Annotated in this window: 43 protein-coding genes, 2 tRNA genes and 1 other RNA gene; 29 read left to right on the forward strand and 17 right to left on the reverse strand. The window is 60.3% G+C overall.

Annotated elements, in window-relative coordinates; genetic code table 11:
* Nucleotides 1-189 precede the first annotated feature (189 nt).
* The 8 genes from ACQRA4_RS10135 to ACQRA4_RS10170 all read right to left on the reverse strand — a co-directional run bounded on the left by ACQRA4_RS10135 (nt 190) and on the right by ACQRA4_RS10170 (nt 7,074).
* A tRNA-Arg gene (locus ACQRA4_RS10135) sits at nt 190-266 on the reverse strand.
* Nucleotides 267-372: 106 nt separating this feature from the next.
* Nucleotides 373-882, reverse strand: coding sequence for a hypothetical protein (locus ACQRA4_RS10140; RefSeq protein ID WP_427822958.1), 510 nt, complete (start codon nt 880-882; stop codon nt 373-375).
* Between the two features lie 180 nt (nt 883-1,062).
* A complete protein-coding gene (locus tag ACQRA4_RS10145; protein ID WP_427822959.1) occupies nt 1,063-1,521 on the reverse strand; it encodes a PTS sugar transporter subunit IIB in 459 nt (152 codons plus the stop codon).
* Nucleotides 1,522-1,524: 3 nt separating this feature from the next.
* Entirely contained in the window at nt 1,525-1,968 is a 444-nt protein-coding gene (locus ACQRA4_RS10150; protein ID WP_427822960.1) for a PTS sugar transporter subunit IIA, read from the reverse strand.
* Nucleotides 1,969-2,002: 34 nt separating this feature from the next.
* A complete protein-coding gene (gene rapZ, locus ACQRA4_RS10155; protein WP_427822961.1) occupies nt 2,003-2,950 on the reverse strand; it encodes an RNase adapter RapZ in 948 nt (315 codons plus the stop codon).
* A gap of 69 nt (nt 2,951-3,019) precedes the next feature.
* Nucleotides 3,020-3,559 carry a ribosome hibernation-promoting factor, HPF/YfiA family gene (hpf, locus tag ACQRA4_RS10160; protein WP_427822962.1) on the reverse strand — a complete coding sequence of 180 codons (540 nt, stop codon included), beginning with the start codon at nt 3,557-3,559 and terminating at the stop codon, nt 3,020-3,022.
* Between the two features lie 36 nt (nt 3,560-3,595).
* On the reverse strand, nt 3,596-5,023 hold the full coding sequence (gene rpoN, locus ACQRA4_RS10165; protein ID WP_427822963.1) for an RNA polymerase factor sigma-54: 1,428 nt from the start codon (nt 5,021-5,023) through the stop codon (nt 3,596-3,598).
* A gap of 407 nt (nt 5,024-5,430) precedes the next feature.
* The gene (locus ACQRA4_RS10170; RefSeq protein ID WP_427822964.1) at nt 5,431-7,074 is read right to left on the reverse strand and encodes a CTP synthase; all 1,644 of its coding nucleotides are present in this window, start codon (nt 7,072-7,074) and stop codon (nt 5,431-5,433) included.
* 202 nt (nt 7,075-7,276) lie between these two features.
* On the opposite strand from ACQRA4_RS10170, the gene ACQRA4_RS10175 reads away from it, so the two are divergent.
* The 15 genes from ACQRA4_RS10175 (at nt 7,277) to ACQRA4_RS10245 (ending at nt 24,992) form a co-directional block, all read left to right on the forward strand.
* A complete protein-coding gene (locus tag ACQRA4_RS10175; RefSeq protein WP_427822965.1) occupies nt 7,277-8,086 on the forward strand; it encodes a phosphoribosylformylglycinamidine synthase subunit PurQ in 810 nt (269 codons plus the stop codon).
* Nucleotides 8,087-8,435: 349 nt separating this feature from the next.
* The gene (locus tag ACQRA4_RS10180; protein ID WP_427822966.1) at nt 8,436-9,230 is read left to right on the forward strand and encodes a Nif3-like dinuclear metal center hexameric protein; all 795 of its coding nucleotides are present in this window, start codon (nt 8,436-8,438) and stop codon (nt 9,228-9,230) included.
* A 16-nt stretch (nt 9,231-9,246) separates the two neighbouring features.
* Complete coding sequence (locus tag ACQRA4_RS10185) at nt 9,247-10,023, forward strand: zinc ribbon domain-containing protein (RefSeq protein WP_427822967.1); 777 nt, start codon at nt 9,247-9,249, stop codon at nt 10,021-10,023.
* Nucleotides 10,024-10,120: 97 nt separating this feature from the next.
* An RNA gene (gene rnpB, locus ACQRA4_RS10190) (RNase P RNA component class A) lies at nt 10,121-10,482 on the forward strand.
* Between the two features lie 18 nt (nt 10,483-10,500).
* Entirely contained in the window at nt 10,501-11,745 is a 1,245-nt protein-coding gene (ispD, locus tag ACQRA4_RS10195) for a 2-C-methyl-D-erythritol 4-phosphate cytidylyltransferase (RefSeq protein WP_427822968.1), read from the forward strand.
* 18 nt (nt 11,746-11,763) lie between these two features.
* Entirely contained in the window at nt 11,764-13,515 is a 1,752-nt protein-coding gene (locus ACQRA4_RS10200) for a long-chain-fatty-acid--CoA ligase (RefSeq protein ID WP_427822969.1), read from the forward strand.
* Nucleotides 13,516-13,537: 22 nt separating this feature from the next.
* On the forward strand, nt 13,538-14,044 hold the full coding sequence (gene dtd / locus ACQRA4_RS10205; RefSeq protein WP_427822970.1) for a D-aminoacyl-tRNA deacylase: 507 nt from the start codon (nt 13,538-13,540) through the stop codon (nt 14,042-14,044).
* A gap of 12 nt (nt 14,045-14,056) precedes the next feature.
* Nucleotides 14,057-14,410, forward strand: coding sequence for an STAS domain-containing protein (locus ACQRA4_RS10210; RefSeq protein ID WP_427822971.1), 354 nt, complete (start codon nt 14,057-14,059; stop codon nt 14,408-14,410).
* Nucleotides 14,411-14,450: 40 nt separating this feature from the next.
* Nucleotides 14,451-15,584 carry a FapA family protein gene (locus ACQRA4_RS10215; RefSeq protein WP_427822972.1) on the forward strand — a complete coding sequence of 378 codons (1,134 nt, stop codon included), beginning with the start codon at nt 14,451-14,453 and terminating at the stop codon, nt 15,582-15,584.
* A complete protein-coding gene (locus ACQRA4_RS10220; RefSeq protein ID WP_427822973.1) occupies nt 15,581-17,326 on the forward strand; it encodes a CgeB family protein in 1,746 nt (581 codons plus the stop codon). The genes ACQRA4_RS10215 and ACQRA4_RS10220 overlap by 4 nt, the downstream gene beginning before the upstream one ends.
* Complete coding sequence (locus tag ACQRA4_RS10225) at nt 17,323-18,747, forward strand: glycosyltransferase family 9 protein (protein ID WP_427822974.1); 1,425 nt, start codon at nt 17,323-17,325, stop codon at nt 18,745-18,747. Before ACQRA4_RS10220 ends, ACQRA4_RS10225 begins: the two co-directional genes overlap by 4 nt.
* A gap of 136 nt (nt 18,748-18,883) precedes the next feature.
* Nucleotides 18,884-20,788, forward strand: a complete 1,905-nt coding sequence (locus ACQRA4_RS10230; protein WP_427822975.1) for a flagellar hook-length control protein FliK — start codon at nt 18,884-18,886, stop codon at nt 20,786-20,788.
* A gap of 21 nt (nt 20,789-20,809) precedes the next feature.
* Entirely contained in the window at nt 20,810-21,637 is an 828-nt protein-coding gene (locus tag ACQRA4_RS10235) for a flagellar hook assembly protein FlgD (RefSeq protein WP_427822976.1), read from the forward strand.
* 75 nt (nt 21,638-21,712) lie between these two features.
* Nucleotides 21,713-23,521, forward strand: a complete 1,809-nt coding sequence (locus ACQRA4_RS10240) for a flagellar hook protein FlgE (protein ID WP_427822977.1) — start codon at nt 21,713-21,715, stop codon at nt 23,519-23,521.
* A 562-nt stretch (nt 23,522-24,083) separates the two neighbouring features.
* Complete coding sequence (locus ACQRA4_RS10245) at nt 24,084-24,992, forward strand: flagellin (protein WP_427822978.1); 909 nt, start codon at nt 24,084-24,086, stop codon at nt 24,990-24,992.
* Nucleotides 24,993-25,083: 91 nt separating this feature from the next.
* On the opposite strand, the gene rnc is transcribed toward ACQRA4_RS10245, so the two are convergent.
* Nucleotides 25,084-25,824 carry a ribonuclease III gene (gene rnc, locus ACQRA4_RS10250; protein WP_427822979.1) on the reverse strand — a complete coding sequence of 247 codons (741 nt, stop codon included), beginning with the start codon at nt 25,822-25,824 and terminating at the stop codon, nt 25,084-25,086.
* A gap of 102 nt (nt 25,825-25,926) precedes the next feature.
* Between rnc and ACQRA4_RS10255 the strand changes: the two genes are divergently transcribed.
* The 4 genes from ACQRA4_RS10255 (at nt 25,927) to ACQRA4_RS10270 (ending at nt 29,897) form a co-directional block, all read left to right on the forward strand.
* Entirely contained in the window at nt 25,927-26,271 is a 345-nt protein-coding gene (locus ACQRA4_RS10255; protein ID WP_427822980.1) for a hypothetical protein, read from the forward strand.
* An 82-nt stretch (nt 26,272-26,353) separates the two neighbouring features.
* Nucleotides 26,354-29,008, forward strand: a complete 2,655-nt coding sequence (locus ACQRA4_RS10260) for a TIGR03960 family B12-binding radical SAM protein (RefSeq protein WP_427822981.1) — start codon at nt 26,354-26,356, stop codon at nt 29,006-29,008.
* Nucleotides 29,009-29,026: 18 nt separating this feature from the next.
* Nucleotides 29,027-29,665 (forward strand): GDSL-type esterase/lipase family protein, encoded by a 639-nt coding sequence (locus tag ACQRA4_RS10265; protein ID WP_427822982.1) that lies wholly within the window; start codon nt 29,027-29,029, stop codon nt 29,663-29,665.
* Between the two features lies 1 nt (nt 29,666).
* Complete coding sequence (locus tag ACQRA4_RS10270) at nt 29,667-29,897, forward strand: hypothetical protein (RefSeq protein WP_427822983.1); 231 nt, start codon at nt 29,667-29,669, stop codon at nt 29,895-29,897.
* A 286-nt stretch (nt 29,898-30,183) separates the two neighbouring features.
* Here the strand turns inward: ACQRA4_RS10270 and ACQRA4_RS10275 are convergent.
* Nucleotides 30,184-30,259 (reverse strand) — tRNA-Lys (locus ACQRA4_RS10275).
* Between the two features lie 115 nt (nt 30,260-30,374).
* Between ACQRA4_RS10275 and ACQRA4_RS10280 the strand changes: the two genes are divergently transcribed.
* The 3 genes from ACQRA4_RS10280 to ACQRA4_RS10290 all read left to right on the forward strand — a co-directional run bounded on the left by ACQRA4_RS10280 (nt 30,375) and on the right by ACQRA4_RS10290 (nt 33,598).
* Nucleotides 30,375-32,306, forward strand: a complete 1,932-nt coding sequence (locus ACQRA4_RS10280) for a cytochrome c biogenesis protein CcdA (RefSeq protein WP_427822984.1) — start codon at nt 30,375-30,377, stop codon at nt 32,304-32,306.
* A 248-nt stretch (nt 32,307-32,554) separates the two neighbouring features.
* Nucleotides 32,555-33,031 (forward strand): chemotaxis protein CheW, encoded by a 477-nt coding sequence (locus ACQRA4_RS10285; RefSeq protein WP_427822985.1) that lies wholly within the window; start codon nt 32,555-32,557, stop codon nt 33,029-33,031.
* Nucleotides 33,032-33,142: 111 nt separating this feature from the next.
* On the forward strand, nt 33,143-33,598 hold the full coding sequence (locus ACQRA4_RS10290) for a GNAT family N-acetyltransferase (protein ID WP_427822986.1): 456 nt from the start codon (nt 33,143-33,145) through the stop codon (nt 33,596-33,598).
* Between the two features lie 357 nt (nt 33,599-33,955).
* On the opposite strand, the gene hslU is transcribed toward ACQRA4_RS10290, so the two are convergent.
* A complete protein-coding gene (gene hslU / locus ACQRA4_RS10295; protein WP_427822987.1) occupies nt 33,956-35,269 on the reverse strand; it encodes an ATP-dependent protease ATPase subunit HslU in 1,314 nt (437 codons plus the stop codon).
* Between the two features lie 113 nt (nt 35,270-35,382).
* Here hslU and ACQRA4_RS10300 point away from each other — a divergent pair, with 113 nt between their 5' ends.
* Entirely contained in the window at nt 35,383-35,700 is a 318-nt protein-coding gene (locus ACQRA4_RS10300) for a hypothetical protein (protein WP_427822988.1), read from the forward strand.
* A gap of 79 nt (nt 35,701-35,779) precedes the next feature.
* Here ACQRA4_RS10300 and ACQRA4_RS10305 read toward each other — a convergent pair whose 3' ends face one another.
* The 4 genes from ACQRA4_RS10305 to ybgF all read right to left on the reverse strand — a co-directional run bounded on the left by ACQRA4_RS10305 (nt 35,780) and on the right by ybgF (nt 40,477).
* On the reverse strand, nt 35,780-36,697 hold the full coding sequence (locus ACQRA4_RS10305) for a manganese-dependent inorganic pyrophosphatase (RefSeq protein ID WP_427822989.1): 918 nt from the start codon (nt 36,695-36,697) through the stop codon (nt 35,780-35,782).
* 185 nt (nt 36,698-36,882) lie between these two features.
* Nucleotides 36,883-37,848 (reverse strand): tyrosine recombinase XerC, encoded by a 966-nt coding sequence (locus tag ACQRA4_RS10310; protein ID WP_427822990.1) that lies wholly within the window; start codon nt 37,846-37,848, stop codon nt 36,883-36,885.
* 53 nt (nt 37,849-37,901) lie between these two features.
* Nucleotides 37,902-39,149, reverse strand: coding sequence for a DNA-processing protein DprA (dprA, locus tag ACQRA4_RS10315; protein ID WP_427822991.1), 1,248 nt, complete (start codon nt 39,147-39,149; stop codon nt 37,902-37,904).
* 83 nt (nt 39,150-39,232) lie between these two features.
* Complete coding sequence (gene ybgF, locus ACQRA4_RS10320; RefSeq protein WP_427822992.1) at nt 39,233-40,477, reverse strand: tol-pal system protein YbgF; 1,245 nt, start codon at nt 40,475-40,477, stop codon at nt 39,233-39,235.
* A gap of 197 nt (nt 40,478-40,674) precedes the next feature.
* Here ybgF and ACQRA4_RS10325 point away from each other — a divergent pair, with 197 nt between their 5' ends.
* Nucleotides 40,675-41,619: a hypothetical protein gene (locus ACQRA4_RS10325; protein ID WP_427822993.1), complete on the forward strand. Its 945-nt coding sequence runs from the start codon at nt 40,675-40,677 to the stop codon at nt 41,617-41,619.
* Nucleotides 41,620-41,646: 27 nt separating this feature from the next.
* On the opposite strand, the gene ACQRA4_RS10330 is transcribed toward ACQRA4_RS10325, so the two are convergent.
* Entirely contained in the window at nt 41,647-42,921 is a 1,275-nt protein-coding gene (locus tag ACQRA4_RS10330) for a CgeB family protein (protein ID WP_427822994.1), read from the reverse strand.
* On the reverse strand, nt 42,921-44,201 hold the full coding sequence (locus ACQRA4_RS10335; protein WP_427822995.1) for a glycosyltransferase family 9 protein: 1,281 nt from the start codon (nt 44,199-44,201) through the stop codon (nt 42,921-42,923). Before ACQRA4_RS10335 ends, ACQRA4_RS10330 begins: the two co-directional genes overlap by 1 nt.
* A gap of 150 nt (nt 44,202-44,351) precedes the next feature.
* Between ACQRA4_RS10335 and ACQRA4_RS10340 the strand changes: the two genes are divergently transcribed.
* From ACQRA4_RS10340 to tilS, 5 genes are all read left to right on the forward strand, one after another.
* Complete coding sequence (locus ACQRA4_RS10340; RefSeq protein ID WP_427822996.1) at nt 44,352-45,056, forward strand: precorrin-2 dehydrogenase/sirohydrochlorin ferrochelatase family protein; 705 nt, start codon at nt 44,352-44,354, stop codon at nt 45,054-45,056.
* Nucleotides 45,043-45,870: a cytochrome c biogenesis protein CcsA gene (ccsA, locus tag ACQRA4_RS10345; protein WP_427822997.1), complete on the forward strand. Its 828-nt coding sequence runs from the start codon at nt 45,043-45,045 to the stop codon at nt 45,868-45,870. Before ACQRA4_RS10340 ends, ccsA begins: the two co-directional genes overlap by 14 nt.
* 12 nt (nt 45,871-45,882) lie before the next feature.
* Entirely contained in the window at nt 45,883-47,175 is a 1,293-nt protein-coding gene (hemA, locus tag ACQRA4_RS10350; RefSeq protein ID WP_427822998.1) for a glutamyl-tRNA reductase, read from the forward strand.
* On the forward strand, nt 47,175-47,510 hold the full coding sequence (locus ACQRA4_RS10355) for a hypothetical protein (RefSeq protein ID WP_427822999.1): 336 nt from the start codon (nt 47,175-47,177) through the stop codon (nt 47,508-47,510). Before hemA ends, ACQRA4_RS10355 begins: the two co-directional genes overlap by 1 nt.
* Nucleotides 47,511-47,728: 218 nt before the next feature.
* Nucleotides 47,729-48,790 carry a tRNA lysidine(34) synthetase TilS gene (tilS, locus tag ACQRA4_RS10360; RefSeq protein WP_427823000.1) on the forward strand — a complete coding sequence of 354 codons (1,062 nt, stop codon included), beginning with the start codon at nt 47,729-47,731 and terminating at the stop codon, nt 48,788-48,790.
* Nucleotides 48,791-48,997: the final 207 nt, after the last annotated feature.

Raw genomic sequence — 48,997 nt, forward strand, 5'->3', positions numbered from 1 at the left:
GTGGCCAGATCGTATCCAAACTCATGGGCCACAGCACTCCCACCATGCTCCTCGCGCATTATCAGTATGTAATGGATGCGCAAAAGCGGGCGGCTGTTGTGGAAGCTTTGCCGGATATCTGGCATGTGCCCAAAAATATGTGCACAAAACAAAAGGCACTTATGCAATCAACATAAGTGCCTGAAATATTGGTGCGCCCGGCAGGAATCGAACCTGCGGCCTACAGCTTAGGAGGCTATCGCTCTATCCGACTGAGCTACGAGCGCGTTGCCCCCTTGTAGGGATTCTTAATGCGCATGTCAAGAACAGGCCCGACGCCCTCTGCATACGGGGAGCGGGATGCTGCAAAAAGCGGTGGAAGTCGCGCGCGTCTCAGACCAGCCCGCTCTCTTCGGCCCAGAGCAGCAGGGCGAGAGTTCCCAGGCTGCCGATCAACATCATATAGGCACGCCGGGTGCGCAGCGAAAGCACCGCACCCATCAAGGCCGCCACATACAACATGGGCCAGTTCAGCAGCATAAGACGCGGCAGGGTCTGACACGCCGTCAGGATGGAGAGCAGACAGAAGAGCAGCGCATAGCACAGAACAAATAACAAGAACTGCAAAACGGCCCGGAGTGACATGATGCGCAGCACAGCGCCCGCAGGCGCAAGCGAATGGCCGCCACCGGCGCACCATGATTCCACCCTGTCCACCAGCCGGTTTTCATGGATGCGCAGACTGCGTTCCAAAAAAGCGCCCAGATACGCGGCAAGCATGACCAAAATCAGGGGCAGCAACAGTTCCCCCGGCTGATTCAGATCGAAATGCGCGGCCAGAGGAAAAAGCAGCAGAAAACTCAGACTGCCGAAGGGGGGCACTACACTGCCCAGCTCCAGCACATCCAGCCAGAGTAATTCACATATAATGCCAAGAGACAGGGCCAGTGCCCAGTCAGAAGTGCAGACGCCCGCAATCAGCGCCAGGCAAAGGGGTCTGTCCAGCAGGCCGACAATACAGGAAGAGCGCGCCGCCCCCGCCAGGACAAAAAAAAAGCGTACGGCAACCCTGTCTGCATCAGCTCAGAGAAGTTGATCATAAGAGTCTCGCACGTTTTCAGTAGGCACACAACGAAAGTCCAACTGCACAAGATGTTGTCTGATTATCCGCAAGTCTTCCCTGTCCCGCCCGGAAAGCGCCACATGCGGCAACAACTGCAACTTGTCCGGCCCGTAATGAAGATTGCCCATATTCAACACCGACATTTCAACGCCGTCATCACAAGCCCGGCGGGCGTCCTGACAGTTGGCGAACAGCACAAAACTGTCTTCGCCGCACATATCCAGCGTTGCCGCCAATTCGCATACAGGGATAAAATGAGTGCTTACCCGCTGGGGAACGGCCAGTTCCACAATCTGCTGGCGCAACATATCCGCAGCCAGCTCGTCATTGGCCACAATAAGATGTTTGCTCCCGGTATACGGCAGCCAGGCTTCAATGACCTGACCATGCACCAGGCGGTTGTCCACACGAAACCACATATATCAATCGCCCGATTTGTCGCGGGCCTTGTTGCGCAGCATACTGCCGGCCACCACAATGCCCTTGGCCCCGGCCTCGCCGGCAATCTGGGCCAGCTCATCCAGCGGCTTGTCGCGTGACGTGAAAACTTTCAGCAGCATGGGCAGATTGACGCCCGTGACAACCTCCACCTTATGGCTGCCCAGCAGGGAAAGCGCCAGATTGGTGGGCGTGCCGCCAAACATATCAGTCAAGATGATGACGCCCGCGCCCTTGTCAAGACGCTGGGCCGCATCGTCCAGGCGGCGTACTGTCTCGGAAACTTCATGCGCAACATCAACACTGATGGAACTACAGTCGCTCAACGGGCCCAGAATGAACTCGGCAGTGCGCAGCATGGCTGAACCGTAGTCCGCATGCGCAACCAGAATTATTCCGACTTGTGCCGTCTTGTTTTCATCCGTCATGGCATTCCTCGCGGGTCACAGCCTGCCAGCTTTTTCAGCCAAGTTCAAGATGCCGGTGCTCCAGAGAAGCCGGATAGTCCGCCTGCCGGAGCGCCTGCGCCAGTTCCTCCGCCATAGCCACAGAACGGTGCCGCCCTCCGGTGCAGCCCACGGCAATGGTGACGCGGTAACGGCCTTCGGCCTCCATCAGCGGCAGTATAAAAAGAAGCAGATCCAGCAGTTTCTTGCGAAATTCCACTGCGCTGGCCGAGGCGAAAACATAGTCGGAGACGGCCTTGTCTTTGCCGCACAGCGGGCGCAAATCTTCCACAAAATATGGATTGGACAGGAAACGCAAATCAAAAACCATGTCCGCTTCGCGGGGAACCCCGTACTTGAAGCCAAAGGAAATTACATTGACGCGTATGGCGCGCAAATTTTCCTTGTTGCCGCTCCAGCGCTTCTGAATGGAACGCCGCAGGTCATGGATGGAAAAACGCGAAGTGTCGATGACCAGATCAGCCATTTCCCGCAGGACACGCAGGCGGTTGCGCTCGGCGGCAAGAGCGGCCTCAAGGCCCATGCCCTCGCGTTCCAGAGGATGCGGGCGGCGGGTGGTGGCGTAGCGTCGCATGAGCACCTGCGCCTCAGCCTCCAGAAACAGCAACAGCGGTCGGATGCCCCTGGCGGCCATGACGCTCAACGCATCGTTGATTTCATCCAAAAAATTGCTCTGGCGCATGTCCATGCCCAGGGCAATGCCCCGGAAATGGCTCATGGAAGACCGCTCCATCATGCCGGCCATTTCCGGCGCCAGGCTCGCGGGCAGACCGTCAACGGTAAAATAGCGCAAGTCCTCAAAGACTTGCAGAGCGGTGCTTTTACCGGCGCCGGAAAGGCCGGTGACAATGCAAACCTGCACGGCGCGTGTGGCGGTTTCGGAACCGACCCCGGTCAAATCCGCGCCGGAAGGCTTGCGACAGGGAGCGTGTGGCGTGTTCATGGCATATTCGCGGACGCCGCCGAACCGGAGCGGAAACCCACCGGCCCGGCGGATCAAACATGGCTCAACCTACAGCACGGGGTCAATCAGGGCATAACCGCTGGTGCGACGCCGGTAGACCACATTGACGCGATTGCTTTCAGCATTGAGAAATACCAGAAACTCGCTGCCGATGGCATCCAGCTGCATCAGCGCCTCATCCAGATGCAACGGCTTGGGGGCGAAGCGGTCTGTACCCACCACGGGCTGATTTTCTTCATGCTGGGCTTCCAGGTTATAGGTGAAGACATCCACCTCAGTGTTGCGGGCCTTGCGGCGCTGCTCCTTGACCCTGGAAACCTGCCGCTTGATCTGAGCCTCCACCTTGTCAACCACAAGATCAATGGCCGCATACATATCGGAAGTCTGCTCTGTGGCATTGATGTGCAGCCCCTCACCGCTGACGGTTACTTCGCAGCGGTGGCGGAACTTGTCCACTGTGAGCACGACGTTTACTTCCAGACCGGCGGATTTGCCGTAAAAACGCCCCAGCTTTTCCATGCGGCGGCGGGCATACTTCTTCAGATGATCGGAGGCCTCAAAGTTCTTGAACGCAAAAGATATATTCATGTTTCCTCCTTGGGATTGCAAAGCACCGCTGCGGGATCAGAAGTGCTCCTTGCGACGTGACGACGAGGGAATATCCAGCGCCGTGCGGTATTTTGCCACAGTGCGGCGGGCTATGTTCACTTTCAGGCGTTCCTTGAGCATCTCGCCGATGCGTTCGTCGCTCAGGGGCCCCTTGGGGTCCTCATCGGCAATAAATTTCTTGATCAGGGCCTTGACGCTTTCCGAGCCGACCTGACTGCCGTCATCCAGCTCAAGACCGCTGTTGAAGAAAAACTTCAGTTCAAAAATTCCGTGAGGCGTGGCCACATATTTATTGCTGGTAATTCTGCTGACCGTGGATTCATGCATGCCGATATCATCGGCTATGTCTTTCAGAATCAGCGGAGCCAGCCTGGTGACGCCGTTCTCAAAAAAAGGCCGCTGATGGCGCACAATGCTTTCCACCACCTTGTACAGCGTGCGCTGACGCTGGTACAGGCTCTTGATCAGCCAAGTGGCCGAACGCATTTTTTCTGCAAAGTATTCCTTTTCCTTGTCCGAGGAGCTTCCCATATCCATGTGATAAAGCGAAGAAAGCTGCAACTGCGGCAGCCCGTCCTCATTGAGCAGAATGACGAATTCATCGCCCATCTTGTAGACAAAGACATCCGGACTCACATAGGTGGGTTCGCCGCCGCCGAAACTCGCGCCGGGCAGCGGGTCAAGACTCTGGATGATATCAAGATATTCCTTGAGTTCCTCCATATCTAGCTTGAACTTGCGCAGCAGCGGCTTGTAGCGCTTGGCCTCCAGGTCTTCCAGGTGGGATTGAACCAGCTCAAGCAAGATGGGGTCACGGTCGTAATTCAGGCTTTTCAGTTGTATCAGCAAGCATTCCCGCGCGTCGCGCGCGGCCACGCCCACGGGATCAAACAGCTGCACGCGCTCCAGCACGGTTCGCACCGCGTCGGAAGAAGATTTGGTCATCTCCGCAATTTCTTCCAGCGTGGCCTGCAAATAGCCGGAGGAAGCCAGATTGCCGATAATGACCTCGCCGATTTCTTTTTGCTCGTCGGTCAGTGTGGAGAGACGCAACTGCCAGAGCAGATGCCCTTCCAGAGAAGGCTTGGCGGCATAGCGGGCTTCCAGAGGTGAAATTTCTTCCGAGGCTTCAAACTCGCGCTGCTGCATCAGGCGGGGAGTGCTGGCAAACTCGCCGAGGTAGTCCTCCCACGAGGCGTCCTTGGCCAATTCTTTGTCATAAACCTCCTCTTCAACGCTGTCCCGGCGCTCGCTTTGGGCAGCCGAATCAACAGCGTCATCGCCGGAAGACTCTTCAAGAAAAGGATTGTCCAGCAGCTCCTGCTGAACGGTCTCCAGCAGCTCCAGACGCGAAAGCTGAAGCAGTTTGATGGCCTGCTGCAGTTGCGGCGTCATGACCAACTGCTGGGCCAATTTCAATTGCTGACGAAGTTCCAGTGCCATGACCGCTCTTTTACGCTGACGAGGTGAAATATTTAACAAATTTTCTATTTACAAGAATTGTGCCACATGCTGACAATTTATGCAATAGCCGAAGGCTGCGACAAGATGCGGTGGAATAGGCCCGCGCCGGCGGTTCGCCCAGACCGGCAGTCTGCTGACCCGCGCGCGAAAAGGGAGACGTTTCGCCTCCCTTTTCGCGCCAGACTATTGACGAAGCACGCTTTGCGATGTTTGCGCCGTTCAGGCCGCTTGCGCGGCTGAAAGACACGAAAAGCAGCCGCTTGCGGCGCGGCAAAGCCGCGCCCCGCTCCTGATTTCCGGGGCTGCCGACACAAGTCGGCAGCCCCGGGGAGGCGAAAAGCCCACCTTTGCGCGCTTCAAGCCCGGCGGCGGGCGGCATCCCGCATTCAGGCCCTGGATTGCCCCTTGGCCGCCTTGATGAACTCGCGGAACAGGGGATGGGCCGCCATGGGACGGGACTTGAACTCAGGGTGAAACTGACAGCCCAAAAACCAGGGATGGTCAGGCAGTTCAATGATTTCCACCAGAGAGTCGTCCGGGGCCGTGCCGCTGAAGATCATGCCCTTCTGTCCCAGAATTTCCTTGAAGGCATTGTTAAATTCGTAGCGGTGGCGATGCCGCTCATCCACCATATCCTTTTTGTACGCCTCATGGGCCCTGGTGCCTGGCTGCACCTTGCAGGGGTAGGAGCCAAGACGCATGGTGCCGCCCTTGTCGCTGCTGGCATCGCGTTTTTCCACATTTTTGGTGCGGAAGTCGAACCACTCGGTCATCAGATAAATAACCTTGTGGTCGGACAGGGGATTAAATTCTTCTGAATTGGCATCTTCCAGACCCGCCGCATGCCGGGCAAACTCAATGACCGCGCACTGCATGCCCAGGCAGATGCCAAAAAAGGGCACACGCTTTTCACGGGCATAGCGGATGGCCGCTATCTTGCCTTCCACGCCGCGATAGCCGAAACCGCCAGGCACCAGAATGCCGTCACAGCCCTCGAACACCGAGGCCGCGTTCCGCTCGGTCACATTCTCGGAATTGACGTAACGCAGCTCCACCGCCACGCGGTTGGCCACGCCGCCGTGAATCAGAGCCTCGTGCAGGCTCTTGTAGGCTTCTTTCAGGTCCACATACTTGCCCACGATGGCGATAGTCACCCTGCCCTGCGGGTTGGCGCCGTCGTGAACCAGTTTTTCCCAGGATTCCAGATGCGCGTTGCGCGCGGGCAGGCGCAGCATGATGGCCACTTTCTGATCAAAGCCCTCCTCATAAAACTTGAGGGGCACTTCATAAATATTGTCCACATCCACGGAGGAAAAAACCGCATCCTGATCCACATTGCAGAACAGGGCTATTTTTTTGCGCATTTCCTGAGGGATGCTCTGCTCGCAACGGCAGAGGATAATATCCGGCTGAATGCCGATGGAAAGCAGCTCCTTGACGCTGTGCTGGGTGGGCTTGGTCTTGTGCTCGCCGGCACAGCGCAGATAGGGCACCAGAGTCAGATGAATGTTCAGACAGTTGTCGCGCCCCAGTTCCGAACGCAACTGGCGGATGGCCTCCAGAAACGGCAGGCCCTCAATGTCGCCCACCGTGCCGCCTATTTCGATAATGGCGACATCAGGCGCGTTCTCCCCCTCGGCCAGCGAAAGCACTGTTCGCTTGATTTCATCGGTAATGTGCGGGATGACCTGTACGGTGGCGCCCAGATAGTCGCCATGGCGCTCCTTGGCGATGACATGATTGTAGATGGCGCCCGATGTGGTGTTGTTCTTGCGAGACATGGGCACATTGAGGTAGCGTTCGTAGTGGCCCAGATCAAGGTCGGTCTCAGCCCCGTCGTCGGTCACGAACACTTCGCCATGCTGGAAGGGGTTCATGGTGCCGGGGTCCACATTGATATAAGGGTCCAGCTTCTGAATGGTCACCGAAAGGCCGCGCGTCTGCAGCAGCGCGCCCAGCGAAGAGGCAGCCAGGCCCTTGCCCAGTGAAGACAACACCCCGCCCGTCACAAAGATAAATTTGGTTTTCATGGCCTCCCACCTGTTTTGCTTGAAAGCGCGATTCCGCGTATCCGGTTGCTGATACACCAGATCAATTTTTTTGGCTAGCATTGACTAAGTCTGGCAAGGTACGTAGTGTATTTTTCCCCTTCCGGCATACGTTCCGGCCCGCGCCAGGGGCGTTTCTCCAGGCCGGGCGTCTTTCAGGCTGCTCCAAGGAGGCTCCTCCCGCATGGCTACGGTCAATACACTGGTCATCACCGGCTACGGCACCAATTCGCATCTGGAAACCGCGCATACGGCCCGTCTGGCCGGTTCCGACAGAGCCGACGTCGTGCATTTCTCCGATCTGGTGGCGGGTGACGTGCGCCTTGCGGACTATCATTTTCTGATTTTTCCTGGCGGCTTTCTGGACGGCGACGACCTGGGCGCGGCGCAGACGGCGGCCATGCGCTGGCGCTATCTGAAAGACAGGGCGGGCACGCCGCTGCTGCAAACCCTGCGGGAATTTCTGGATCAGGGCAGGCTGATTCTCGGCATCTGCAACGGCTTTCAACTGCTTGTCAAGCTGGGCGTGCTGCCGTCTCTGGGGGGAACCCGCTTTGAGCGTCAGGCTTCTCTGGGTCACAACGATTCCGCGCGTTTTGAAGACCGCTGGGTGCATCTGCGGCCCAATCCCGACAGCCCTTGCGTCTTTACCAAAGGCTTGCCCTTGCTGGCCATGCCTGTGCGTCACGGCGAAGGCAAGCTCGTCCCCCGTGACGCGGAATGCCTGCGCCGCATTGAGGCAGAACAGCTCATCGCCCTGCAGTATGCCGACCCTGAAAGCGGCGCTCCCACGCAGGAATATCCTCTTAACCCCAATGGTTCGCCGCTGGCCATCGCCGGACTTACAGACCCCACGGGCCGCGTGCTGGGCCTTATGCCCCACCCCGAAGCTTTCCATCATGTGACCAATCACCCCGCCTGGACCAGAGGCGAACTGGACCCGCCGGGAACGCTGCTTTTTGTCAATGCCGTGCGCTACCTGCGCGGTCAGTGAAAATCCGCGTCAGTTGCAAAAATTCACTGCGGCATGAAAATGGCGCATTCCCTTAATGCGGCATTGATTTTGTTGTAATTCAATATGTTAGTGGATTTTACCAGAAGAGTCGCGAATCTTTCCAAGACGGCGACGCCTTGACAGGGCATCTTTTAATGTCTAATATAGTGAGATTCAGCGCAGCATTGTCAGTATAGCATTATAGCCGCGTGGCTTAACCCGTCCGCGTCAGACAAGGTGTGTACAGGCTTGTCGCAAGTTTTGTTTTCTTTTTTTACGCCGCATGATTTTCAAGGCGCTTTCTCTGGCTCCCAGGAAGAAAGTGCCTTTTTTATTAAGGTCAATATCAATGCAACTTATTGAAATATTTAGTGCCATTGAAGAAATTGCTCCCCTGCGGGCCGCCGCGTCCTGGGATGTGTCCGGCTTGCAGGTAGCGGCGCACAGAGCCGATGCCGACGTTCTGGCTGTCTGCCTTGACCCTACGCCCGCCTCAGTGCGTCAGGCTTTGGCATCGGGCGCGCAGTGCATTCTGAGCCACCACCCTCTGGCGCTCAAGCCCGCCCTGCCCCGGCGGCTGGACGCCTATCACGAGGTTTTGCGCCTGCTGTTCGCCGCCGACGTGCCGCTCTACAGCGCTCACACCTCGTTGGACGTCAATGCGAACGGCCCGGCCGGCTGGCTGGCCGACGAACTGGCGCTGCGCAACCTGGCGGTGCTGGAACCCACGGCGTCGCCGCTGATTGATGCCGCGTTGCCCCTGGGTTTCGGCCTGGCCGGCGACCTGCCGACGCCCCTGAGCCTGACGCAGATCGTGTCCGCCCTGGGCCGCCATATCGAATTGTCCACCGCCACGGTCTGCGGCCCCTCGCCGAAAAACATTTCGCGCCTGGCGTACTGCACCGGCTCCGGTTCTTCTCTGCTGCGGGAGGCCCGCGCGTCCGGCGCGCAACTTTTCATCACCGGCGACGTCAAATATCACACGGCGCTGGAGGCCGAAATATGCCTGCTGGATGTGGGGCACCACAGCCTGGAAGAGGAAATGATGCGCCGCATGAGTCAGGTGCTTGCCCAACGGCTTGCCGGCCTGAACATCGTTTTCGTGCCTTCGGCTTCGCCGTTGCGCCCCGCCCTTTTGTCATGACTCCCAGGAGGATTATATGAGCAATGCCGTTTACTTGGATCAAATAAAGCAGTTGCTGGAACTGCAAAAAGTGGATGACGCCATTTTTGCGGTCAGACAGGAGCTGGAGCGCGCGCCCCGAGACCTTGAGGAACTGGAACAGCGCTTTGAAGCCGTCGAGGCCCAGCGCAATCGCGTTCTGGATAAGCTGGCGCACCTTCAGGAACAGCAAAAACGCCTTTCTCTAGAAATTGACGACGATTCCGCCAGAATCAAAAAGAGCAAAAACAAGCTCATGCAAGTGGGCAATACTCGTGAATACCACGCCATGATGCGTGAAATGGACAGTATGGAAAAAGTCAACCGCTCCCGTGAGGAAGAAAAGATGACCCTCATGGAAGAGTTGCAGTTGCAAAACGACACGCTGGCTGAAATAGATCGGGATCACTCCGCCCTGAAGGCTGAGCTTGAGGTCAAGCGTGAAGGCCTGGAAGAAAAAATCCAGAACGCCAAGGCCAATCTGGAAAATCTGAGCCGGAAGCGCGCCCAGGTCAGCAAAGTCATTCCTCAACCGGTATTCATGCGCTACGAGTTCATTCGCGTGCGCCTGGAGCACCCGGTCATCGTGGCCGTCAAAGACGGCGTATGCTCTCGCTGCCATATTGCGATACCGCCTCAATCATTCATTGAGCTGCAGCGCGGCCAGCAGATTTTGAGCTGCCCCAATTGCCAGCGCCTGATCTTCTGGTGCGAGCATTTCACGTTGCCGGAAGAGTCCGCTCCTGCGCCCAAAGCGACGCCGCTGACGGACTGAAGAAAGTGTTTGCACATACTTGAGACCTTTCATAATTGAACAAAACAGCAAAACGTTGCGGAAGCTCCCACCGGCGCTTCCGCCGATCAACACAGCGGGAGCCGGACAGACCGTCGCTGCGGGCCGTTGGCCCGGAGAGGAAAGTCCGGGCTCCACAGGGCAGGACGCTGGGTAACACCCAGGAGGGGCGACCCTCGGACAGCGCCACAGAAAGCAAACCGCCGCGCGGCTTTGCGCGGTAAGGGTGAAACGGTGGGGCAAGAGCCCACCAGATGCCGCGGCGACGCGGCATGCTCGGCATACCCCGTCTGGAGCAAGACCAAATAGGGAAGGCGGTCGGCCCGGCCCATGCCTTCCGGGTAGGTTGCTTGAGGGCGCGGGCAACCGCGCTCCTAGAGGAATGACGGTCATGTGCGGCCTGCCGCATGACAGAACCCGGCTTATCGTCCGGCTCCCGCTTGTTGTCAGAGGCTTGTCATGCCTGAAAATTCCAGGCCGGAAAAAACCTGGGCCCTGATTCTGGCCGCCGGCCGCGGCAGCCGCCTGGCGGCTGCCGCCGGCGGCCTGTCCAAACAGTTTTTACGCTGGCGGGGGTTTCCATTGTACTGGCACGCGGCGCGAGCCATGAGCCGCAGCGCCGTTGTGCATGGCGTCGCCTTTGTCTTTCCCCCGGAGCGTTGCGCCGTGGAGGCTGAAACGCTGCGCGCGCTACAGGCCCGGGATGACCTGGGGCTGCCCTGGCTTGCAGTGGCGGGCGGCGCGTTGCGACAGGATTCCGTGCGCCTGGGGCTGGCGGCCTTGCCGCGTGAGGCGCGCCATGTGCTGGTGCACGACGCTGCCCGGCCCTTTTTGAGCCCGGCCCTGCCGCGGCGCATTTGTGAGGCGTTGCGACAGGGCGCTTCTGCCGCCATCCCCGGCCTGCCCGTTACGGACACCATCAAGCTGGTGGATAACGGGCTCGTTACGGGCACTCTGCCCCGCTCCCGGCTGGCGGCGGCGCAAACGCCGCAGGGTTTTGATCTGCCCCTGCTGCGCCAGGCGCACCGGCATGCTGAGGAAACGGGGCTGACAGTCACTGATGACGCGGCCCTGATGGAAGCCCTGGGGCATGACGTCCATATGCTGTCCGGCGAGGTTGCCAACGTGAAGATAACCAATCCCGAAGATCTCGCCCTGCTGGCCGATGGCCTTTCCGCGCCGCATCCCCGTACGGGCATGGGCTATGACGTGCACCGTTACGGGCCGGGGCGTCCCCTGAAACTGGGCGGCGTGCTTATTTCGGAGGGGCCGGAGGTCGTGGCCCATTCTGACGGAGACGTGCTGCTGCACGCGCTTATGGACGCCCTGCTGGGCTGTGCCGGGCTGGGCGACATCGGCCAGCTTTTTCCCGACAGCCAGGCCCGTTTTGAGGGCATTTCATCCGCCGTTTTGCTGGATCAGGTGCTGGAGATGCTGCGCGAGGCCCAGGTCACGCTCTGCCATGCCGATCTGACTATCGTGGCCCAGAGGCCGCGCCTGTCGCCCTTCCGTGAGGAAATACGCAAAAATGTCGCCCGCCTGCTGGGGCTGGACAAAACGCATGTCAACCTCAAGGCCACCACCGAGGAAGGCTTGGGCTTTACCGGCCGGATCGAAGGCATCAAAGCCTATGCGGTAGTCAGCGCCCTGGGCGACGCTGCGCCGTCTCCTGCCGCTCCCGCACACACTCTCTCCGACCTTTGATCTCCATAAGGATGCGCCATGAATACTGAGTCACGCCGGCCCTGGTTCGCCCATTATGAGGATTTTGTGCCCCGTAGCGCGGAGATTTGGGAGAAACCCCTGTATACCATGCTGGACATGGCCGCAGAGGCATACCCGCACCGTAACGCCCTGATTTTCCAGAATACGCGCATCACCTACAAAAGTTTGCGCGAACGGGCGGAACTTTTTGCCGGAGCGTTGCGGCGCATGGGCGTGGAGCCGGGCCACCGCGTGGCTGTCATGCTGCCCAATCTGCCCCAGACCGTCATCGCCTTCTGGGGCGTCATCAAGGCCGGGGCCGTGGTTGTGATGACCAATCCGCTCTATATGGAAAAGGAGCTGCTGGAAAACATGCATGACTCCGGAGCGGAGCACATGATCCTGCTGGATATGCTCTGGCCGCGAGTGGCCGCCTTGCGCGACCGTCTGCCGTTGCGCAACTTTATTGTCACCAGCGTTGGCGATGCTCTCTCCTTTCCCCTGAACTGGTTGTACCGCTTCAAGCAGAGCCGGCAAAACAAGGCGTCCATCCCCTACGACAACAAGAATATTTTTGCCTGGAAGACCTTTCACAAGGGCGCGGAACGCCATACGGAACCCATTGCGGATCCGGTTCATGCCCCGGTCATGCTCCAATATACCGGCGGCACCACCGGCCAGCCCAAGGGCGTTGTCCTGACGCACGCCAATCTGGGCACCAATTGCCGCCAGGTGCTGGACATCATCAACGTCACTGCCGAAACGCACCACACTTTCATTTCGCTGCTGCCCTTCTTTCATGTGTACGGTCTGACAACGGGCCTGATCATCCCCATGGCTCTGGCCGCCACGACCCTGCCCCTGCCGCGCTATGTGCCGCAGGACGTGCTGCGCGTCATTGCCCGACACAAAGCCACTGTTTTTCCTGGCGCCCCTTCCGTCTACATTTCCCTTTTGCAGCAGAAAGACCTGGCGCGTTACGATCTGAAAAGCATCAAGATATGCGTTTCCGGCTCGGCGCCGCTGCCGCGCGAAATTTTTCGCCGCTTTCAGGAGGTCACCGGCGCCGCCATTCTGGAAGGGTACGGTCTTACCGAAGCTTCGCCCATCACGCACATCAACCCCCTGGGTCGCCAGGGCCAGAAAGAAAATTCCATCGGCATGCCCCTGCCCGGCACCGACGCCCGCGTTGTGGATATGGAAGGCGGCTCTCTGACCCTGCCTCCCGGCAAAATGGGCGAGCTGGTCGTCCAGGGGCCCCAGGTGATGGAAGGCTACTGGCGGCGGCCGGACGAAACGGCCAGCGCCTTGCGCAACGGCTGGCTGTATACCGGCGATCTGGCCACCATGGACGAGGACGGCTATTTTTATATTGTGGATCGCAAGAAGGACATGGTTCTTGTGGGCGGCTACAATGTCTACCCGCGCGAAGTGGATGAGGTGTTGCTGGAGCATCCCAAAATCGTGGAAGCCGTCACCGTGGGCATCAGCGACGATGTGCGCGGTGAGGTGCTCAAGGCCTATGTTGTGCCCACCCTCGGCGAAAGCCTGAGCAAGGCCGATATTATCGCCTGGTGTCGCAGCAAGTTGGCCTCCTACAAGGTTCCTCGCCTGGTGGAATTTCGTGAGAATTTGCCCAAGACCATTGTGGGCAAGGTGCTTCGTCGGGTTCTTCGTGAAGAGGAGGAACGCAAAAACAGCCGCCGGAAAAAACGGCCTTTGAAACAGGGAAACGCCTCTTCCGCCGTTGAATCGAGCCAGGAGGGGTAAGCGACAATCCGGGGGTGGTTTGATGCGCATTCTGGTACAGCGGGTGCATGACGCCTCGATCAGTGTGGATGGTCGCATTGTGGCCGCCATTGGCGCTGGCCTGCTGGGTCTGGTGGGTTTCGGACGCGAGGACGGGCCTGAGTTTCACCACAGCCCGGCCTTTGCAGGTATGGCCCGCAAGCTTCTGGATTTACGCATTTTTCCCGGCCAGGGCGACGCTGCTCACAAATTTCATCGCTCTCTTCAGGATTTCGGCGGCCAGATACTGCTGGCGCCGCAATTCACACTCTACGCCGATTGCCGCAAAGGCCGCCGACCTTCCTTCAGCGAGGCGTGCGAACCCGTCTGGGCCGCCGAGCTGTTCAAACGCTTCGTGAGCCTTGTTGACGGGGCTTGCCATGACAGCGTATCCTCAGGCATATTTGGAGCTGAGATGGAAGTCCGCCTCCGCAATTGGGGGCCGGTGACCATTTGGCTGGATTCCGCCCGACTTTTTCCTGACCATAACCGGCAATACTCTGTGCATTGAGGAGGCTCGGCCATGTTCGATCTGCAAGCGGAGTCTCGCAATAACATCAACTTTCTGCATCTGACCGGCGATGTGCTGCTGCCCGATGTGGTCGAGTTTCACCAGCGGATAAACGCCTGCCTGTCGGCGTCCAACGTTCAACAGGTGGTACTGGATCTCAGCCAGGCGGGGCGAATGGACAAGGCGGGGCTGGGCGTCCTTATCAACCTCTGTTTTCAACTGCAGGGGCGGGGGCGCAGGCTGGTTCTGCTCAACCCCGCGCCGCATGTGGCACAACTTTTGAAAGATGCGCAAATAGACGGTTTTTTCCCCACTTGCGAAAGAGAGGAAGAACTCAAAGGCTATATCCCGGACGTGACGGGGTAGCGCCTGCCAAGCGACATTTTTCAGCTCAGACAGAGGCCATATGCAATACTATCTGCGGCACTACTTCAACCCGGATTTTGACTATCTGCATCTGAAGCCCGGCGACAAGGCCGCTGGCAATCTGGGGTTGTATACATTTGGTTACGCGCAGAATGTCATCACCGGGCAGCTTCTGGCCGAAATCATTCCCCTGGAACAACTGGAAAGCAAACCTGATCCGCGTTTTGTGCTCAACAAGCCGGAACTGCCCATCGGCGCCAACACCCGCGTGGATCCGGCCTATCCCAACTATCTGCTGGCGGACGCCAACGGCTATGTTTTTTACTATAGAGGAAAAATTACGGTCAAAGGCCTGCTGAATGTACGGCAGGATGTCGGTTTTCATACCGGCAATGTCTTTTTTGTGGGTGATCTGGCCGTGCACGGCTCAGTACGCGCCGGTTTTTCCGTACAGGCCAATAATCTTAAGATCAGCGGCATAGTTGAGGGCGGTCAGGTGCGCGTCCGGCGCGACCTGCTGGTCAAGGGCGGCGCGCGCGGCGGCGCCGGAAGACACTGTCTGCTGGATGCCGGCGGCAAGCTGCTTACCCGGTTCATGGAGAAAATTGAAGCCCGCGCCCGCGGCAATATCGTCGTTGACAAGTACTGTCTGTACAGCACGGTATACGCCGGCGCCAATCTGGTGGTGCTTGACCAGTTATACGGCAGCACCGTCAACGCCTACGGCAATGTTTATGTGGGGAAGCAATTGGGCAACAAGGCCGCGATTCCCACGCAAATATATCTGGGTTACGATACTCTGACCGTCCGCAATCTGGAAAAAATTGAAAAACTGATTGCCGAGCTTTCCCAAAGCATAACCCACCTCAATGCTGTGGCCGGTCATCTGCCGCCCGACGCCAATGACGCCAGCCGCAAGCTGACCCGCCTCATCAAGCAACGCGAAATGGTCATGAAACGTCGCGCGGAACTCGCCGCCAGAATCAGCCTGGATGAAAAAAACGTGCAGAACTGCCGCCTGATGGCGCCAGGCAAGGTTTTTCCCGGCGTGGAACTATCCATCGGCCGGGCCTTTATGCTCGTGGAGCGGCCTTACGAAAACGTTCAGTTCCGGCTTAATCAGGACGACATCGTGGTGGAAACCCTGCCCGCCGACAAGAGCAAGACCAGATGACCCCGCAAGACAAGCCGCGTTTCGAGTCTATTTTTCCCGGGCGACATGGCAGGGGCGATCCCCCGGCGGATATTGTGGCGCATGTGGGCGGTCGCTCTTTCGCCATGCTCGGCCCCGGCGGGCCGGAGCGTGAAAAAGCCGTGGTCAATGCCATACCGCCGGAACAGCGCAAGGGCGCGCTTCCGGTTTTGCTCGGGGCGGGCCTGGGGCACGCCCTTCATCTGTTGCTTGAAGAAGGCGATGGCCCCATCGCCGTGGTTGAAAAGGAACGCGCCCTGCGGGAGATGACCGGCGTGCTGGACGCGCTGCCCGAACTCTCGCGGCGGCGCGTGCTGCTGGTGGACGCGCAAGACACGCATGCCGCGCTTACCGCGTTGACGCACTGGCAGACCCGCCATGGCGGCAAGCGCCTGCTGCCTCTGCCGCTGCCCTTTTATCTGCGTCTGGATCGTGCCTATTACGGCGAATTGCGCGACAAACTCGCCGCCAGCGCCCGCTTTGATTTCTGGGGTCGCGCCGTGCGGCCCCGTTTTCAGGATGCAAGGCCGCGCGTGCTTCTGTTGACCAGCAAATATTTTTTGATGGGCGAACTGGAAAGGGCCTGCCGCAAGCTGGGACTTGACTACAAGCTTGTCACCCTCGGCAACGACGCCCTGGCCTGTGAGGATTTCATCCAGCGATTGCTTGAGGCTGTGCTCTCTTTCAGGCCGGATTGCTGCATCACGCTCAATCACATGGGCGTGGATGTGGAAGGCGTGCTCATGGATCTGCTGGCCCGTCTGCAGCTGCCTCTGGCCTCCTGGTTTGTGGACAATCCGCACCTGATCATCCATCTCTACACGCGTTGCGTCAGCCCCTGGACCGCCCTTTTCACCTGGGACGCCGACAATATTGAAAGCCTGCGGCAAACCGGCTTCGAGCATGTCTTTTATCTGCCTCTGGGGACGGATACCGAACGTTTCAGCCCGCGCCGCGCGGCGGTTCCCGACGCGTGGAAGGCCGATATTTCCTTTGTGGGCAACTCCATGCTCTATAAAGTAGGCGGTCGGCTGAAAAGCGGGCGCTTTCCGCGAGAATTGCTGCTGCCCTTCCGTGAAGTCGCCGGCGCCTTCATGACCAGCGAACAGCGCTCAGTGACGGGCTTCCTGCGGCGATCCTTTCCCGGCGTTTATGCCCGCTACGCGGCCCTGCCCGACAATGAGGCGCGACTGGCTTACGAAACCGCCATCACCTGGCAGGCCACCCGTTTGTACCGTAACGGCTGCGTGCGCCGCCTGCTGCCCTTCCACCCCCTGATCGTGGGCGACCGCGGCTGGCGGGTGGAATTTCGGCATGAAGCATGTCAGCCGCGCTATCTGGACGCCCTGAGCTATTATGCGGAACTCCCGGCCTTCTACGGGCATTCCGCCATCAACTTTAACTGCACCAGCAAGCAGATGAAGGGCGCGGTCAACCAGCGCGTTTTCGATGTGCCCGCCGCAGGGGCCTTTGTGCTTACAGACTGGCGCCCGCAGATGGAACAACTGTTTGAGCCTGACGAAATGGCCTGCTACCACGAGCCGGAGGAAATCCAAGACATGGTTCGGTATTATCTGAATCATCCGCTGGAACGCCGTAAAGTGGCCGCCGCCGGGCGCAAGCGTGTGCTGGCCTGCCATGCCTGGGAGCATAGACTTCAAGCCTTGCTTGAACAAATGCGCAATATTTACGGAACGCCGACGGCGGGCAAGGCGTCCGCATGAGCGCTGATCCCCTGCTGGTCTTGCAACTGCAGCGCATGGGGGATCTGATCCTGACCTTTCCCCTGCTGCTGGCCCTCAAAAAACGCTGGCCGGGCCACCCCCTCTGGGTGGCGGCCGAGCCGCAATTTTTTCAGGAGTTGATGCCCCTGGCGCCGGAGGTGGTTTTTTTCCCTCCCTCGCATTGTCCCGCTCTGGCGCGCGGCACATACACGGTGGTCATCAATCTGAGCGGCCGTTCCAGCGCGGCCACCTGCCTGGCGGACGCCACGGCCGCGTTCAAGCTGGGGCCCGCGGCTTCGCCGGGCGGTTTGCATGTGCACGGCTATTGGCAGCTCTATCGCACAGCCCTGACGCAGAACAATCACCATAACGCATTCCACTGGTCAGATCTGTACCGGCTGGATCTGGCCCCCACGGTGCGCCCCGGTCAGGCCGGATACATGCTGCCCGTGGGCGCGAAAAGCGGGCGCGTGGCTCTGGTTTTGGGAGCCAGTGAAGCCGCCAAACGCCCGGACGCCCTGTTCTGGGCGCGTTTGGCCCACAGACTTGCCGCCGCCGGCTTCATGCCCGTCTTTCTGGGCGGCCCGGCTGAAAGCGCGCTGGGGCGGGAGGTGGCGCGCCTGGCCCGCTTGCCGCAGGCCAATCTTTGCGGTCGTCTGCCGCTTGGAGAGGTCGCCGCCGTGCTGCGCGGCGTGGATCTTTGCATTAGCCCGGATACCGGCCCCATGCATCTGGCCGACTGGCTGGGCGTGCCGGTGCTCAACCTTTCCATGGGGCCGGTGCACGCGCGTGAAACAGGCCCCACGGCGCCCGGCCAGTGGGTTTTGCGCGCGGCCATGAGCTGTGTGGGCTGCTGGCAGTGCCGACGCTCCAAACTTTACTGCAAGCTGGCGTTCACTCCGGCGGCCGTGGCCCGCGCGGCGCTGGCCATTCTGGAAGATCCCCGGGGCAATCGCCCGCTGTCCCGCTCCGGCCCGCTCCCCGGCTTGTCCCTCTGCCGCACGGGCCGTGACGCCTTGGGGCTGTATCGGCTTGAGGCCTTGGAAGATCAGGCGGCTCGCACTTCGCCTTCCTGCCGTGTTTTTTTGGAAGATTTCTGGCAGGCCGTCTTTCTTTTTTTGTATGATTCTTCATTGCGCCCGCTGGCCCGACAACGCCTCACTGCCTTGCAGAATGCCTTTCCAGCGCTGGCCCAGCGGCTGGACGCCGGTCTGGCCGGCCTCTGCGCGCGCTGCGCCGCCGCCTTCAGGCATCAAACCATGCCCGCCGACTTCTGGCGCGGGGAGGTTCCCCTGCTGCGCCTTTTTGCCGGGCATACGCATATGTTCCTGCAAAATGCCGATTTTTCGCCTCAGGGCTGGCAAACAACCCTGGAGCGACTGACCGCCCTTCGTGCCCTTTTCTCTTCCGGGGCGGAATAGCCCCGCTTGCCGTTCACTGCCCCCATTCCGGCAGAACTTGCCGCGACAAACAGCTCTTGATTTGATATCATATTGAAATAATTGATATTTTATTTTGGAACACTCCTTGAATACTTTCGGCGCAAGGAGTGTAACAATGCAAATTATTCCCGCCGATCCGACCGGTTTTGGCTTGAACTTTCTGGGCAGCATGGATGCCGCTTCCGGTACGGATGCCTCCTCCGATTTTGCGCAAGCCATGCAGAGCGCCATAGGTTCTGTGGAAAGCGGGCAGAACTTTTCTGTGAACAGCGCCCTGCAGGAAGATTCCGAACAGTCCCGCCCCCTGGTTGAAGGGCCCTACAGCCGCAACACCACGGATGGCGTCACCTATACCCTGGATGAAGTCTGCTTTACCAAGCAGGAGTTGCAGGAGTTGCGGAAACAGCTCATCAAGGCCGGCGTGTCGGCCGAAAGCCTGCAACAGTTCGATGTGCTGGCCGCTCAGCCTGACGGCGCGTTGCTGGCCCAGGTCATGGTCAGTCTGATAGGCAAAGGCGCGGCTGTGGATATCAGCGACGAAGACGCCCAGACCATCACCACCCTGCTGGGAAAAATCGACCCCACAGGCGATCTTGCCATCGAAGCGCTGCAGCGTATGGGCGAAGGCAAGGGCGAGGCGGCCCTGGCACTGATCTCCAACGCGTTTGCCAGGCTGGAACCTGGCGAAAATATTGAAATCAGCCGTGATGAGGCTCTTGCTCTGGGCAGGGGCCTGGGGCTGAATTCCAGAAGCCTGCAAAGCATCTCTGACAGTTTCGGCGCTTATGACAATCTGCGTGTAACGACTGAACAGTTCGGCAATCTCATGGGGCCGGCCTCGGCGCAGTTCACTGCGGCCAAGGCTGACCTTCAGAAGCTGAACGCCGCGCTGGAGCAGACGCTCAAGCCCATCATCGGCAAGGCCCGCGAGCGCATGGAGAAGGAAAAGGCCGCCAGCGCGCTGCAAGACCGCAAGGTGCAGCAAAGCCGGATCATGATCGACAATACCGTGCAGGAAGCCAGCCGTGAAGTTCTCAGCCAGACCCTGCGATCCGGCCAGCGGGCCGGCACGCCTGACAATGGCGATATTAACGCGCAAAGCGACGCTGTCAGCCGCAAGCTGAATGGCAGACAGAGCGGCGTCGCGGGCGAGGCTGGCGGTTCCCGAAAAAGCGGCACGTCGATCACTTCCTCCAAGACGAACAAGGCGGATGGCGCGACCGTGGGCAGGGCCGGCGGCATGGAACAGCGCGACGCCCAGAGCGACAAGGCGCGTGTGCTCACTGAGGCGGAAGCCGTCGCGACGCGCGCTGACGCTGAGGAAGGCAGCAAGAGCAGATTCAGCGCTCCCGATTTTGAAAACAACAGCGGACAAAGCAAAGGCAAGGAATGGAGTGAACTGCTGAACAAGGTGGAAACACGGGCCACGCCGTCCCAGAGCAACAACGCCGGTTCCATCGTCTTTTCCATGCTGCGGGGCGGGCAGAACATCTCTGAAACTTCTCCCCTACAGGACACCGCCCTTCCCAGCCGGCCTCCGGCCGCCCAGGTGGCCCGACAGGTGGAAAGCGGTCTTCTCTCCGCCCTCAGGGACGGCGGCAGCCGACTGGATCTGCAACTTCACCCGCAGGAACTGGGGGCTATCACGCTGACGCTTACGGCCCGCAATGGCGAGGTAAGCGCGCGCATCCGTTCCGAAAAGAGCGAAACCGCCGAAATGGTCACCCGCCAGTTGGACGCCATCCGCGCCAACCTGGAACAGCAGGGCGTCAAGGTGGACAAGATTGAGGTTCAAATTCAAAACCAGCAGGGCGACGACGGCCGCCTGTGGCAAAACCTGGATCAGCACAACTCCTGGCAGGAAGAAGATGCCCGCCGGGAAGAACTTGCCCGTCTCAAGAATCTTGCAACGATGCGTAATTCCAGTAAAAATAGAGAGGCTGACGTTTTGGCACAGCCTGTGCAATTTTCAGGGCAAACGGCAAGATATGCCACCCAGTCTTTGCATGTGGTGGCTTGATCAGCCAAAGCGGAGTAAGCCATGTCCAGCATTACGCAAGCCCTGAATCAGACCAATAACGAGTTTAATGCCGCCCTCTCCAAGCAGAAGGGCAGCAATCTGGACAAAGATTCCTTCATGCTGCTGCTGGTCACCCAGTTCAAGTATCAGGACCCGCTCAATCCTATGGAGGACAAGGAATTTATTGCCCAGATGGCGCAGTTCTCCAGTCTGGAACAGCTGATGAACCTGAACACGAGCATGGAAGGGCTGACCGAGGCCACCAACAACCAGCAAATGATCAACGCCACATCCTATATCGGCAAGCAGGTAACCATTTCCGGCAACAGCATCGGCAAAAACACCAGCAGTTCCGGCGAGACTACGGTGAGCACCTTCCGCTATGCGTTTGGCGACGCTGTGGCCAGGGGCGTGCTGACCGTGAGAGACGCCAGCGGCAACACGGTCTATACCGAAGATATCAGCGGCAAGGCTGCCGGACCGACATTCGAATTTACCTGGAACGGCATGACCAGCGCCGGCGATGTGGCCCCGGACGGGGTATATACGGTATCTCTGGCCGCCTACAATGCCGACGGCGAAGCCGTGCTCTCGGATCAGGTCGTGGATGCCACCGTGACCGGCGTGGTCAATGACGACGGCATAGTCTACCTGGGTATGGACGGCGGGCAGTTGATGCCGCTTGCCAATGTGCGCCAGGTTTCCGAACCCAAGGTTGTCGGCAGCGACAACAAGACGGAAACGCCGCCTGACGAAGACGCTTCCCATGCAGAAAATTCCGGCGGCGGCGAAAATACTGGAAGTTCCGGCGGCGAAAACACGGAGGCAACCACCGGACAGGCCGCCTGAAGTTAACGACAAAACTATCCCGGCGGCGCAACCGCCTGCAAACAACTATCCCAAGAAGCATATACGGAGGAAGTCATGGGTCTTTCAGCCAGCATGTGGACAAGCGTTTCCGGCCTGCTCGCTCACGGCAACAAGATGAATGTGGTGGGCAACAATATCGCCAACGTGAGCACCATCGGCTTCAAAAGCCAGCGCATGGACTTTAACGACTATTTGTACCTTGGCGCGGGCAGCGCCAGCGGCCCCACCCAGATCGGCGCGGGCGTGAGCACCTATGCCGTGTTGGGCGACTTTTCGCAGGGCTCGTTTGAAAGCACCAATACCGGATCCGATCTGGCCATTGACGGCAACGGTTACTTCAAGGTGCGCAAGCCCAACTCTGATGAAATGTACTATACCCGCGCCGGTGATTTCTATTTCGATAAAGACCGCCAGCTCATCAACCCCCAGGGCCTGCGCGTGCAGGGCTGGCGTGTGGACAATTCCAGCAATCTGACTTTCAACCGCGGCGCCACCAGCCTGGGCAGCATCTCCTCGACGGAATCCGCCTATGTGGGCAGCGGCACGCCCACGGATATTGTGCTGGATATGTGGAATCTGCCGCCGCGGCAGACCCAGAGCGTATCCTTTGTCATGGGGCTGAGCACCGACGCCGGCAGCGACAGAACCACCAACCCCGACAATCCCATGTCCGCGCTCTGGAACCAGTGGGACGGCACCGCTGAAACGCCGCTGGCCAGTACCGCCTATACGGGCAAATCCGACATTGACGTGTACGACGAGGGCGGCTCCAAGCACACCATGTCGGTCTATTACGACCAGGTGGCTCTTGAAAATGATGACTACAAGATTTCAGGCCTCCCCAATGGCTACACCGTATACGAATACCTGGTGACCATTCCTCCGTCCGAAGACAAGCGCACTTACGAGGGCACCATCACCTACGACGCCGAGGGCAACCCGCAGATAGCCAACGCGAAGACCTTTGCCGGCACCAGAAAGGCCGGCGTGCTGATGACAGGGCATCTGATCTTCAATGAAAGCGGCCAGTTGGTCAACCAGACTGCCTACACCTATGGCGCCAACGGCCTAGATAAGAACGGCGATCCACTGGCGGCGGATAAGGCCTGCGATCAGGATCCCAACGACATGAAATCCTGGCAGCCCACCAAGATTTCCAACAACGGTCTGCCCGTGTTCACGGCCAACTTTGACGGCAAGCCCCTGGCCAACAGCGTGGCTGAAACGGCGGCCAACGGCGGCACCCCGTACAGCATCGCGGAAAACTACATCATTGAACTTGACCTGGGGCTGAGAAATACCGCCAATAATCCGGCCTGGAATAATGCCGCCACTTCCCTGGCCAACCTGACGACCAATGCTGCCACGCCTCCCGCCACGCAGAAGACGCTCGACTTTTCCGCCACGGGCGCCACCATGACCTCGCCCAACCGGGAAAACAGCGCCAGCTTCCTCAAGCAGGGCAAGTCCGTCGTGCAGGATTCGGATGCGGATGGTTATTCCGCCGGCATTCTGAGCACCTATCAGATTGACGAAAACGGCGTCGTCTATGGCTCTTATGACAACGGCGAAACCCTGGCCCTGTGGCAGCTGCTGCTCTGCGATTTTGACAATCCCCAGGGCCTTTACCGGGAAGGCGGCAATCTTTTCGCCGAAACAAAAGAATCCGGCAAGGCGCGCCAGGGCGTGCCCAATGACGGCGGTTTCGGGTCAACCAACGCCTACAATATAGAACAGTCCAACGTGGACATGAGCCGCGAGTTTGTGCAAATGATCACCACCCAGCGCGGCTTCCAGGCCAACTCCAAGGGCATCACCACTGTGGACACCATGCTTGAAACGGTTATCAGCATGAAGCGGTAGTCTGATACTGCCGCCCGGACGAGGGCGCATCCGCATGGCGCGGACGCCCCACAGCGAAGGGATAGCGCTGCAATCCGGCTTTCTCCGTACAAAGCGCCGGCCTCCAGGGTCGGCGCTTTTTGCATGGAGAACACAGCGGCAAGCACGGCGAAGCCATGTTTTTTTGCCGCCGGGCGCAGGAAGGGCGCGAGCTCTTTGCAAAAATTGCCGAATGCCGCGCAGCCTGCGGCACGCCTCCGCCCCGTGGCGGTCGCCCTGCGGGCAGACGGTTCTTTTCAGCCTCCGGCGCGCTCCCCATGCGCGGCATGACGTGAAGGTCATTGATGCCTGTCCGCGGGAAGCCCGCGCCGCACAATCCGCCGCCCCGGCATGGCCCAGCTGCGGCAAAATCAACCCCGCCGCCTTTCCATAGCGCGCCAAAAATTCAACACAAATACGGAGGAAAAAATTTCCCCATTCTTTTTATTTCATGTAACATATTGAAATATAATATATAAATACTTTTGGCATATGCATTGCAGAAGAGTGGGCACAGCTTAGTCAACCACCCAGGAGGTGTCCCATGTCTTTGGTCGTTAACCACAATATGATGGCCGCCAATACGGCCCGGAACCTGAATGCTCATTACGGCAGGCTGGCTACCTCGACAGAACGTCTGTCCACCGGCCTGCGGGTCAACAGCGCGGCGGACGACGCCGCCGGTCTGGCCATCCGCGAATTGCAGCGCGCCGACATCGCCACCCTGCAACAGGGCGCGCGCAACGCCAACGACGCCATTTCCATGATTCAGACCGCTGACGGCGCTCTGGGCGTCATCGACGAAAAACTGACCCGCATGAAGGAACTGGCCGAACAGGCCGCCACCGGCACATATGATTCCACCCAGCGTCTGATGATCGAATCCGAATATCAGGCTATGGCTTCGGAAATCACTCGTATTGCCAATGCCACGGATTTCAACGGCATCAAGCTGCTGGACGGCAACCTGTCAAGCAGCGTGCACGACGGCAGCGGCATGACCTCCACCGGCAAGCTCAAGGTTCACTTCGGCACCGGCAATGATTCCGCCGAAGACTATTACTATATCACTATTGGCAACTGCACGGCCTCGGCTCTGGGCATAGGCAATCAGGCCATTGACGACGCCACGGGAGAGCTGCGCGAAGGCGGTACCGTCTCCACCCAGGAAGCCGCGCAGAAGACGCTGGTGGCCCTGACAAACGCCATCGTGTCCAAGGACAAGATTCGCGCGCATCTGGGCGCCATGCAGAACCGCCTGGAAAACACCATCACCAACCTGAATACCCAGGCTGAAAATCTTCAGGCCGCGGAATCCCGAATTTCCGACGTGGATGTGGCGACGGAAATGACGGAGTTCGTCAGAAACCAGATTTTGAGTCAAAGCGCGGTAGCCATGCTCTCGCAAGCAAACTCGCTGCCCCAGATGGCCATGCAGCTCATCGGCGGCTAGGTCATCTTGATATAGGCTGTGGCAGACCAAAGACGGGAGGCCCGGGGGCTGTGCCCCCGGGCCGGAAATCCCGCCCGGCCCGGCATGCCCCTTACGGCGTGCGCCATGCCGCGCATGGTGGGCGCATACCCGCCTTTCTCGCGGGTTCCAGGGCGTTCAGAGCCAGACGGGCGGCCTCCTGCTCGGCTCTCTTGCAGCTTGTGCCGCTGGCCGTGAACTCTCTGCCGTCCGGCAGATGCAGAGACACTTCAAAAATCTTGGCGTGCTCGGGGCCATGGCTTGCCAGCCGGGCATAAACCGGTCTTTCCCCGAACAACTGTTGCGCCGCTTCCTGCAAGCGCGTCTTGCAGTCTTTTTTTTGCGGCTGCCCGGCAGTCTGTGGCCAATGCCGTTCAAAAATACAGGCCACCGCTTTTTGCGCTGCGGCAAAGCCCCCGTCTTCGTACACGGCGGCAAGCACCGCTTCCAGGGCGTCACTGAGAACGGAATCGCGGTTTCGACCGCCCTGGCGCTCCTCCCCCTTGCCTAATTTCAGCAGGCCGTCCAGGCCGAATTCCCGCGCTCGCTCCGCCAGGCTGACGGTGCTCACCAGCCGCGCGCGCAGTTTGGTCAACTCCCCTTCGCGGGCATTCGGAAAGCGGCGGAACAGTTCCCAGGAGACGCAGAGCTCCAGCACGGCGTCGCCCAAAAATTCCTGCCGCTCATTGTGACGCTGGCCGCCGTCGCACTCATTGGCCCAGGAGCTGTGCGTCAGAGCCAGATCAAGCAGTTGCGGACGCGCAAAGACATGGCCCAGCCGTTCTTGCAAAATAGAGAAATCAGCAGCACTCATGCCCTCAATGTATCCGTTTTGCATCTGATGGCAACAGAAAATCTCTTGACATGCGCCCGGCCAATGCCTACCTAAATGCAACTTACTTATGAGGAGCAGAGCATGGCTTATGATATCCGCTTGATGAAGCTGGTGACTGGCGAACTGGTCATCGGCAAATATGATCAGGAAAAGGACTGCCTCAACGATGTGGCCGCCATTCAGAGCATCCCCACCCAGCAGGGCGTGCAAATGATGATGCTGCCTTACGGCTATCCCTTTGAACCCGACTTCAGCGGCACGCTGGAGGGAAAAGCCTTCCTCTACCGTTATGCCGATACTCCCAAGGAACTCCAGGACAAATATATTGAAGCCAGCACCAACCTTACGGTCGCGGGCGGCCTCGGCAAACTGCAGTTCGGTTCCGGTCCCATGCCCGGCGGCAACGGCAGCGGTCTGATCAAGTAGTGGGACGGATCCAATACTGCAATATTTCAAAGGCGGCGTTGAGCGCCGCCTTTTTTGCACTCCCGGCCAAAATGAGGATACCATGCGCGAGCTTCTGCCCCTGCTGCCCAAGCCCAGCCGCTATGCCGGCATAGAGGACGGCGCCTGCCGCAAAGACCCCGCGCGAACGCGCCTGCGTCTGGCCCTGGCTTTTCCCGACACCTACGAAGTGGGCATGTCCTATCTGGGGCAAAAAATTCTCTACGGCATCGTCAACGCTCATGAAGGCTGGTGGGCCGAACGGGTCATGGCACCGGACCGCGAAGCCGGGGCGGTTCTGCGGGCGCACGGCGCCCCGCTTTGCACCCTTGAATCAGACACGCCGCTGGCCAGTCTGCACTGTGTCTCCTTTTCCATCACCCATGAACTCTGCTACACCAATGTGCTCTATATGCTGGATCTGGCCGGAATTCCCCTGCGTTCGGCCCAGCGCAGCCAGGATCTGACGGCCTGCCCTCTGGTCATTGCGGGCGGGGGCGCATTGTTGAGCGCCGAACCTCTGACGCCCTTCATGGATCTGATGGTTCTGGGCGACGGGGAGGAGAGCCTGCCCGACGTGCTGCGCCTGCTGGAACGCGCCCTGGATCAGGGCTGGAGCCGTGACCAACTGCTGCACGAAGCCCGGCTGATTCCCGGCGTCTATATCCCTTCGTTCTTTTCAGCCGGGGAGGGCGGCGCGCCTGTTCCGCTGCTGCCTGATTACACCCGCCCGGCGCGTCGCATCGTGGCTGACCTGAATGCGGCGGCGTATCCCACCCGGCAGGTGGCGCCTGTGGGCGCGGTGCACAACCGTCTTTCCCTGGAAATCGCGCGCGGCTGCACACGCGGTTGCCGCTTTTGCCACGCGGGCATGGTCTACCGGCCCGTGCGCGAACGCTCTCTGGCCAATATCACCAGCCTGCTGGACCATTGCCTGCGCGAAACAGGCTTTGACGAAATTTCCTTTCTCTCGCTGAGCACCGGCGATTTTTCCGCCCTCAAGACCCTCTGCCACGGAGTGCTGGACCGTTGCGCGCGTGAGCAGATCAGCCTTTCCCTGCCCTCCCTGCGCGTGGGTTCCATTGACGACGAAATTATTGAACGCATGGCCGATCTGCGTCGCACCGGCTGCACCCTGGCCCCGGAGGCAGGCAGCCAGCGCCTGCGCGACGTCATCAACAAGGGCGTCAGCGAGGAGGATTTGCTGCTGCACGTCCAGAAACTGCTGGAGCACGGCTGGCGACAGGTCAAGCTCTACTTCATGATTGGCCTGCCCACGGAGACGGATGAGGATCTGGCGGCCATAGCCGACCTCTGCCGCAAGGTGCGCGACGCCGCCGGGCGCGGCGGCCCGCGCCTCCAGGTCACAGCCGCCCTGTCGCCCTTTGTGCCCAAGCCGTTCACGCCCTTCCAGTGGGAAGCGCAAATCAGCCGGGATGAAATCAGTCGCCGGGTGCGCTTGGTGCGGGAGCTGTTCAAGGGCCAGAAATGCCTGAAACTCCGCTGGCATGAACCGGCCATGAGTCATCTTGAGGGCATTTTGTCCCGTGCGGATCGCCGCATGGCCGATGTGGTGGAAAAGGCCTACCGGAAAGGCGCTGTTTTTTGCAGCTGGATGGAAGGTTTTGACCTCGCCCCTTGGCTGGAGGCTCTGGACGAATGCGGCATCAGCGCCGAAGCCTGCACCGGCGCTCGCGAACCCGGGGCTGTCCTGCCCTGGAGCCACCTGGAAGCCGGAATTTCCGAAGCATTTCTGCTGCGTGAGCGTGAACGCGCCATGGCTGGAAAAATTACCCAGGATTGCCGCTACGGCGTCTGCCGTCAGTGCGGCGCGTGCGACACCAGGGTCGCGCCCTCACTGCTGCCGCATGTCGCCACGGCGGGGGCGGACGCGCCCTCGCACCGCAACCGTCTGATTTTTGCGCAGCGCGATCAAAAGGCGCATAAACCGCACCGGGATGAAACGGGCCGGCTGATCTGCCGCGCCCAACCCAGCCAGCCCCCCAGAATTGCTGGAGAACTCACCCGCAAGGCGGCCCAGTATCGCATCTGGCACAGTAAAATGAACGGCAGTTCGTGCCTGAGCCAGCTGGAACTGCAAGCCGTGCTGGAGCGCGCCCTGCGCCGCGCGGTGCTGCCGCTGGCCTTCTCCCAGGGTTTTCATCCGCTGCCGCTGCTTTCTTTCGGCAGGGCTCTGCCCGTGGGCGTGGAAAGCGGGGCCGAATGGTTCGCCCTGACGCTACATGAATACCTCGCGCCGGAGGAGGTGGCGGCTCGCTTGACGCCGCTGCTGCCGCCGGGCATGTCCGTCCTGCGTGTCGATTTGGTGGACAAAAACCGGCGTACAGAGCAGGCCGTGACCGAGACCTTTTCCCTCCGTCTGCCCACGGAGGAGGAAAACGCCGCAGCGGCGCGCTGCTTCGCGGATTTCGCCGCGCTGTCCACATTTTCCTTGACGCGGCAGACCAAAAAAGGCCCACGCAGCGCGGACATCCGCCCCCTTCTGCTGAGATGGGAGGCGGGGCCCGCCCAATCCGGCATATGCGCCGGAACGGACCCTGCCGTGACATTTACAGCTGACTGGCGTAATCTGTATCTGTCGCCTTTGCTTTTCTGCCTGACCGTTCTCGCGCCGCTGGGGTCCGAAACGCATCTGCGGCCCCGTTTGCGCTTGCTCAAAACGGCGCAGACATTCGCGGATTCCCAAACCTATCCATAGACCGGCGGGATCGTCCTCATGTCACGAGCAGTTACGCATACATGGTTCTTCTTTGGCGATTCCCTGACACTGGGAGTCAATGACGACCGCATGCCCGGCGGCTGGGTCAGCCGTCTCGTCCTGTTGGGAAAGATGGCCGGGCTTTATCGCTTTCCTCCGGCCACATTTTACAATCTCGGCGCGCGCCGCCAGTCCACGGCGGATCTGGCGCGACGCTGGCGACAGGAAGTGACTTGCCGTCAGATGCCGGGGATGATGCCGCGACTGCTCTTCTGCACGGGTGTGGTGGACATGGCCGCCCCCGGCGGCGGCCAGCCCCTGGAGCAGGACAACTCCCTGCGCTGTCTGCGCGAAATACTGACTGAAGCCGCCTCACTGGCCCCCACCCTGGTCGTCAGCCCGCCGCCGGTGGCCGATCCCGCCGCATGCCGGCGCATTGCGCAACTCAGCGCGGCGCAGGCCGTCCTCTGCGCGGACATGGGCCTGTCGTTCGCCGACATTCATGCGATGCTGGCGGCTTCCCCCGATTATATGGATGACCTGAGCGACAGCCTGCACCCAGGCCCGAAAGGTTGCGCCATGATGGCTGAGCTTCTGCTGGCGCAAACCTCCATGCGCGACTTTCTGCGCACAGACATGGATGAAAAGGAATACTGAAATGGCCTCGTGCGTTCCTTTCAGCGATGAAGAACCCTTTGTGAAACGCGTCAAAAGCCTGGCTGATGACGAATTGCTGGAAATTTGGGAAGAAACCCAGCACATTGAAAGTCTGCTCTGCGCGGAATTTCAGACCGAGGTTTCCCTTGCCCCTGATTATGAAAAAGTCATTGTGGAGGAATTGCGTCTGCGCTCCTGTCGCAGACTGCGCGCGCCGCTTGCGGGAGAATGAGCGCTTGGGGCATTTCGCGCATGAAACGCCTTGCGAAACCGGGCGGGACGAGACTACAGCCGCGATTCGCCTGCGGCGTTACGCTCCGCTGGCGGCGCGAAACCCGCGGCAGCACATGGACCCTGCTGGGGTGGCTATTTTCAATGCAAAATGCTCCAGAATGCTGCCGCCTGGACTTGGCATCGGTAAAGGGCTACATTGCCCAACGCGCGCCATTCGTGAGGCAGGCCCATGCCGGGAAAAAAGAAAAGGGTCCGCGGTCTGAACCGCAAACCCGTATTCTCTTTGGTGGGCCATCAGGGACTCGAACCCCGAACCAACTGATTAAGAGTCAGCTGCTCTACCAATTGAGCTAATGACCCGTGGCGTGAAAAAGGATTTACGCGGATGTCCCCTGTTTGTCAAATATTTTTGAAAAGTTTTTGCAGAAATTGTTTGCCCTCTTTGAGAGGCAAACTAATTTATAAAAAAATCATAATGTTATACAAAAAGTTCATGTTGCTCTGCATGTTCTGCCTGGCTTTTGCGGCGGGGGGGGAGGCCCTGCCCGCCGTTCATGCCTGGGCCGGGAATGTGCCCGTGCGGATGGAATTTGCCCGTGATGGAGATAATATTGTCGCGACCGTGCGCCTGAATCTCCCGCCTGGCTATCATGCATACGCGCATGAGGCGGGGGGGGCCGGTCGCCCCACAGTGCTGGACTTTGCCCTGGAAGGTGGGCAGATGCTGCCGGTCTGGTATCCCGCCGGGGCCATGCAGCGCGATTTTTATGATGCTGAGGCCACTGTTTTCGTTTATGAGGGTGAAGTCGCGCTGTTTACGGCCCTGCCGGGCCAGGCGGCGGGCAAACCCTTTACCGCCGCGCTCAGCCTGCTGCTTTGCTCCAACCGTCATTGCCTGCCTGTCAGTCAGAGTTTTACCGGCACGGTGCCGGAAGCGCCCTCGCCGGTGGAACAGACGGCCTGGGTGGAGCAGTGGCGCAAGCTGCAAAAGGCGCAGCCTGTGCTGGCCGACATGCAGGAAGCCCTCGCCGGTTCTCCGCTTGCCTTCTCCAGAGAAGAAGCGGGCCTGGGTCCGTCTTTGGGCGCGTCTGGAGGCGGCGCTCAGGCCGGGGCCCCCGCGGCGCGCCTTGCCGGCCAGGGACGGAGCGGATCATTGCCGCCGCCGGAGGAGTTTGAGTTGCAGCTGACGCCGCGCTATGCCGACGCCTCGCTGGAGATTGCCAGCCTGGGCAAGGCGTTGTTGCTTGGCATTCTTGCCGGCTTGCTGCTTAACGTCATGCCCTGCGTGCTGCCGGTGCTGATATTCAAAGTCAGCGGCCTGTTGCTGATAGGCGGAAGCGAAGACAAAAGGAAACTCCGGCGTTTTCGTGAGCATAATCTTTGCTTCGCGGGCGGCGTCATGACCCTGTTCACCGGCCTTGCCCTTGTGCTGGGTCTGGCGGATATGATGTGGGGGCAGCTCTATCAGAGCCAGGGCGTATTGCTGGTCATGCTGCTGATTGTCTTTCTCATGGGGCTGTCCATGCTGGGGGTGTTCACCTTGCCGGCGATTAACCTCAAGGCCGGCGAAAACGCAAAAAACCCCTGCTTGCAGTCTTACATGACCGGCCTTGTCTCCACCTTTCTGGCAACGCCGTGCAGCGGCCCCCTTCTGGGCGGCGTGCTGGGCTGGGCGTTCACCCAGCCCCTGCTGATTCTCATGGTGGTATTCTGGGCCGTGGGGCTGGGCATGGCGTTGCCGTATCTGCTGTTTTGCATCTGGCCGGACATGGCGCGCATTCTGCCCAGACCCGGCCCCTGGATGTACGTCTTTGAACGTCTGGTGGGTTTTTTTCTGCTGGGCACGGCACTCTATCTGCTTTCCATTCTGCCGGTGGAAAAGCACATGCATGTCCTCAGCGTTCTGCTGCTGGTTTCGCTGTGCGCCTGGCTTTGGGGGCATTTTTGCGATATTTCCGCGCCTCTGCTGCGTCGCAGGGTGGCCGGCATCGCTGGTTGCGCGCTGTTAGTGGCGGCCATCATCTGGGTGCTGCGCCCTGTGGCTCCCCTGCCCCAGTGGCGCGACTTCAGCCCGGAATATTTTACATCCCAGCTTGGCAGGAAGGCCATGCTGCTTGAATTTACCGCCGACTGGTGCCCCAACTGCAAATTTATGGAAGCCACGGTTCTGACCGACGAGCGGCTGCGCGCCTGGCAGGCTCGCTATGGCATGGAGCTTGTGCGCGTGGATTTGAGCGGCGCCAATGCCTATGCCGTGCGCCTGCTGGCGGCTCTGGGCAGTAAAAGCATTCCGCTGACGGCGCTCTTTCCGGCGGGGGAGAACGCGTCCTCCCCTTTGGTGCTGCGTGACGTCTACGGCGTGCGGGCGCTGACAAAGGCCATGGATGAGGCATTTGCAGGCGGTTAAACCCGCACGGCGGGAAAAGACCGGCCTGAACCGGACGGCCATGACGCTTTTTTTTCATTCAGCCCTAGTGCGCTTTACGGATGTGACGATAAGGCATAATATACAGTATATAAGTCTGTTCGGATATGTCTTGCAGGCCGTGCGGCGTTTTTGCCGCCGCGGGCCTGAAGCGGGCGCTGGGCAGCGCGTCGCGCCGTTCAGACGGGCTTGCTAACCAGCGTGATGATACTTGCGACAAGGGAGCGGTTATGGATCCAAGTCAGAAAAAACAGGATGATGAACTCCTGCAACTGGTGACCTTCAGCATCGGTGAAGAGGAATTCGGGGTAAATATCCTGAAGGTGCAGGAGATCATCCGCACCATGGAGATTGCCAAGGTTCCCCGCGCGCCGGAATTTGTGGAAGGCGTCATCAATCTGCGCGGCAAGGTGATCCCGATCATTGATCTGCGGCGTCGTTTCGGTCTTGCGCCCAAGGCGCACGACAAAAATACCCGCATTATCGTTATTGAGATCAACAATATCATTGTGGGCTTTGTGGTGGACGCCGTTTCGGAGGTTCTGCGCATACCAGCCAGCACGGTGGAACCGCCGCCGCCCGTCGTGGCCGGGGTGGATTCCGACTATATCAGCGGCGTCGGCAAATTGCAGGATCGTCTGCTGATCATGCTGGATCTGGACAAGCTGCTTTCCAGCGAAGATATGGACATGCTGAACAACATGTAAGAACAGTTGCCGTGTGCGGCTTTTGCCGCGCGCATATGCGCTGACAGGCGGACAGACGTTGCGTTTGTTCGCCTGTCGCGCATTGATGCGGCATGCGCCGCAGGGAGGCATATGCGCATTGAAAAAATCACGGACTGTAAAAAGCGATTTCTCGACCTGCTTTTACTGGCTGACGAGCAGGAAGACATGATCGACCGCTACCTGGAGCGGGGAGAAATGTTCGCGCTGTTTGATCCAGACCTGAAGAGCCTCTGCGTGCTGACCGATGAGGGCGAGGGGATGTGCGAACTGAAGAGTCTGGCTACATATGAGAGACATCAGGGGCAAGGCTACGCGACGCGCCTGCTGGAGCGTGTTTTTCGCCACTATCGGGACAGGTATTCGGACATGCTGGTGGGAACCGGCGAAAACCCGCGCATACTGGCATTTTATGAGCGGCGGGGCTTTGCTTTTTCCCACCGCCTGAAAAATTTTTTTACCGACAACTATCGTAAACCGATTGTGGAAGACGGCGTGCAACTGACCGACATGATCTGTCTGAAAAAAAGCCTCCGCTGCGGCAGGTGACGCCTGAGCGTCCCGCGCATGCGCCTGCCCCCGCGTCAGCGCGTCATGATATGGCGGCGGCGTCTCGCCCCGCCCGGCTCCGCAAAGCATTTCATGCGCGAAATGCTCTGCACGCCTCATGCGGCATAGTGACGGGCAGCTCTTTTTTCAAAGCGCCGGCAGAAGGCATATTGGTCGCACATATCCCGGACAGCCACAAAACCGCTCTTTTCAGGGCCAGATTGCCTTGAGGCCGCATTGACGCCAGCATCTTGAACCGTTGCCGCGACGCCGAATGAACAAGACAGGGCAGGCTTCACCAACGAAGCGGAGGCTGTCAGCGCGCTGCCGGCAGGCCGTTTTTAATGCCCAAAAGCTCTATAAAATATACTGGCTCAGATCCTGATCCTTGCGCACATCCTGCAAATGTTCGCAAACATACTCCCTGTTGACGACAATCTGCGCGCCGGGCATGTCCGGCGCATCAAAGGAAATGTCGGCCAGAATCTTTTCCATGATGGTGTACAAACGGCGCGCGCCGATGTTTTCCGTGCGGGAATTGGTGTCTTCGGCAAAAGCAGCCACCTCTTCCAGACCGTCTCTGGTAAAGCTCAGGCGAATCTGCTCCGTGCCCAGCAGAGCTTCATACTGTTTGGTCAGGGCGTTGTCCGGCTCGGTAAGGATACGCAGAAATTCCTCTTTGCCCAGAGGCTGCAACTCCACCCGCAGCGGAAAGCGCCCCTGCAATTCAGGAATCATATCCGAGGGCTTGCTGAAGTGAAACGCGCCCGCAGCTATAAACAGGATGTGGTCTGTGCGCACCATGCCGTACTTGGTGTTCACCGAGCTGCCTTCCACAATGGGCAGCAGGTCTCGCTGCACGCCTTCACGCGAAATATCCGAGGTGCGGTTCTGCGAACCGCTGGCGATCTTGTCAATCTCGTCAATAAAGATGATGCCGCTCTGCTCCACCCGCTCCTTGGCCCGCTCGTTCAGCGCATCCTGATCCACCAGCTTGCCTGACTCTTCCTGTACCAGCACATTGAAGGCATCGCGTATTTTCATCTTGCGGCGGCTGCGACGCGGTGGAAAAGCCTTGCTGAACATGTCCTTGACCTGACCGCCCATCTGCTCCATGCCGGGAATGGCAAAAATATCAATGCCCTGGCCGCCCTGCTCAGTCACTTCCATTTCCACTTCCCGCTGGTCAAGAAAACCCAGGCGGAACTGTTGAAGCAGCTTTTCACGCGTGGAGGCGCGCTCTTCCTGACCAAAGGAGTTGGGCAACAGCAAATCCATCAGCCGCGACTCGGCCGCGGCCTCGGCCGCCTTGCGCACACGGGAATTTTCTTCCTCCCGCACCAGATTGATGCCGATTTCCATAAGATCGCGCACCATGGATTCCACATCACGCCCCACATACCCCACTTCCGTGAACTTGGTGGCTTCCACCTTGATGAAGGGCGCGCCGGACAGCTTGGCAAGACGGCGGGCTATTTCAGTTTTGCCCACGCCGGTGGGGCCCATCATGATGATGTTCTTGGGCGCCACCTCGTCACGCAGTTCCGGCGCAAGACGCCGCCGCCGCCAGCGGTTGCGCACGGCCACGGCCACCATGCGCTTGGCCTGTTCCTGACCCACCACAAATTTGTCCAGTTCCGCCACGATTTCACGGGGTGTCAAGGCGCTCATCAAGTGCTCCTGCTGAAGATATGCGTATTGCCAACATATAGGCATTCCCCGCGATTTGACAATGGCGCGCCGGGCAATTTGCCCGGACAAAATTTTACGGATAAACTGCCGCAATGGATGCCAGCTCCATTACGCGCGTGGCGCGCATCATTCAGGATGCGGCTCAGGCCGGCGGGCCGGCACGGGAGGAAGCCAGCCGGGCCGCAATGATTTTGCTGACCGAAGCACTGCCGCTCTGGCTCTTTCCCACGCTTTTTCTGGGGGGCCTGCTTCTGCAGACGGCGGCGCTTTTTTTGCATCGCCGCCTGTGGCTGGCGGCGGGCGTCGCCCTTGTTCTGTCCGCGGCCATAGTGGACAGGGATATCACTCTGGCCGCGGGCCAGGCGGTGGCCTTTATTGGTCTGCGCGGTCGCGTCAGGCGAAAACGTTGATCAGTTGCCCGACATGCGACGCCGAAACGCAAAAAACCCCGGCAAAGGCCGGGGTTTTTTGCGTTCTTGACAGGTCAGCCTACTTGAAGGCTTTTTCAAAATTGGGCACAACCTGCTTTTTGCGGCTCATAACGCCGGGCAGCCACACGGAGCTGCCTTCGGCCTTCACGCCAAAGGCTTTTTCCACCACACCGGGGTCGTCGGAAACGATCAGCATTTCCGAACCTTCCTTCATGATGTCCGTAAGCAGCAGGAAGACGCTGTGACGACCTTCGCCTTTCACCTTGGCGATTTCATCCTGCAGACCGGCCTTGACCTTTTCCAGAATGGAAAGATCCACCACTTCCAGCTGGCCGATGCCCACTTTGTTGCCGTTCATGTCAAAATCTTTATAGTCGCGGAAGACCAGGTCGTGCATGGAAGCGCCTTCCACGGCGCTCTTGACCTTGAACATTTCCATGCCCAGAGCCGTCACATCGCTCACGCCGGCGATCTTCGCCAGGGCGTCCACGGCTTTTTTGTCGGCTTCGGTACAGGTCGGCGATTTGAAGATGACCGTGTCGGAAAGAATGGCGCAGAGCAGGCCGCCGGCAATATTTTTGGGAATTTCCACCCCGTAGAAATCATACATGTTCTTGATGACGGTGCCGGTGCAGCCCACAGGCCAGATCCAGGCTTCCAGCGGAGAGGAGGTGGTCACGTCGCCCAGCTTGTGGTGGTCAACGATGCCCAGCACCGTGGCGGAATCCATGCCCTGAGGGGCCTGGGCGAGATCAGAGTAGTCCACCAGGTACAGAGTTTTCCCGGCCACGTCATTGACGACCTGAGGAGCGTTGAGCCCGAACTTTTTCAGAACGAATTCGGTTTCAGGGGTCGGCGCGCCCTGGGCGGCCGGGGTAACGTCAAAACCGCGCTTGCCGTACAGGTCAGCGGCGGCGATGGCGGCAACGATGCTGTCGGTATCGGGATTCATGTGACCAAGAACTAATGCGGACATGGCATTCTCTCCTTCCGGTAGGTTCTTTTATGATGCGGCCCCAGATGCACCGCTTTGTACCCTTTAGCACAAAGTCCGGGGCATGCCAAGACCTTTGCCGCAAATTTCCCGGCTCTGCCAGAGCCAAAGGCCGCTCTGTCGCGAAAATTTTGAAAAAAATCGAGAAAAAATCCCTCGTGATTTTTTTACTTTTTTCTGGAACGTGGATGCGCCTGATCGTAGACGCTGATCAGATGCTCCAGACTGACCTGGGTATAGCGCTGGGTGGTGGTCAGGCGCTGGTGGCCCAGCAGTTCCTGCACGCTGCGCAGATCCGCGCCCGCGGCCAGCAGATGCGTGGCAAAGGAATGACGCAGACTGTGCGGCGACACGGTAAAATCCAGACCGGCCCGGCGGCAGAGCCCGGCGATGCTCCGGGCCGCCTCGCGCCGGTTCAGCCGCGCGCCGCGCGCGCCCACAAAAAAGGCGTTTTCTCCTGGCAAGGCCAGATAGGGGCGTTCGCCAAGCCAGGCGGACAAGGCGGCACAGGCGGTATCGGACAAGGGCGCCAGACGCTCGCGCGACCCCTTGCCCATGACCCGCAACACGCGCGAATGCGCCTGCACGTCATCAAGGTTCAAGCCCAGGGCCTCGGAAATACGCAGCCCAGAACCGTACAGCAGCTCGGCCAGGGCCATATCCCGACAGAGCAGGCGCGCGGCGTGGGCTTCGGAGGGCGGCGCGGCCTTGGGCGCGTCCAGCAAGGCAAAGGTTTCATCCACATTAAGAGCGCGCGGGTGGTGTTTCTCTTGGCGAGGGTTGCGCACCTGCGCCGCCACGTTTTCGCTGACCTTGCCGCTGCGCAGCAGAAAACGAAAGAAAGAACGCACGGCGGCCAGCTTGCGGGCCATGGAGCTTTTTGCCTCGCCCTGGCGGAAAAGCCAGGCCAGAAACGCCTGAATATGTCTGCGGCTCACCTCTCGCGGCCGGGCCAGATTAACGCCCTGTTCATGCAAAAAAAAGGCAAGCTGCGCCAGGTCAGTGCCGTAAGCCTTTCGCGTTGCCTCTGCGGCTCCTTTCTGCACCGCCAGCCAGCTCAGAAAACCATCGATCAGCTCTCCGCCCCTATGCTTTTTATCCGCATCGCGCATACGGCTTGCGCCGCATGCCATGCCCCTCTTTTCCGCTTCTCCCGCGCCGGCAGCGCGGCCTCTCCCGCCGCCGCTCATGTGGCCGTCACCTCATAGCGCGCGCCGGGCAGACGCCTGACCCGATCCAGCATTTCCAGGCCGATGAGCAGGGCGTTAAGCTCATGTGCCGGCATAGCCAGCGCGAGCGCCAGCGCATCGGCCTGCATGGGCCCCCGCTCGCGCAGACAGTGCAGCAAGCGTTCTCCCTGATCAGCCGGAACCAGGGATTCGGCTTCGCCGCACACGCATTCAGAACAGGGCGGCGTCGCGGGGGAATTTTTTGCAACGCATTCCCCCAAAGCGCCTGTCCGCGCCTTCCGCTCTTTTCGCGTCGCCGGCACAGGCGGGTACAGGGCCTTTTCCGCATCTGGCAGGCTGGCTTCACTGATGCCAAAAGGACGCAGCTGTTCTGCCAGATCGCGCAGCACATCTTCGGCGCTGAACACGGGACGCGCGCCCTGGCGCACCAGATCCTGACAGCCCAGGCAGTGAGAATCCAGAGCCGGGCCAGGCACGGCGTAAACATCGCGGTTCTGTTCCAGAGCAAGACGGGCGGTAATCAGACTTCCGGAACGGCTGGCCGCCTCCACCACAAGAACACCCAGGGCAAGACCGCTGATGATCCGGTTGCGGATGGGAAAATGCTCCGCCAGCGGCGGCGCTCCGGGCGGAAACTCTGACAGCAGCAAGCCACTCTCCCCCATTGACCGGAAAAGTTTTTCGCCAGAACGGGGATATACCCGGTCAATGCCGGCGCCCAAAACGCCTATGCTGCGTCCTATACGGGCCAGAGCGGCCTCATGCGCCACACTGTCGATGCCCTGGGCCATGCCGGAAACAACGGCTATGCCGCAGGCGGCGAGGCAGCGCGCCATATAGGCGGCCACGGCCAGGCCCTGATCCGTGGCCCGGCGCGAACCCACAATGGCAAAGGCGGGCGACCGAAGCAGAGAGGCATCGCCCCGGCAGTACAGCAGCGCAGGGGCGTCGGGCAGTTCGCGCAAGCGTTGCGGATAACAGGGGTTCGTCCAGAGCAGGATACCCACATTCAGGCGGCGGGCTTGATCCCACTCCGGTCGGGCGGTGGTTCGCCAGGAACCGGTGGCCATTTCCGCGGCCTGCCGTTGGTTCAGACCGGCTTCGCGCCAGCGCTGGCGGGCCTGCAGGGCCTGATAGGCGGAACCGAAGGCGCGCAGCAGGCGCGCGCATGAGCGCGCCCCCAGTCCACGGCAGTGCCGCAAGGCCAGAGAAGCCCAGTACTCGGTGCGAGCGGCCTCATCCATGCCCGCCCATGTGGGGATGCCGCCCATATTCGGCGCGGAGGCAGCGACCGCACCGGCGGGCGTATTTCCCCCTGTTCGCGCGATCAACGCGCCAAGCCCCGCGCATGGGCCAGACGGGCAGCCTCGGAATTGGGAAAATCTGTCAGCAGGGTCTTGTATTTCTGGGTCGCGCCCGCCTTGTCGCCCAGACGGTTCAGGCACATCCCGGCCTTGAGCAGGGCGTCGGCATTTTTGTGGTGGCGCGGATAGGAAGTGTTGACGGCCTGAAATTGCGCCAGCGCATCCCTGTAATTACCCTGGGCGTAGAGGCATTCGCCTATCCAGTATTCGGCATTGGCTGCGTAACGGCCCTGGGGATACTGGTTCAGGAACTCCCGAAAACGGCTGATTCCCTCCGCCGGGCGACCTGAAAGCGCCACATTGAGGGCCGCCTTGTAGGCCGCATCCTCCCCCTTGCCTCCCGCAACGGGTCGGAACGACGCGGAAGGCGGATTTTGCGTTGTCGTCGGAGCCGGCGCGACAATTGCCGGCGGCGCAGACGCAGCGGTTGGCGCGGGCGCAACAGCGGAAGCGGCCACAGGCGGCAAATCGGGGTGTTCCGGCGGCAAGGTCAGCTCGGAAGGCGGCAGGACGGGCACCGGCACGGATGCGACGCCGGACGGAGCCGATTCCGCGACGCCCTTGCCGCCGGAAGACGCCCCTGTGGCGGAACTGGCCGCCGGCGCGACCGGAATTTCAGCGGGCGGCAAGGCCAGGCCGCCTGTGGCGGGAGCGGTGGCCGCCAACTGACCGGAAGGGCCGAGCTCGGTTTCGGGACGCCCCACCTGACCGGAAGGGCCAGCGGCTTTTCTTTTGCTTTTTTCCGTCCTGGAAGCGGACGCTCCGGCGGGAAAAGACGCGGGCGGCGCGGCGGGGTCAATAATTTTGGCTGAAGCCACAGCCGGAGCGCCCTGGACGGCGGGCGGCATTTTTTCGCCGCTGCGGGCGTTGCCCGGCACAACGGAGGCTTGCGGCAAAGAAGACGGCGCGGGCGCATGCGCGCTCTGCTCCGGCGGCGCGGGCCGCGGGGGAACGATGGGCACAACGGTCATGCCGGTCTTATGGCCGTTGCGGGTACGCACTTCATAGACACGGTTGTTGAGCAGCGCCACCTGGCTGTTCAGCGCGGTCACGCTGTTTTCCAGCGTGCGCAGGCGCTGCTCCGTTTCGCGCAAAACCCGCTGATTCGTCTCGCCGGTGGCTTCCACCTTGCGCATCTGCCCGCTGGAAGCGCAGCCGCCCACCGCCAGGGCAAGGCAGGCCGCCGGAATTACAAGAATTTTTTTCATACCACTCTCCTGCCTTTTTTCTGCCCCAAGCCGCTTTATATTTCAAGAAGTCTTGCGGCTGCCGCGTTTTTCAGGCAAGTACAAGCCTGTACAACGCTCGGTGAGCATAGCGCATGCTCCCCGGACAGCGCAAGATTGCAAGGAGTCAGCATGAATACGCCCGATCCGGTCTTTTCCCAGACGCAAGGCGGCGCGTTATGAACGCCGTCCGTGAATTTCTGCTCGCCAATCCGTTGTTGCAGACGGGCCTTGACAGCATCAGCGTGGCGGTTCCGCTGGCCGCCCTGCTGGCCTTCGCCGGCATGGGCTTCATGTCCGGCACGGCCCGCGTCCTTTCCTTCACGCGCCGGCGCTCCTCATACGACAAATGCGCCCGGCAGCTTGCCCTGCTCGGGCTGGTGCTGGGCTGGCTGCTGCTGATCGGGGGCCGGGTCTGGATTGTTTTTACCCAGGCCGGGCATACGCCCGACTCTCTGCCAGGCTTTCTGATTGAAATAAGCTGGATTCTGCTGAGCCTCGCCGTACTGCTCTGCAGCCTGTACTACACCCTGTGGAACATTTTGAGGAACATGCCCGTCCTGCATGTGACCCTGGGCATGCTGAGCGGCGTGCAAGGCTGCGTGGCGGTTGTGGTCACGCTGGCCGCAGCGCGTTTTCTTGCCGCCTTCGCCCATCCTGAAGCGGCTACCATGACGCTCGCCGAGATTTTCCCCGCCGCCTGGAGCGCGCCGCTCTGGAGCGCCCTCTGCTATACCCTGCCGCTGCTTCTGGCCATGCCAGCCGCCTTTGGCGCGCTCTGGCTGCCTCTGCGGCGCAGGCACGACGATTTTGGCCGTGACCATTACAACGCCATGATTCCCTGGTGCGCGGGCTGGGCCCGCAACGCCTGGAGCCTGCTCTGGCTGCTGCTGCTCGTTTCCAGCGGCCTGCGAGTGTGGCTGCACTGGCAGGACGGCGTTTTCAGCCCACAGGACGCCATTGTCGAAAGCTCACGCCTGCTGCTCTGGCTGATTCCCCTGCTGCTCTGGACCATGGTGCGCCGCAGCGCCATCGCCCTGCGCCACAAACTGACCCTGCTGGCCGCGCTGCTCATCGCCATGAGCTTTATGCTGCCCTACTATCTGGAGGCCACAGGCATATGAAAATGGCCGCGCCGCAGCCCGGCGGAATCATTTTTTCAAATACTGGCCGCGCCATTCGTCAAGAAAGAGCAAACTGGTTTCCAGTTCGTTGAGCGCGCCGCTCTGCTCCCGCAGACGGGCCAGCACATCGTCAAACGAGGCGTGCGGCCCCAGACCCAGCCTGCGCGTCAGTTGCGCCAGCTCTTCCAGCAATTGCGGGTCAAGCTCCGGCGGCGCGTCCCGCACCGCTTCATCCCTGCGCGGCCAGGAGCCCAGTTCGGCTTCCAGATACTCCAGCAGCGCGGTCATGCGCAGTTCATAGGTGTGGTCGCGCAACGTCCGTTCCCGCGCGCGCCGGGCGTAGGCCGCGCGTTCTTCGGGATGGGCCAGAAAATAGTCGATCCTGGCGTAGCATTCATTCATGGACGTGAAGGTGGCCAGTTCATCGGGCGTGAAAAGCTCACCGAGCAGAGAGCGCTGATCCACCAGTTGAAAGGCGCCCATAGCGGCCAGTTCAAAGGTGCGCGGATTGACAAAATCCCCATGGCTTACCGGATCCCCCCCCTGCAAGCTGGAATGCAGGTTGAGATTCACCTGGGCGGCATTGTAAACCTTGACGCTTTCTTCCTCACTGATGCGCGCGCCCTGGCGCTGGATGTTGGCGCTCAGCAGGCTCTCCCCCTCCCAGTCTGAGCCCCATATCTTGAAATTCCGCCCGGCCAGCGGCCGGAAAGCCTGGCGGCGGTTGGGGTAGCCCGCGCCGAGAAAGGCGATGTCCGAACCGTATTCCTTTTGCTCGGCCTGGCTCAGTTTCAGCGGTTTGTGAAATTCCGGCAGGGCCGCCAACGGCAGATACAGGGCGCGCGGCTGCCTGATTTGCGCCAGTTCGGACAGAAAGGGCTCTTTCTGGATGACGGCAAAAACGTCATACAATGGCGCATAGCTTCGCCAGTAGCTGAATACCCGGTAGTCTTCCACAAACCACATGGCCGTGCGCACCCCGGCGCGCCGCAAACGCTGCAGGAGAGTCCGGCTCGCGGGAGCCTGGGCCAGAGCCAGCACGAGGTGCGGTTCCAGCGACTGAACCTGGGCCCAGATAGCCTGAGAGACTACCTGAAAAAAAGAATTTTCCAGCGGCGCAGTCTGGGCGGGCGTCAGCCCCAGGCCCTTGAGCCCGGTAAAGGCCGGATAGAGCATGGGGGCTTCAAAAAGCCGCGCCGTATGCCCCAGCGAGCGCAGGGCCGCGGCGCAATACCGGCCTATGGGCAGCGAGCCGCCGTACATGGGCAGAATCACCAGAATACGCAGGGGCGTAACAGGCATCAGCAATACCTCCCGGGCGGCAGCATCCAGTCCGCGTCATGGCACAGCCAGTCGCGCAGGGCGTCCCGTTCCGCCGGTTCCGTTGGATGGGTCGGTTCCGGCGATTCCGCCCCGCCGCTTTCCGGCAGATGCAAAAATTCCGCCAGCAACGCGCGAGTAAAGGCCCGCTGCGGGGCATGGACATCCTGGCCCCCGACCAGACGCAGCACGCCGCCCAGGGCGTCCAGATCGCTGCGCCAGAATTGCAGATTATCCGGCAAGTCGACCCTGATCCGCGCATCGGCCCGCACGGCCGCCGCCAATGAGCGCAGCAGTTCCCTGCCCTGCAAAGCGTCCAGACATGCTACAGCATGGGGACACGGGGCGGATTCCAGACAGGGCGCGCAGAAACGCGAAGCCTGCCAGATCGCATGTCCGCGGCCATATGGGCCTGTTTCATGACACCAGGCCGAGGAAAGAAAAAACGCCAGCACCGGAACGCCCAAATGGGCCGCCAGGTGCATGATGCCCGTATCCGGCGTGAGCAGCGCGTCGAGGCCCTCAACCGCGTGAATCAGACCGGGCCAGTCTGTTTTGCCGCTGAGGTCTTCAACCTTTTCTTGAACTTTTGCGGGTAAAAGCCGCTGCAGCTTGCGCGCGACCGGCCGCTCAGCCGCGGAACCCAGCAGGCGAACCCCGGGGCCGTCCAGCAGACCGAAAAGCGTTTGCAGTATTGAGGCCAGCACCGGCAGCGGCAGGGAACGGCGGGATTCACGCCCGGCCAGCACCACGCCCAGGCCCTGGCCGCCGGGCCGGGCCAATGGATTTATCTGATCCGCCGCCAATGGCGACGGGGCGAAGTGCCCCCAGAAATCAACCAGATTCAATGAAGAGACAACTCGCCTCTCGCTCAGGCGAAAGGCCAGACGCGCCCAGGGCGAACGTGTGACGGCGCTCTGCGGAGCCCGCGCCGGGCGATAGCCCATTACCGTTTCCGGCTCGAAAAGACGACAGATGGCGGCTGTGACAGGAGAAAAATTGCAGTTGTAGACGGCCTGAAAACCTGCTTCGCGCCACTGTCGGAACACTGCTCTGTTTTCGGCCAGCGCGGCGGCCCCGGGCTGACCGTGCAGGCGCAGCCCGAACACCTCCGCGCCGGGATAGAGCAGGCGCGCCAGGGCCGCAAGGCCGGCGTCCACGCCAAGGCACACCCGGCCCCGCTCCTGCAGAGTCCGGATCAGACGCTTGCTCTGCACCAGATCGCCGAAGCGGGCCGCCTGTAAAACCAGAAATGCCGCCATCACCTGTCCTTGGAATCTGCTGTGACAATCTGGATTTAGCCCATTCATTCGCCCGAGGCAAGCAAAGCCCTTTGCAAAAAGCGGCACGCTCCTGTAGGCTGGGAAACGACGCGCCCGACGCGCCCAACCCTGCAACAGAAGTTGAAACAGATGTCATCCACCGCGCCGCGCCCTCCCCTGTATCCTATCCTTCTCTCGCTGCGGGGCCGCCATTGCCTGGTGGCCGGCCTGGGAGAAGTGGGCCAACGCAAACTGGCTGGTCTGCTGGCTTGCGATCCGGCCTCGGTGCTGGCGCTGGATGCGGCGCGGCCCGAAAACCTAGCCGCCGGGGCCGCCGCGCTGATCAAAGACCCGCGCGTTGTCTTTGCATGCCGCGCCTGCTCTCGCGCTGACGTGCGGGGTCGCGCCCTGGTGTTCGCGGCCACCGGCAACGCTGAGGAAAATGCCCGTATCGCCGCCCTCTGCCGTGAGGCGGGCGTTTTGTGCAATTGCGCCAGCGCGCCTGATCTGGGCGCGTTCAGTGTGCCTGCCGTGGCCCGGCGGGGCGGGCTCTCCGCGACATTGTCCACCGGCGGGGCCAGCCCGGCTCTGGCCAGGCGCTGGCGGCACGAACTGGAGGACTGGCTGGCCCCTCGCGCCCGCATGGTTCGGCTGATGGCGCGCTTGCGCCCTCTGGTTCTTGCCTTGCACGCCGAGACAGGGCAAAATACTCGCCTGTTCCGCGCATTGGCGGCGTCACCCTTGCAGACCTGGCTGGCGGAGGGCGATCTTGAAAGTTGCCGTCAGTGCCTTCTGGCGGAACTGCCCCCGGTTTTGCATGTTCACATAGCGGAGTTGCTTGATGATCTCGCCTGAAACCTCAACGCTGACGACATTGTGTTTGTACGCCCTGGCCAGCGCAGCCGGACTGGCGGGCATGACCATGCGCAGCCCCTTCTGGCGTCGTATGGGCTGCTGGCTGGCCCTGGCCGGTTTTGCCTGCCAGACCCTGATGCTGACCCTGGGCTTTCACAAGGCCCTGCCGAGCGGCCTGAGCCTGGGCGCGTATCTGCAAATGCTGGCCTGGTTTGTGCTGCTCTGCGGCCTGCTTGTGTGGCTCAGGCTGAAGCAGGAGACGGCCCTGCTGTTCGCCGCGCCACTGGCTTTGATACTGTTCGCCATGTCCGCCCCCTACCTCAGCGTGCTGGTGCATGTGCCGCCTGCGCTCAAAGCTCCCTTCTACGCTCTGCATATCGGAGCGCTGTTCCTGAGCCTGGGCCTGCTGACCTTCTCTTTCGCGGCGGGGGCGCTCTTTCTTTTTCTGGAAGGACGCATCAAGAGCAAGCAACACATGAAAGGCTTCTGGCAGGACATGCCCGCCCTTTCCATGCTGGACAAAATCAATGCCTTTACAACACTGACGGCTTTTCCGCTCTACACTCTGGGCATCACCGCCGGGCTGATCTGGGCCAAGCCCGTATTCGGCGCCACGGTCACCGGCGACCCCAAGGAAGTCATCAGCATTGTGGTCTGGCTGCTGTTCGCCGCGCTATTCCACAACCGCCTGGCCAACGGCTGGAAAGGCCGCAAACCGGCACAACTGGCTGTTTTCATCTTTCTTCTCTGCCTGTTTTCAATCATTGTGGTGAACACCTTTATGGAGACGCACCACGCTTTCATTCGGAGCTGACCCGGGATCGCCATGGACTGTGACATTTTTCTTGTCGGCCTCAATCACCGCACGGCGGGCGTGGACGTGCGCGAACGTTTCGCTCTGGTCGATTTTTGCGACGAGGAACACTGGGCGTTGCCCTGTGTCGGCGCGGTGAGCGAAGCCATGATTCTTTCCACCTGCAATCGTGTGGAATTGCTGGCCGCCGGCACAGGCGACGTCTCCGGCCAGATGTTGTCCTGCTGGGCAAAGGCGCACGGGGCGCGAACCGACGAGCTCAGACCCTACGTCTACATCCACAAGAATCTGGAGGCTGTGCGCCATCTTTTTTCCGTGGCCTCCAGCCTGGATTCGATGGTGCTGGGGGAACCCCAGATTCTGGGCCAGTTGAAGACCGCCTACCGCAAGGCTGCGAACAGCCACGCCACCGGCGTGATACTCAACCGTTTGCTTCACAAGGCCTTTTCCGTGGCCAAAAGGGTCCGCACCGAAACGGCCGTGGCTTCCAGCGCGGTTTCCATCAGTTATGCGGCGGTGGAACTGGCCAAGCGCATCTTTGGCGACATGCGCTCCCACAAGGCCCTGCTGGTGGGCGCGGGTGAAATGGCGGAACTGGCGGCCACACATCTTTTGCAGGCCGGCATTGACGAAATTCTGGTGGCCAACCGCACTCTGGCCCGAGGCCGGGAACTGGCCGAACAGTTTCACGGCAGGGCCGTTCCCTTTGAGCAACTGGCCGGCCATCTCACGGAAGTGGACATCATTATCACCTCCACGGGCTCGCCGGAACCCATCATCCGCGCCCGCGACATCCGAAACGTGCTCAAGGCGCGCAAGAACCGGCCCATGTTCTTCATCGACATCGCCGTGCCCCGCGATATTGACCCTGACGTCAATGGCCTGGACAATGTTTATCTTTACGATATTGACGATCTTAAAGAAGTAGTTGAAGAAAATCTGGCCAACCGACGGGATGAAGCCGCCAAGGCCGCTGAAATCGTCAATGAAGAGGTGGAATTTTTCGCCCACTGGCTCGACAGCCTGGACGCCCAGCCCACCATTGTGGATCTGATTCAGCGCGGCGAACGCATGGCGCAGGAGGAACTGGCGCGAACCATGAAACATCTGGGCCCACTGGACGAACAGAGCCGCGCGGCCCTGGAAACCATGGTCAGCGCGCTGGTGCGCAAGCTGAACCATGACCCCATCATGTTTCTCAAGGGCGGCGGCATGTCGCGTGAGGGCGGCGCGGCGCGCATCAGTTTGGTGCGGCGAATATTCAATCTGGACAAAAGCGCGTGCGCCTGCAGCGGGAAAAGCTGATGCGCTGGTATGTCGTTGACGACCTCAGCGCCGGTGAGACGGCGCGGCTGGCTCAGGCCCTGCGGGATATGGAGTTCAGCTCCGGAGTGGACAGCCTCTACTGGCTGCCCGTGCCCGAAAACCTGCTCTCGCCGGTGCAGCGCAAGCACGCGGTTGACTGCGGCCCCCATGCGCTGGGCCTGGAGCTGGAAGAACACAGTCTGCGTTTGGAGCTGCTTGTGAGGGCGCGGGGGCGTCTGCGTTGCGATTGCGTGCATTATGCGGGGCCGGAACTGCGCGCGCGCATGATCGCCTATCTGGATCAGTTGATGGCTGATTTGCAGATTTCCGCCTGAATCGGATTAACTTTGATTATTTCACAAAGCCAGAATCTACAAGGGTCCGCATCTGCGCCCAGCCCGCGCACGAATCATGCCTGCGCCTCGCGCTGCCGTCAGCTCTTGCCGGCGATATGGAATTTTTAATGTAAAACATCCCAATATTCATCCTTTACATGAACTTTTTACCGAATCTGCGCTGCCTTTCCCCTGCCTCTGCCCGAATGTGCCTTGCCGTGGAGCGTTTCTACCTCCGTCAGTTGGCCTTGCCGCGCGGCACGCGTCTGCTGCTGGCGCTTTCCGGCGGGGCCGATTCCACAGCTCTGGCCTGTATTTTGCGCATTCTTTCTCCCCGTCTGGAGCTTGAACTCTTTGCGCTGACCCTGAATCACGGTCTGCGTTCCGAAGCTGACGCCGATGCCCGCTGGGCACAGGCGCTCTGCGCGCGGCTCGGCATTCCCTGCGCGTGCCGGCGCGTTGATGTGGCGAGGCTGGCCGTCGCCCATGGCTGGGGGCTGGAAGAAGCCGGGCGCCACGCGCGTTACGCCTTGCTGGAAAAAGAGCGCCAGGCGCAAAAGGCGGATTTTGTGGTTCTGGGACATCATGCCGGAGATTTGAGCGAGGATGTGCTGTTGCGTCTGACGCGCGGAGCCGGCTGGCCCGCACTGGGCGGCATGGCGGCCCGCGATGACGCCCGCCGCCTGTTGCGCCCTCTGCTCTTCACCAAACCGCAAGCCCTCAGAAATCTGCTGAAGGAATGCGCTCTCTCCTGGCGGGAGGACGCCAGCAACGCCAGCCCCGATTTTATGCGCAACCGTCTGCGCCATACTGTGCTGCCGCTACTGCGCAGGGAAAACCCGGCTTTAGACAGAAGCATGGGCGTCCTCTGGCGGCTGGCCCGGTGGGATGCGGACTACTGGGAAAAGTTCCTGACCGAAGCGCTGAGCGCCCATCCCTGGCATGAAGAAAATCAGGACGGACTTCCCGCTCTTCTGCTGCCGCGTGAACTGCTGGCCGGCCTGCACCCGGCGGCCCGGCTGCGCCTGTACCTTAAAGCCGTGCGCTATCTTGTTCAAAGAAAAAAGCTGCAGAAAGACGAGACGCCCAGGAGCGGCGCTCAGGCCAGGGCGCGCACCCTGCTGGAGCTGGATGCGGCGTTGCGCGAGGGGCGCGGCAATAGCCGCTTTCAGCTGCCCGGCGGCATTGAGGCCCGCCTCAGACGCGGCGCGGTGCGCTTTGTCCAGACGGGTTCTTCTCCAGAAGGCTGCCCGGCAAAAAATCACTCCATAATGCGCTAGTGTCTATCTACAAGGGTAGACACTACAAAACCCGCAAGGTTCTGCGGCGTAGCCGGGTTCATTTACGATGAAAAAGGCTTTTTAAACTGATGCTGTAATTTGTTAAAATTACAGAATTAAATTTTTTCTTGACTCCCTCTCTAAAAAATTTCTTGCATTAAGGGATAAAATCCGCGTAGTTCAAAAGCTACGCCGAATCTCCAACAT

The sequence above is a fragment of the Desulfovibrio sp. SGI.169 genome (genome assembly GCF_050313595.1).
Taxonomy (GTDB): Bacteria; Desulfobacterota; Desulfovibrionia; order Desulfovibrionales; family Desulfovibrionaceae; genus Desulfovibrio.

Bases quoted from the DNA above. Each gene is read 5' to 3' on its own strand.
- ispD (WP_427822968.1), top strand. From the start codon at position 10,501: ATGCCTGAAAATTCCAGGCCGGAAAAAACCTGGGCCCTGATTCTGGCC.
- ACQRA4_RS10265 (WP_427822982.1), top strand. From the start codon at position 29,027: ATGTCACGAGCAGTTACGCATACATGGTTCTTCTTTGGCGATTCCCTG.
- ACQRA4_RS10175 (WP_427822965.1), top strand. From the start codon at position 7,277: ATGGCTACGGTCAATACACTGGTCATCACCGGCTACGGCACCAATTCG.
- ACQRA4_RS10325 (WP_427822993.1), top strand. From the start codon at position 40,675: ATGAACGCCGTCCGTGAATTTCTGCTCGCCAATCCGTTGTTGCAGACG.
- rapZ (WP_427822961.1), bottom strand. From the start codon at position 2,950: ATGAACACGCCACACGCTCCCTGTCGCAAGCCTTCCGGCGCGGATTTG.
- ACQRA4_RS10200 (WP_427822969.1), top strand. From the start codon at position 11,764: ATGAATACTGAGTCACGCCGGCCCTGGTTCGCCCATTATGAGGATTTT.
- hslU (WP_427822987.1), bottom strand. From the start codon at position 35,269: ATGAGCGCCTTGACACCCCGTGAAATCGTGGCGGAACTGGACAAATTT.
- ACQRA4_RS10245 (WP_427822978.1), top strand. From the start codon at position 24,084: ATGTCTTTGGTCGTTAACCACAATATGATGGCCGCCAATACGGCCCGG.
- ccsA (WP_427822997.1), top strand. From the start codon at position 45,043: ATGATCTCGCCTGAAACCTCAACGCTGACGACATTGTGTTTGTACGCC.
- ACQRA4_RS10355 (WP_427822999.1), top strand. From the start codon at position 47,175: ATGCGCTGGTATGTCGTTGACGACCTCAGCGCCGGTGAGACGGCGCGG.
- ACQRA4_RS10300 (WP_427822988.1), top strand. From the start codon at position 35,383: ATGGATGCCAGCTCCATTACGCGCGTGGCGCGCATCATTCAGGATGCG.
- ACQRA4_RS10335 (WP_427822995.1), bottom strand. From the start codon at position 44,201: ATGGCGGCATTTCTGGTTTTACAGGCGGCCCGCTTCGGCGATCTGGTG.
- ACQRA4_RS10230 (WP_427822975.1), top strand. From the start codon at position 18,884: ATGCAAATTATTCCCGCCGATCCGACCGGTTTTGGCTTGAACTTTCTG.
- ACQRA4_RS10340 (WP_427822996.1), top strand. From the start codon at position 44,352: ATGTCATCCACCGCGCCGCGCCCTCCCCTGTATCCTATCCTTCTCTCG.
- ACQRA4_RS10305 (WP_427822989.1), bottom strand. From the start codon at position 36,697: ATGTCCGCATTAGTTCTTGGTCACATGAATCCCGATACCGACAGCATC.
- rpoN (WP_427822963.1), bottom strand. From the start codon at position 5,023: ATGGCACTGGAACTTCGTCAGCAATTGAAATTGGCCCAGCAGTTGGTC.
- ACQRA4_RS10170 (WP_427822964.1), bottom strand. From the start codon at position 7,074: ATGAAAACCAAATTTATCTTTGTGACGGGCGGGGTGTTGTCTTCACTG.
- ACQRA4_RS10330 (WP_427822994.1), bottom strand. From the start codon at position 42,921: ATGCCTGTTACGCCCCTGCGTATTCTGGTGATTCTGCCCATGTACGGC.
- ACQRA4_RS10280 (WP_427822984.1), top strand. From the start codon at position 30,375: ATGTTATACAAAAAGTTCATGTTGCTCTGCATGTTCTGCCTGGCTTTT.
- ACQRA4_RS10180 (WP_427822966.1), top strand. From the start codon at position 8,436: ATGCAACTTATTGAAATATTTAGTGCCATTGAAGAAATTGCTCCCCTG.
- ACQRA4_RS10150 (WP_427822960.1), bottom strand. From the start codon at position 1,968: ATGACGGATGAAAACAAGACGGCACAAGTCGGAATAATTCTGGTTGCG.
- ACQRA4_RS10225 (WP_427822974.1), top strand. From the start codon at position 17,323: ATGAGCGCTGATCCCCTGCTGGTCTTGCAACTGCAGCGCATGGGGGAT.
- dprA (WP_427822991.1), bottom strand. From the start codon at position 39,149: ATGGATGAGGCCGCTCGCACCGAGTACTGGGCTTCTCTGGCCTTGCGG.
- ACQRA4_RS10210 (WP_427822971.1), top strand. From the start codon at position 14,057: ATGTTCGATCTGCAAGCGGAGTCTCGCAATAACATCAACTTTCTGCAT.
- ACQRA4_RS10145 (WP_427822959.1), bottom strand. From the start codon at position 1,521: ATGTGGTTTCGTGTGGACAACCGCCTGGTGCATGGTCAGGTCATTGAA.
- rnc (WP_427822979.1), bottom strand. From the start codon at position 25,824: ATGAGTGCTGCTGATTTCTCTATTTTGCAAGAACGGCTGGGCCATGTC.
- ACQRA4_RS10240 (WP_427822977.1), top strand. From the start codon at position 21,713: ATGGGTCTTTCAGCCAGCATGTGGACAAGCGTTTCCGGCCTGCTCGCT.
- ACQRA4_RS10215 (WP_427822972.1), top strand. From the start codon at position 14,451: ATGCAATACTATCTGCGGCACTACTTCAACCCGGATTTTGACTATCTG.
- ACQRA4_RS10255 (WP_427822980.1), top strand. From the start codon at position 25,927: ATGGCTTATGATATCCGCTTGATGAAGCTGGTGACTGGCGAACTGGTC.
- ACQRA4_RS10220 (WP_427822973.1), top strand. From the start codon at position 15,581: ATGACCCCGCAAGACAAGCCGCGTTTCGAGTCTATTTTTCCCGGGCGA.
- hemA (WP_427822998.1), top strand. From the start codon at position 45,883: ATGGACTGTGACATTTTTCTTGTCGGCCTCAATCACCGCACGGCGGGC.
- ACQRA4_RS10310 (WP_427822990.1), bottom strand. From the start codon at position 37,848: ATGGCATGCGGCGCAAGCCGTATGCGCGATGCGGATAAAAAGCATAGG.
- hpf (WP_427822962.1), bottom strand. From the start codon at position 3,559: ATGAATATATCTTTTGCGTTCAAGAACTTTGAGGCCTCCGATCATCTG.
- ACQRA4_RS10285 (WP_427822985.1), top strand. From the start codon at position 32,555: ATGGATCCAAGTCAGAAAAAACAGGATGATGAACTCCTGCAACTGGTG.
- ACQRA4_RS10185 (WP_427822967.1), top strand. From the start codon at position 9,247: ATGAGCAATGCCGTTTACTTGGATCAAATAAAGCAGTTGCTGGAACTG.
- ACQRA4_RS10260 (WP_427822981.1), top strand. From the start codon at position 26,354: ATGCGCGAGCTTCTGCCCCTGCTGCCCAAGCCCAGCCGCTATGCCGGC.
- ACQRA4_RS10270 (WP_427822983.1), top strand. From the start codon at position 29,667: ATGGCCTCGTGCGTTCCTTTCAGCGATGAAGAACCCTTTGTGAAACGC.
- ACQRA4_RS10235 (WP_427822976.1), top strand. From the start codon at position 20,810: ATGTCCAGCATTACGCAAGCCCTGAATCAGACCAATAACGAGTTTAAT.
- ACQRA4_RS10290 (WP_427822986.1), top strand. From the start codon at position 33,143: ATGCGCATTGAAAAAATCACGGACTGTAAAAAGCGATTTCTCGACCTG.
- ybgF (WP_427822992.1), bottom strand. From the start codon at position 40,477: ATGAAAAAAATTCTTGTAATTCCGGCGGCCTGCCTTGCCCTGGCGGTG.
- dtd (WP_427822970.1), top strand. From the start codon at position 13,538: ATGCGCATTCTGGTACAGCGGGTGCATGACGCCTCGATCAGTGTGGAT.